The 51,283-nt window shown below is 68.9% G+C and carries 44 protein-coding genes (1 of these 44 running past the window's edge); 20 read left to right on the forward strand and 24 right to left on the reverse strand.

Going from position 1 to position 51,283, the window contains the following annotated elements:
- Positions 1 to 46, forward strand: partial view of a bifunctional 3,4-dihydroxy-2-butanone-4-phosphate synthase/GTP cyclohydrolase II gene (locus ON19_RS04160; protein ID WP_051168522.1) — the final stretch only. 1,184 nt of this gene lie to the left of the window's left edge; only the last 46 of its 1,230 coding nucleotides appear in the window; its start codon lies off the left edge, out of view; its stop codon occupies positions 44 to 46.
- Positions 47 to 119: 73 nt separating this feature from the next.
- A complete protein-coding gene (locus ON19_RS44385; protein WP_043687018.1) occupies positions 120 to 2,393 on the forward strand; it encodes an ATP-binding protein in 2,274 nt (757 codons plus the stop codon).
- 19 nt (positions 2,394 to 2,412) lie between these two features.
- Here the strand turns inward: ON19_RS44385 and ON19_RS04170 are convergent, their stop codons facing one another.
- From ON19_RS04170 to ON19_RS04180, 3 genes are all read right to left on the reverse strand, one after another.
- Positions 2,413 to 3,267, reverse strand: coding sequence for an alpha/beta fold hydrolase (locus ON19_RS04170; protein WP_043687021.1), 855 nt, complete (start codon positions 3,265 to 3,267; stop codon positions 2,413 to 2,415).
- Positions 3,267 to 4,430 carry a 3-hydroxy-9,10-secoandrosta-1,3,5(10)-triene-9,17-dione monooxygenase oxygenase subunit gene (gene hsaA, locus ON19_RS04175; RefSeq protein WP_043687024.1) on the reverse strand — a complete coding sequence of 388 codons (1,164 nt, stop codon included), beginning with the start codon at positions 4,428 to 4,430 and terminating at the stop codon, positions 3,267 to 3,269. The genes ON19_RS04170 and hsaA overlap by 1 nt, the downstream gene beginning before the upstream one ends.
- 98 nt (positions 4,431 to 4,528) lie before the next feature.
- Positions 4,529 to 6,010, reverse strand: coding sequence for an FAD-dependent oxidoreductase (locus tag ON19_RS04180; protein ID WP_051168510.1), 1,482 nt, complete (start codon positions 6,008 to 6,010; stop codon positions 4,529 to 4,531).
- 109 nt (positions 6,011 to 6,119) lie between these two features.
- On the opposite strand from ON19_RS04180, the gene ON19_RS04185 reads away from it, so the two are divergent.
- Together ON19_RS04185 and ON19_RS04190 are read left to right on the forward strand one after the other, a co-directional pair.
- Positions 6,120 to 8,576 (forward strand): PEP-utilizing enzyme, encoded by a 2,457-nt coding sequence (locus tag ON19_RS04185; RefSeq protein ID WP_255218365.1) that lies wholly within the window; start codon positions 6,120 to 6,122, stop codon positions 8,574 to 8,576.
- A gap of 79 nt (positions 8,577 to 8,655) precedes the next feature.
- Positions 8,656 to 9,561, forward strand: a complete 906-nt coding sequence (locus tag ON19_RS04190; protein WP_043687032.1) for a tyrosine-protein phosphatase — start codon at positions 8,656 to 8,658, stop codon at positions 9,559 to 9,561.
- A 110-nt stretch (positions 9,562 to 9,671) separates the two neighbouring features.
- Here the strand turns inward: ON19_RS04190 and ON19_RS04195 are convergent, their stop codons facing one another.
- On the reverse strand, positions 9,672 to 10,460 hold the full coding sequence (locus ON19_RS04195) for a tyrosine-protein phosphatase (RefSeq protein WP_083899128.1): 789 nt from the start codon (positions 10,458 to 10,460) through the stop codon (positions 9,672 to 9,674).
- A complete protein-coding gene (locus ON19_RS43100; RefSeq protein ID WP_051168512.1) occupies positions 10,450 to 12,609 on the reverse strand; it encodes a pyruvate, phosphate dikinase in 2,160 nt (719 codons plus the stop codon). Before ON19_RS43100 ends, ON19_RS04195 begins: the two co-directional genes overlap by 11 nt.
- A gap of 332 nt (positions 12,610 to 12,941) precedes the next feature.
- Between ON19_RS43100 and ON19_RS04205 the strand changes: the two genes are divergently transcribed.
- A complete protein-coding gene (locus ON19_RS04205; RefSeq protein WP_043687038.1) occupies positions 12,942 to 14,546 on the forward strand; it encodes a FadD3 family acyl-CoA ligase in 1,605 nt (534 codons plus the stop codon).
- A 223-nt stretch (positions 14,547 to 14,769) separates the two neighbouring features.
- Here the strand turns inward: ON19_RS04205 and ON19_RS04210 are convergent, their stop codons facing one another.
- From ON19_RS04210 to ON19_RS04225, 4 genes are read right to left on the reverse strand one after another with little or no spacing between them, the layout of a single operon-like run.
- The gene (locus ON19_RS04210; protein ID WP_043687041.1) at positions 14,770 to 15,588 is read right to left on the reverse strand and encodes an SDR family NAD(P)-dependent oxidoreductase; all 819 of its coding nucleotides are present in this window, start codon (positions 15,586 to 15,588) and stop codon (positions 14,770 to 14,772) included.
- A gap of 58 nt (positions 15,589 to 15,646) precedes the next feature.
- The gene (locus ON19_RS04215) at positions 15,647 to 16,378 is read right to left on the reverse strand and encodes a glucose 1-dehydrogenase (protein ID WP_043687046.1); all 732 of its coding nucleotides are present in this window, start codon (positions 16,376 to 16,378) and stop codon (positions 15,647 to 15,649) included.
- Positions 16,378 to 18,102, reverse strand: coding sequence for a 3-oxosteroid 1-dehydrogenase (gene kstD, locus ON19_RS04220; protein WP_051168513.1), 1,725 nt, complete (start codon positions 18,100 to 18,102; stop codon positions 16,378 to 16,380). The genes ON19_RS04215 and kstD overlap by 1 nt, the downstream gene beginning before the upstream one ends.
- A 13-nt stretch (positions 18,103 to 18,115) precedes the next feature.
- Entirely contained in the window at positions 18,116 to 18,871 is a 756-nt protein-coding gene (locus ON19_RS04225; RefSeq protein WP_043687049.1) for a glucose 1-dehydrogenase, read from the reverse strand.
- A 221-nt stretch (positions 18,872 to 19,092) separates the two neighbouring features.
- On the opposite strand from ON19_RS04225, the gene ON19_RS04230 reads away from it, so the two are divergent.
- Genes ON19_RS04230 through ON19_RS04245 form a run of 4 tightly spaced genes read left to right on the forward strand, consistent with a single transcriptional unit; the run spans position 19,093 to position 22,376 of the window.
- The gene (locus ON19_RS04230) at positions 19,093 to 20,220 is read left to right on the forward strand and encodes an LLM class flavin-dependent oxidoreductase (protein WP_043687053.1); all 1,128 of its coding nucleotides are present in this window, start codon (positions 19,093 to 19,095) and stop codon (positions 20,218 to 20,220) included.
- A 33-nt stretch (positions 20,221 to 20,253) separates the two neighbouring features.
- Positions 20,254 to 21,024 carry an SDR family NAD(P)-dependent oxidoreductase gene (locus ON19_RS04235; protein ID WP_043687057.1) on the forward strand — a complete coding sequence of 257 codons (771 nt, stop codon included), beginning with the start codon at positions 20,254 to 20,256 and terminating at the stop codon, positions 21,022 to 21,024.
- Positions 21,025 to 21,030: 6 nt separating this feature from the next.
- The gene (gene lipP1 / locus ON19_RS04240) at positions 21,031 to 22,005 is read left to right on the forward strand and encodes a LipP1 family hormone-sensitive lipase (RefSeq protein WP_051168514.1); all 975 of its coding nucleotides are present in this window, start codon (positions 21,031 to 21,033) and stop codon (positions 22,003 to 22,005) included.
- Positions 22,002 to 22,376: a VOC family protein gene (locus ON19_RS04245; RefSeq protein WP_063709391.1), complete on the forward strand. Its 375-nt coding sequence runs from the start codon at positions 22,002 to 22,004 to the stop codon at positions 22,374 to 22,376. The genes lipP1 and ON19_RS04245 overlap by 4 nt, the downstream gene beginning before the upstream one ends.
- 11 nt (positions 22,377 to 22,387) lie before the next feature.
- On the opposite strand, the gene ON19_RS04250 is transcribed toward ON19_RS04245, so the two are convergent.
- The 6 genes from ON19_RS04250 to ON19_RS04275 all read right to left on the reverse strand — a co-directional run bounded on the left by ON19_RS04250 (position 22,388) and on the right by ON19_RS04275 (position 30,989).
- The gene (locus tag ON19_RS04250; RefSeq protein WP_063709392.1) at positions 22,388 to 23,956 is read right to left on the reverse strand and encodes a flavin-containing monooxygenase; all 1,569 of its coding nucleotides are present in this window, start codon (positions 23,954 to 23,956) and stop codon (positions 22,388 to 22,390) included.
- 845 nt (positions 23,957 to 24,801) lie between these two features.
- Positions 24,802 to 25,326 carry a hypothetical protein gene (locus ON19_RS04255; protein ID WP_043687061.1) on the reverse strand — a complete coding sequence of 175 codons (525 nt, stop codon included), beginning with the start codon at positions 25,324 to 25,326 and terminating at the stop codon, positions 24,802 to 24,804.
- 345 nt (positions 25,327 to 25,671) lie between these two features.
- On the reverse strand, positions 25,672 to 25,926 hold the full coding sequence (locus tag ON19_RS04260) for a hypothetical protein (protein ID WP_043687065.1): 255 nt from the start codon (positions 25,924 to 25,926) through the stop codon (positions 25,672 to 25,674).
- Positions 25,927 to 26,115: 189 nt separating this feature from the next.
- Entirely contained in the window at positions 26,116 to 27,576 is a 1,461-nt protein-coding gene (locus tag ON19_RS04265; RefSeq protein ID WP_051168515.1) for a phytoene desaturase family protein, read from the reverse strand.
- 26 nt (positions 27,577 to 27,602) lie between these two features.
- Positions 27,603 to 29,423, reverse strand: a complete 1,821-nt coding sequence (locus tag ON19_RS04270; RefSeq protein WP_043687068.1) for a DUF3556 domain-containing protein — start codon at positions 29,421 to 29,423, stop codon at positions 27,603 to 27,605.
- A 99-nt stretch (positions 29,424 to 29,522) separates the two neighbouring features.
- Positions 29,523 to 30,989 carry a class I adenylate-forming enzyme family protein gene (locus ON19_RS04275; protein WP_043687069.1) on the reverse strand — a complete coding sequence of 489 codons (1,467 nt, stop codon included), beginning with the start codon at positions 30,987 to 30,989 and terminating at the stop codon, positions 29,523 to 29,525.
- A gap of 168 nt (positions 30,990 to 31,157) precedes the next feature.
- Here ON19_RS04275 and ON19_RS04280 point away from each other — a divergent pair, with 168 nt between their 5' ends.
- The 5 genes from ON19_RS04280 to ON19_RS04300 all read left to right on the forward strand — a co-directional run bounded on the left by ON19_RS04280 (position 31,158) and on the right by ON19_RS04300 (position 35,510).
- On the forward strand, positions 31,158 to 32,381 hold the full coding sequence (locus ON19_RS04280; RefSeq protein WP_043687070.1) for a PucR family transcriptional regulator: 1,224 nt from the start codon (positions 31,158 to 31,160) through the stop codon (positions 32,379 to 32,381).
- A gap of 109 nt (positions 32,382 to 32,490) precedes the next feature.
- Positions 32,491 to 33,399, forward strand: coding sequence for a TIGR04222 domain-containing membrane protein (locus ON19_RS43225; RefSeq protein WP_051168516.1), 909 nt, complete (start codon positions 32,491 to 32,493; stop codon positions 33,397 to 33,399).
- A gap of 13 nt (positions 33,400 to 33,412) precedes the next feature.
- Positions 33,413 to 34,267 (forward strand): MbnB/TglH/ChrH family RiPP precursor modification enzyme, encoded by an 855-nt coding sequence (locus tag ON19_RS04290; protein ID WP_043687187.1) that lies wholly within the window; start codon positions 33,413 to 33,415, stop codon positions 34,265 to 34,267.
- On the forward strand, positions 34,264 to 34,695 hold the full coding sequence (locus ON19_RS41640; protein WP_157229583.1) for an SCO6045 C-terminal-like domain-containing protein: 432 nt from the start codon (positions 34,264 to 34,266) through the stop codon (positions 34,693 to 34,695). Before ON19_RS04290 ends, ON19_RS41640 begins: the two co-directional genes overlap by 4 nt.
- A gap of 314 nt (positions 34,696 to 35,009) precedes the next feature.
- Complete coding sequence (locus ON19_RS04300) at positions 35,010 to 35,510, forward strand: metallophosphoesterase family protein (protein ID WP_043687079.1); 501 nt, start codon at positions 35,010 to 35,012, stop codon at positions 35,508 to 35,510.
- A gap of 63 nt (positions 35,511 to 35,573) precedes the next feature.
- Here the strand turns inward: ON19_RS04300 and ON19_RS04305 are convergent, their stop codons facing one another.
- The 4 genes from ON19_RS04305 to ON19_RS04315 form a co-directional block, all read right to left on the reverse strand.
- Entirely contained in the window at positions 35,574 to 35,786 is a 213-nt protein-coding gene (locus tag ON19_RS04305) for a hypothetical protein (protein WP_043687081.1), read from the reverse strand.
- A gap of 131 nt (positions 35,787 to 35,917) precedes the next feature.
- Entirely contained in the window at positions 35,918 to 37,048 is a 1,131-nt protein-coding gene (locus ON19_RS04310; protein WP_227954735.1) for a mechanosensitive ion channel family protein, read from the reverse strand.
- 65 nt (positions 37,049 to 37,113) lie between these two features.
- Positions 37,114 to 37,260 (reverse strand): hypothetical protein, encoded by a 147-nt coding sequence (locus ON19_RS41645; RefSeq protein WP_157229584.1) that lies wholly within the window; start codon positions 37,258 to 37,260, stop codon positions 37,114 to 37,116.
- Positions 37,261 to 37,405: 145 nt separating this feature from the next.
- Positions 37,406 to 38,860 carry a lipase maturation factor family protein gene (locus ON19_RS04315; RefSeq protein ID WP_043687084.1) on the reverse strand — a complete coding sequence of 485 codons (1,455 nt, stop codon included), beginning with the start codon at positions 38,858 to 38,860 and terminating at the stop codon, positions 37,406 to 37,408.
- Positions 38,861 to 39,021: 161 nt separating this feature from the next.
- Here ON19_RS04315 and ON19_RS04320 point away from each other — a divergent pair, with 161 nt between their 5' ends.
- Positions 39,022 to 39,360 carry an MmcQ/YjbR family DNA-binding protein gene (locus ON19_RS04320; protein ID WP_043687088.1) on the forward strand — a complete coding sequence of 113 codons (339 nt, stop codon included), beginning with the start codon at positions 39,022 to 39,024 and terminating at the stop codon, positions 39,358 to 39,360.
- A 41-nt stretch (positions 39,361 to 39,401) separates the two neighbouring features.
- On the opposite strand, the gene ON19_RS04325 is transcribed toward ON19_RS04320, so the two are convergent.
- Both ON19_RS04325 and ON19_RS04330 read right to left on the reverse strand, forming a co-directional pair.
- The gene (locus ON19_RS04325; protein ID WP_157229585.1) at positions 39,402 to 40,685 is read right to left on the reverse strand and encodes a hypothetical protein; all 1,284 of its coding nucleotides are present in this window, start codon (positions 40,683 to 40,685) and stop codon (positions 39,402 to 39,404) included.
- A gap of 244 nt (positions 40,686 to 40,929) precedes the next feature.
- Positions 40,930 to 41,841, reverse strand: a complete 912-nt coding sequence (locus ON19_RS04330) for an EamA family transporter (protein WP_083899134.1) — start codon at positions 41,839 to 41,841, stop codon at positions 40,930 to 40,932.
- A 675-nt stretch (positions 41,842 to 42,516) separates the two neighbouring features.
- On the opposite strand from ON19_RS04330, the gene ON19_RS04335 reads away from it, so the two are divergent.
- Both ON19_RS04335 and ON19_RS04340 read left to right on the forward strand, forming a co-directional pair.
- On the forward strand, positions 42,517 to 43,275 hold the full coding sequence (locus ON19_RS04335) for a PP2C family protein-serine/threonine phosphatase (protein ID WP_051168517.1): 759 nt from the start codon (positions 42,517 to 42,519) through the stop codon (positions 43,273 to 43,275).
- Between the two features lie 105 nt (positions 43,276 to 43,380).
- On the forward strand, positions 43,381 to 43,863 hold the full coding sequence (locus tag ON19_RS04340; protein ID WP_043687092.1) for an adenosine-specific kinase: 483 nt from the start codon (positions 43,381 to 43,383) through the stop codon (positions 43,861 to 43,863).
- Between the two features lie 54 nt (positions 43,864 to 43,917).
- Here the strand turns inward: ON19_RS04340 and ON19_RS04345 are convergent, their stop codons facing one another.
- On the reverse strand, positions 43,918 to 44,793 hold the full coding sequence (locus ON19_RS04345) for an LLM class F420-dependent oxidoreductase (RefSeq protein ID WP_043687094.1): 876 nt from the start codon (positions 44,791 to 44,793) through the stop codon (positions 43,918 to 43,920).
- 145 nt (positions 44,794 to 44,938) lie between these two features.
- Positions 44,939 to 45,301, reverse strand: a complete 363-nt coding sequence (locus tag ON19_RS04350; RefSeq protein WP_043687098.1) for an ArsR/SmtB family transcription factor — start codon at positions 45,299 to 45,301, stop codon at positions 44,939 to 44,941.
- 93 nt (positions 45,302 to 45,394) lie between these two features.
- On the opposite strand from ON19_RS04350, the gene ON19_RS04355 reads away from it, so the two are divergent.
- Entirely contained in the window at positions 45,395 to 47,356 is a 1,962-nt protein-coding gene (locus tag ON19_RS04355; RefSeq protein ID WP_043687101.1) for a heavy metal translocating P-type ATPase, read from the forward strand.
- Between the two features lie 65 nt (positions 47,357 to 47,421).
- On the opposite strand, the gene gnd is transcribed toward ON19_RS04355, so the two are convergent.
- Complete coding sequence (gene gnd / locus ON19_RS04360) at positions 47,422 to 48,867, reverse strand: NADP-dependent phosphogluconate dehydrogenase (protein ID WP_043687104.1); 1,446 nt, start codon at positions 48,865 to 48,867, stop codon at positions 47,422 to 47,424.
- 410 nt (positions 48,868 to 49,277) lie between these two features.
- On the opposite strand from gnd, the gene ON19_RS04365 reads away from it, so the two are divergent.
- Together ON19_RS04365 and ON19_RS04370 are read left to right on the forward strand one after the other, a co-directional pair.
- Entirely contained in the window at positions 49,278 to 50,507 is a 1,230-nt protein-coding gene (locus ON19_RS04365; protein ID WP_083899130.1) for a TetR/AcrR family transcriptional regulator, read from the forward strand.
- A gap of 217 nt (positions 50,508 to 50,724) precedes the next feature.
- Positions 50,725 to 51,283, forward strand: a 559-nt coding sequence (locus ON19_RS04370) for an acyl-CoA dehydrogenase family protein (protein ID WP_043687110.1), incomplete at its 3' end; no start/stop codon positions are given.

Here is a 51,283-nt window from a genome sequence, read left to right on the forward strand (position 1 = left end):
GCGCCACCAGCTGACCGAGGTCGACGCCGCGGTCGCGGTCCGATGAGAGCCGGCGGTCCGGAGCCGAATTTGCCCAGAACGCCCTTGCGCGCCACGCGCGGTACCTAGGGTTGACACCCATGGCGCGGCGTCCAATCGGCAATCTACCTGCCGAGGTCACCAGCTTCGTCGGGCGCCGGGAGGAACTCGCCGCCGCGAAGCGGCTGCTGCCGACGACCCGGGTGCTGACCCTGCTCGGGCCGGGCGGCGTCGGCAAGACACGGCTGTCCCGCCAGGTCGGCGTCGCGGTCGCGCGCGCGTTCCCGGACGGTGTGTGGCTGGTCGAGCTGGCCGACGTGCACGATCCCGATCTGGTGACGGTGACCGTCGCGGAGGTGCTGGCGCTGCGCGACGACACGGCGGCGCCACTGCCGCGACTGACCGAGTACCTCGCGGACAAACGGTTGCTGTTGATCCTGGACAACTGCGAGCACCTGATCGACGCCTGCGCGCGGCTGGTCGGCAGGATCGTGGCCGCCACCCCCGATGTGCGGGTGCTGGCGACCAGCCGGGAGGTGCTGGGGGTGCAGGGCGAACAGGTCATGCCCGTCGCGCCCCTGCCGCTACCGGACGACGCGTCTACGGACAGCGATGCGATGCGACTGCTGGCCGAACGGGCCGGGGCCGCCAACCCCAGCTTCGCGGCCACGGACGCCAACCGTGGTGCGCTGGCGGCGATCTGCCGTCGGCTCGACGGCATTCCGCTGGCCTTGGAACTGGCCGCGTTGCGGTTTCGCCTGTTCACCCCCGAACAGATCCTGTCGCGGCTCGACGACACCATGGGCCTGCTCAGTGCCGGACCGCGCCTCGCGCCGCAGCGACAGCAGACCATCGAAGGCGCGATCCGCTGGAGCTACGACCTGTGCACCCCGGCCGAACAGCGGCTATGGGAGCAGCTGTCGGTGTTCGCCGGTGGTTTCGACATCGAAGCGGCCGAGGCGGTATGCGTGGTCGAGGCCGGTCAGCGGACGCTTTTCGACGCGCTAACCGGCTTGGTCGACAAATCGGTACTGAGTCTGCGCTACGACGGCGACGTCGGCCGGTACGCGATGCTGGAGCCGATCCGGCAGTTCGCCCACGACCGGCTGGCCGAACGAGGCGGCGAACCCGCGGCGCGAGCGCGCCACCTCGAGCACTACCGGAGGCTGGCGCTGCGCGGCCGCACCGCGTACTGGAATTCCGACGACGTCGCCTGGTTCCGCGAACTGAACCGCGAACACGCGAATCTGCGCGCGGCGCTGCAGTGCGGCCTCGCGGGCGCGCCGGAGACGGCGCTGGAGATGGCCGCGGTGCTGCGACCGTTCTGGGAGCACAACCGCTTCCTCACCGAGGGCTACCGCTGGCTGACCGACGCGCTGGCGAAGTCCGGCGAACCGTCACAGCCGCGCGCCCGCGCGCTGTCGGCGGCCGCCTCGCTGGCCGCACTGCTGTCCGATCGCGGGTCCGCTCGCCGGCTGGTGGACGAATGCGTCACGCTGGCCAGGAAACTCAACGCTCCGGACATCCTCGCCGAGGCGATGCTCGACTCGGCGCTGCTGGCCTTCAACGACGACGACACCGCTCGGGCGCTCGAACTGGCCGAGACCGCGACCCATCTGGCCGCGGAGTGCGGCCACCACGCGATGGAGATGGACAGCCTCGCCTTCGCGTTCGTGTGTGCGCTGGTGCTGGACGAGGCGCGCTCGACCGTTCTCGCCGAACGGCTCCTGACGGTGGCCGCCGCGCGGGGACCGCACCTGCTCGGCGGGCTGGCGCAGTGGTCGATGGGCCTGGACCGCTGGCGGCACGGCGACCAGGATGCCGCCACCGAATACCTCGCCAGGTCCGTCGAGATGTTCAGCCTGTTCGACCGATGCGTCTGGCTGGCCTCGGCCTTCGAAGGGCTGGCCTGGACGGCGGTCGCGCGCCGTGATTTCGAGCGGGCCGCTCGCCTGCTCGGCGCCGCGGAGATCCTCGCGCGCAGCACCGTACGTCTCGCCCACGCCATTACCGGCGTCTTGGGCGACAAGATGCGCGACGAGGTGCGGGAAGCGCTGGGCGCAAAGGTGTTCCAAGAGATCTTCGACAGCGGCGCGGCGCTGTCGCTGGACGAGGCGATCGACTACGCGCTGGGCCGCGTCTCCGCCCCGGCGCGCCCCGCTCCGGTCGTGTCCGAGGCGGCGGCCGATGTCCTCACTCGCCGGGAGAAGGACGTCGCCCGGCTGGTGGCGGCCGGCCACAGCAACAAACGCATCGCCGCAGACCTGGTGATCTCGGTGCGCACGGCGGAGACCCACGTCGAGCACATCCTCACCAAACTGGGCTTCACCTCCCGGACCCAGATCGCGGGCTGGGTTCGGGATCACGACGTGTGACCGGCGTCGGTCGGAGCGATCAGAGTCCGTGGGTGAGGAAATCGACGACCGCCCGTTCGAATGCCGACTTGCGCTCGATCTGCACCCAGTGGCCGCAGCGGGCGAAAACGCGCAGATCGGCGGTCGGGATCTGCCGTGCGGGTAACAGTGCCGCCTCGACCGGTGTCACCCGATCGTCGCGGCCCCACAGGATCTGGGTCTGCGCGCGCAGGCCGCGCAACCGCGCCCACAGCGGAATCGGTTCGGCGAGAGCCGGGTCGGCGAAGGTCGCGTAGGCATCGCGCAGCGCGGTGACGGCGGCCGGGTCCGAGGCGGCTTTCAGCCGGGTGTCGATCAGTTCGTCGGTCAGGGTCGCCGGATCCGAGACCATGGTGCGCAGCCACGGCAGCAGGCGCTCCCGGGTGGGCTCGGCGTTGAACTCCAGCAACCGCGTGATGCCTTCGGACGGTTCCGGCCCGAGCACGTTCAGCCCGACGCCACCGGGCGCCATCAGCACCAGCCGATCGACCCGCTCGGGATGTTCCAGCGCCAGCAACGTCGCGACCGCGCCACCCATCGAATTCCCCAGCAGGTGCGCGCGTTCCAGACCGAGATCATCGAGCAACCGCAGCACCGCTTCGGCGGAGACGCGCAGATAGTTGCGTTCGTAGACCTCCGGACGGCCGCTGGCGCCGAAGCCCGGCTGATCGACGATCAGGCAGCGGAAACGCTCGGCCAGTACCGGCAGGTTCGCGCCGAAGTTGGCCCAGCCGGAGACACCGGGTCCAGAGCCGTGCAGCAGCACCAGCGGGGCGCCCGACCCCGCTTCGTGGTAGCGCAGTGTCAGCCCACCGGTCGTGCTCCGGCGCGTGGTGCTCTCGGCGGTGAGCGTCATCAGATCATCCGATCCGTGACCGGCAGGCCGAACGCGTTCCGGCCGTAGAGTACGAGCGCGCGCTCGACGTCGTTGATGACGTGCACGCTCCCGGCATGCGCGTCGCGCCAGTGCCGTTCGATCGGGTTGGGTTTGCGGATCGAATGGCCGCCGGAGTTGTCGAACAGCAGGTCGATGGCCTCGATGGCGCGTTCGGTGCCGCGCACCTGGTCGCGGCGGCTGCGTACCCGCAGCTCGAACGGGATCTCCTCGCCTGCTTCGGCATAACGCAGCTGTTCGCCGATGTTGCGCTCCATCTGCAGGACGGCGGCGTCGATCTCGGAGGCGGCGCGGGCCACCCGGACGTGCGCGAACGGGTCCTCGGCAGCCTTCTGCCCGCCGTAGGAGATCCGCACCCGCTCGCGCATACGCTCGATGTGCGCTTCGTAGGCGCCTTGCGCGGCGCCGATGATGGGTGCGGTGATCGTGTTGGAGAACACCGCGCCGAACGAGATGCGATACAGCGGAGCGGTGTTGATTTCCTGGCCCGGCCCGCGCAAGGCGGCCTGGTCACTGGCGCGGTAGGTCCGGTGGACGGGTACGAACGCGTTCTCGATGACGATGTCGTTGCTGCCGGTCCCGGACAGTCCCGACACGTGCCAGACGTCCTCGATGCGGTAGTCGGTGCGCGGCACCAGAACGGTCAGGTACTCCGCTCCCCCGTCGTCGTCCGGCACGACCGCCCCGAGGAAGGCCCACCGGGCATGATCGCATCCGGAGGAGAAGCTCCAGCGACCGCTGATCTCGAAGCCGCCCTCGACCGGCGTCAGCTTGCCGGTCGGCGCGTACGACGACGAGACCAGGGTGTCCGGATCTGGACTCCACACGTCCTCCTGCGCCCGCAGCGGGAAAAGCGCCAGCTGCCACGGGTGCGCACCCAGCACCGACGCCACCCACGCCGTAGACGGGCATGCGGTGGCGACGGCGCGGATCACCTCGTAGAACGCGACCGGTGAGGATTCGTCGCCGCCGAAGCGGGACGGCTGCAGCATGCGGAACACCCCCGCCTCGGTCAGCTCCCGGACGCTCTGCTCGGGCACTCTGCGCTGCAGGTCGGCGTCGGCGGCTCGCTCTCCGATCGCGGGCAGCAGATCCCGTACCCGATCGAGCACCTTGTTGGTCATATCCGGTAGTCCTCCTCGTAGTGCCTTCGTTTCGACGCTAAGCCGGTCCGGTGCCCGGGGAACCGATCCATCCCGATGATCGGAACCCACCGCCGCGATCAGCTGTCGCGGGCGGCGGCGACACCCGCGCGGCGGCCGAAGAACGTGCCGTCGCCCAGCGATGTGCCGCTGATGTAGCCCTCGCCGTGCAGGTTGCTCGCGGCCCGCCCGGCGGCGAACAGCCCGGGGATCGCGGTGCCGTCGATGTCGAGCACGGCGCCGTCGAGCGAGGTGTGCAGGCCGCCGAGGGTGAAGACGGAGGCGCCGGTACCGCGGCGCTCACCCGCCTGCGCCGGTGGCCGGACTCCCGCCCGCACATCTATCGCGGCGAACGGAGGTTCCAGGGGGCGCACCCAGCGCGCCGCCTTCCCGAACTCCGGATCCGCGCCGTGCGAAGCGAACGCGTTGTACCTGCGGACGGTGTCGCGCAGAGCGGCACCCGGCACGCCCATGAGGTCGGCGAGTTCCTCGACCGTTTCGGCCACGTGCGTGGGCCGCACGCCCCACCGCTGCGGTTCCGGCACCTCGTCGTAGGCCCGTTCGTCCAGCACGACCCAGGTGTCCATGCCCTGCCCGAACAGCGCCGCCTGACCGATGCGACCGGGATAGGTGTCCTCGTTGACGAACCGCTGCCCACGCCCGTTCACCACCATGCCGCGCGCGGCGAGGCCGGGGATGAGCGAGATGCCGACCTGACCGGTACCCATGTGCCGCACGCCCGCGCCGATCGCCTGCGCCATCCGGATGCCGCTGCCGTCGTCGGTGCCCGCGCTCACCTTGGTGTGCCCCAGCAGTTTCGGGGCGTGGGCGGCGAGCATGGCGTCGTTGTCGACGAATCCGCCGGTGGTCAGCACGACGCCGCGGCGGGCGCGGACGGCCAGCTCCGCGCCGTACCGCCGGGCCACGACACCGGCGACCGTGCCGTCGCCCGCGACGATCAGGCACGTCGCGCGAGTATCGAAAAGTGTTGTCACACCGGCGGATCGGGCGGCCTCGGCAAGGCGGTCCATCAGCAGCTTGCCGCCGAAGTCGCCGGCGGTGGGGCGATGGCCGCGCGGCGCGGGCGTGGCGAGTTCGGCGAACGGCCTGCTGTTCTCCCCCAGCCACATGAGCCCGTCGTCCGTGGGCGGCACCCACGTGGGCGCGTCCCACAGGGTGGGTTTGAACGGCACGCCGCGATCGGCCAGCCAGTGGAAATGCGCGACGCTGTCCTCGCTGTAACGAGCGAGCTTGTCCGGGTCGGCGCCGGGACCGAGTGCGGCGCCGAGGAAGGCGGCCATGGCCGCGGAGTCGTCGTCGAATCCGCACGCCTGCTGGATCGGCGTGCCGCCGCCGAGGTAGATCTCGCCGCCGGACAGGGCCGACGCGCCACCCGGGCCACCCATCCGGTCGAGTACCAGCACCCGCGCGCCCGCCGTCGCCGCTTCGAATGCCGCCGCTGCCCCGGCGCATCCGTAGCCGACCACCAGCACGTCGGTCTCGATGTCGTAGGCGCGTATTTCGGCGACCTCGCGGGGCGCGACCGAATTCCGACCACTCATGGCAACGACCTTCCCCTTCCACAGGTGGTGGCCGCCGGTCCGTCTTGGTGAGCGACCCACCGGTCCCGTTCATCGGGACTGCGAGCCGTCGCTCGCTCACCCGGTGGCGATGGTGTGTGAACGGCGTCACGTCTGCGTGGACGCCAGCGAGGAGGAATTGTTCATGCGGGTCCTGGTCACCGGAATTTCCGATCCGACCGGTCGCGCGGTGGCGCGCATGCTGCTGGCCGCCGGTTACCAAGTCGTCGGGCTCGACCGTGAGCGGCACCGGTACGTCGACCCACGGGTCCAGGTGATCACCGGCGATCCGGCCGGTCCATCGAACTGCGCACAGGCCGTCGCCGGCTGCGCGACGGTGGTACACCTCGGCGGTTCGCACGCCGCGATCGCCGAGGCGGCCCGAGCCGCCGGAGCCCGGATCGTGGTCCCCGTGGTCGCGGGTTCGGATTCGATCGCCGCCGACGTCGTCCGATCCAGCGAAGTGCAGGCTCTGATCGTGCGCACCGCGCCGGTGGCGGGCAGGCGTATCGAGCGCGAGAATTGGCGCATCCTGGCGCCGTTGCTGGGTTCTCGCCGGACGAGCGGGCCGCAGGTGCTGCACACCGACGACTTCGAACGTTTCCTGGTGCTGGCCGCGGGGTCGCCGCGCACCGGCGTTGTCGAACTGGCCGCCTCCGGCGTGATTTCGCACGAGGAGGCGCGCCGCATCGTCCGGGCGGCAGGCACGCGGACGTCCCGATGGGTGTCCCGCACCCGGGATGTACCGCTGCTGGACGCGACGGCGGCGCGCGAGGAGTGGGGCTTCCGCTGTGGCTGGAACGCTTCGGACGTCGCTGCCGACATCGTCCGCGGTCTCGTCGGCCGCAGGTTCGATGGGGACGACTTCGTCACCGAGGCCGGCGCGATCCCCTTGCCCAGCTACGTGATACCCACTCGGGCGAGCACGTCCGACGGGCATGCCCTGGTGTCGGTCGCACCGGACGGACTCGAGGGCGAGTTCGACGATCGCGTCGACCCGGCCTATCCGGTGCACACCGCGACGAATACCTCCGAGGCGCTGCCCGGGCCGTTGACACCGCTGACCGTCGACCTGCAAGCGGGCGCGATCCGGCTGGCCAACGCGGCGATGGGCCGGATGATCGCGCTGGAGGGAATAGCGCTGGAGCACTGGACCAGTCGCGTGACGACCGTGCTCGGCCACCACATCTACATCAACGCCTCCATCGGCGTGCTGGCCGCGGAGAATATGCCGGGCTGGGACGAGCAGAGCATCCGTCGCGACGTCTACGGCAACATCCCGGCGGAGATCTCCCTGACCCCGCACGGCAAACCACCCACGCCGACCGGCTTCGCCAGTACCCGCGCCACGTGGCGCGCGGCGGGCCGGGTGCTGCGCACCGCGCTGCGGTATCGCGAGACCACCGAGGGGATCAACGCCGCGGCGCATCAGGAATGCATGGGCGCCGAGGCGATTCGCGAACTCACCGACGAGCAACTCCATGCCAGAGCACTGCTGTGGCGGGACCGGCTGAATCAGTCCTGGGCGGCGGCATCCATCGGCGTGATGATGACCGGCGCGGCGACGGCCATCCATTCCCGCGGTAAGGAATCCGCGGCCGTGCCGATCGATCTGGAGCGGCTGGAGTCGGCCCGCACCATGCTCGCCGTCGAACGGCTCGCCGGATTGTGCCGCACCGACACCGCGTTGCACAAAGCGGCACACGCGGGGGACGTCACCACGGCTCGGGCGATCTCCCCGGCTTTCTCCGCCGCCCTGGACGAGGAGCTCCGGAAGGTCGGGCACCGTGGACCGGGTGAGTGCGAACTGCTCAACCCGACTTTCGGTGATCGACCCGAACTGCTGGTGATCGCCGCCGCCCGAGCCGCCGAGATGCCCGCACCCGAGCGGGAGCCGGTCGACCCGTCGCCGGTGCGCACCGCGCGGATGGCGGCCGGTGCGACGATGGCGCGCGAACGCGTCCGCGATGCCGTCGTCCGGTACACCCACTGCCTGCGCCTCGCCGTGCGCGAGCGAGCGGAACGGCTGATCCGGGCCGGGCGGCTCCAGCAAGCCGAGGACGCCTGCTTCCTCACGCTCGATGAGATCCTTTGGGCGCCCACCGACATGGCCGAGCGCGTAGCACGTCGGCGGGCGGAGCTGACCCGGTTGCAGGGCGTGCGGATGCCGGATGTGATCGCGGGCGATTGGGCGCCGCTACCGGACGTGGACGCTCTGGCGCCCGGGGAGAGCCTGACCGGTATCGGGGTGTGCCCAGGGGTCGTGGAGGGCACGGTGAAACGGGTGCTGTCCCTCGACGACGACATCGATCCGGGCGACATCCTGGTGGCCTCGGTCACCGACACCGGGCACACCGCGATGTTCGCCTACGCGGCCGCGGTGGTCACCGACATCGGCGGCTCGGCTTCACACGCCGCCATCGTGGCCCGGGAATTCGGCATCCCTTGCGTCGTCGACACCAAGACCGCGAGCACCGGCCTGGCCGATGGGCAGCGGGTGCGCGTCGACGGATCGGCCGGCACGGTCACCCTGCTCGCCGACGCCTGAACTGTGGCCGGGGTCGCGCACTCCGGCCATCTGCCGGCTCGGCGTCGCCGGGCCGCGACCCTATGGAAGGAATGATCCAGTGACGATTTCGCGTGCCATTCGCGGTGCGATGACCGGTGTCGCCGCCGCATTGATCGCCGTGTTCCCGTCCACCACGACCGCGCTGGCGGGCCCTGGGCTCGTGCACACCGTGCACGACCGTTCCATGCACCTATCGGCAGCCCCGAATGCCCGGGATATCGGTGACTATCCCACCCAGGGCGATGGCAAACTGCGTACGGGCGTCGTTTTCCGCACCGACGCCCTGGACAAGCTCACCGCCGCCGACCAGCAGAAGCTGGTGACCTCCGGCATCACCAAGGTGATCGATTTCCGCAGCCCGGCGGAGTCCGGGGCCAACCCCGACAAGCTGCCCGCGTCGATTCCTTCGCTCGCCCGTCCGGTGTACGACCCGGGCAACGATTTCTACGTGATGGTGGGCAAGGCAGTGCAGGGCGGTCCTGCGGTGCAGCAGCAGATGTTCGGTGACGGCAAGGCCGCCGGAATCATGCGCGACTACTACCGCTGGATGGTCACCGACGCGACGGCCCGCACGCAGTTCGGGGCCACCATCCGCGATATCGCGACCGCGAACGGGCCGGTGCTGTTCCACTGCACCGCGGGCAAAGACCGCACCGGCTGGATGACCGCGATCCTGATGACGGCGCTCGGTGTCCCGAAGGGCCAGGTGTACAAGGACTATCTGGAATCGAACGACAATCTGGCCGCGGGAAACAAGGCGCTGATGGACGGCCTGGTGGCCAAAGGGCTGGTCACCGATCCCGCGCTGTTCGATCCGATCCTCGGCGTGAGCGGTGACTACCTCGACGCCGCCTTCGACCAGGCCGGTGCGTCGTTCGGGTCGTTCGACCGGTTCGTCTCCGACGGGCTCGGCATCGACGGCGCGACGCTGGAAGCGCTGAAAGGCAAGCTGCTGCCTCAGTAGTCGTAGACGAGAGAGCGGGCCGGTGGATGGTATCCACCGGCCCGCTCTCTCGTCTGTCCGTGCTGTCGATCGTCACGGCTCCTGGTGTCCAGAAGTAGCGCGAGCGCGGATCACAGTTCTGGCACGGTGAGCACTTCGCGCAGACGGGTCAGCTCCGCCCGGCTCAGACCGCTGGTCAGCAACCATTCGCCCGCGCCGCCGTGTTCGGCGGACAGATCGGCGAGGAAACGCCGCATCACGTCGGCTTCGACACCCAGGATGCCGGTGCTGACCGGGGGCAGGCCCGCGTAGGACGGGAGCGCGTCGAGCCGGTCGCGGACCCGCTGCATGCGTTCACCGGTGAGCGCGTAGTCCACCGCGATCGCCTCCGGCGGCACGCCGACCGCGTCGAGCAGCACCGCGGCGAGCACACCGGTGCGGTCCTTGCCCGCGGCACAGTGGAACAGCACCGAATGGCCGCCGGCGTCGACGACGAGCCGCACGGCCGCCAGGATGGAGTCGGCGCTGCCGGCCAGCAGCTTGCCGTAGAGGTCCACCAAGTCGACCCGGCCGGCGTCGGGGACCAGATCCCTTGCCGCCAGCGAGGATTGCGGCGACTTCCGCACCGGAAGGCATACCCGCCGCACATCCGTGCCTGCCAGCAGTCCGTAGCCCTCGCGCTCCACTTCGTCGGGCAGCCGCAGATCGATCAGCGTGCGCAGGCCGAGCGGTCCGAGCAGTTTCGCCAGATCGGCTTCGGTGAGATGCTGCGGAGTGCTGGAGCGGTAGACCACCCCGAGGCGGGTGGTCCCGCCGCCCCGCACGGGCAGCCCGCCCAGATCGCGCACGTTGTCGATCTGGGCGAACTCGACCCACCGGTCCTCCGGCACAGTGGCTTCTCCCGCGGTCTCAGTGGGCACGGCCGGCCGCCGCCTCGTCGGCGCGGCTCAGGCCGCACAGTCCGATCAGGTCCTCGTGCAGTTCGAACCACACGGTGTGGTAGCTGTCCAGCACGGGCCGCGCGACCCAGGCGTGATCACCGGCCGCGATCCGCTCGATCGCCTGCGCGAACCGGGCGGAGTAACGGGCCAGCCGCGGCGCGACGTCGCCGATCCGCCGCAGCAGCGGCTGCACCACACCGTGCAGTTCGCTCAGCCGGGCCAGTACCGCACCGTCGTAGTCGGTGTCGGCGTGATCGTTGACAGTGGCCGGATCCTTCATCTGCCACGCGGTCACGATCTGCTTGAGATCGCCGTTGAACGCACAGAATTCGGCATAGACGGAGGCGATCTGGGCCCGGTCGACCGCCCGTCGCTCCGTCGCCAGCAGGCCGTCCAAGTACTGTCTGCCTTCCGGTGTGAGGCGCACCCCGATCGGCGTGGCGGCGCAGAGGCCTTGGGCCACCAGCTCCTCGCATCGGACGGCGACGGACTCGGCCGCCGCACCGACGCCCGCGGCGAGCGCGTCGTGCGCGGCACGGCCTTTGATCCCGATCAGCCGCAGCAGATCGAGGTCGGGAATGTCGGTCACCGTCGCCGAGGGCTCCGCCTCGTTTCGGGTGGGGCCCGCGGCCGCCCGCGCGTCCAGCCACGCCGCCAATCCGTCGACGTCGGTGCCCGCCCAGCCGGCCAGCCTGCCCGCATCCGCGAGGGTGCTCGCGTCGACGGCTCTGCCTTCGACCCGGCCCGGCCACACCGTGCCCGCGCCCCCGTCCACGGTGACGAGCCTGCCGACGAGCGCCGCGACGACGCCCGGACCGCAGCCGACCACGCACGGCCTGCCGATTTCACGGCTGACCAGCGCGGCATGCGACGTGACGCCGCCCAGTCCGGTGACGATCCCGCGAGCGGCGATCATGCCGTGCAGATCGTCGGGGCTGGTGGTCGGGCGCACCAGGATCACGTCCTCGCCGGCCTCGGCGCGGCGCTCCGCCTCGTGCGGATCGCTCACGGCGACGCCCGCCGCCAGTCCTGGACAAGCGGATTCACCGCGGGCCAGCGGTGCCCCGGTGGTCTCACCGGTCGCCGGACGCAGCACGGCCCGCACCTGCTCGGCGGTGACCCGGCTCAGCGCCTCGTCGGTCCCGATGAGTCCCTCCTCGGCCATCGCCACCGCGGCCCGCACCGCCGCCCGCGCCGAGCGCTTGGCGGGGCGGGACTGCAACAGCCACAGTGCGCCGGATTCGACGGTGAATTCGATGTCCTGGATATCGCGGCCATCGCGTTCCAGCAGGTCGGCCGCCGCGACGAGTTGGCGGTGGACCTGCGGCTGCGCGGCGGCCAGCTCCGCCAGCGGTCGCGGGGTCGTCCGGCCCGACACCACGTCCTCGCCCTGTCCCCCGACCAGCCATTCGCCGAACATCGCGCGCTCCCCGGTGTTCGGGTTGCGGCTGAACAGCACACCGGTGCCGGATTTCTCGTCGAGATTGCCGAAGACCATGGCCTGCACCGTCACCGCGGTGCCCAGGGTTCCGGACACGCCGCGATTGCGCCGGTAGGTCTGCGCCCGGGGCGAATCCCAGGACCGGAACACGGCGCTGATGGCCGCGCGCAACTGCTCCCACGGGTCCTCGGGCACCGCACCGGCCGGATCACCCAACACGGTCTCGCGATATTGGGTGCGAAAGCGTTCCCGGGTATCGCCCGCGTAGTCCGAGTTACCGGTCTCCGCCGCCAGCGCTCGTGCGACAACCTCGTTCATGCCGAGGTTCAGCACCGTGTCCATCATCCCCGGCATGCTCACCGCCGCACCCGAGCGCACCGACACCAGCAGCGGGCGGGCGCCGGATCCGAAGCTCCGTCCGGTACCTCGTTCCAGCGCGGCGATGCCCGCGCGGACCGCACACCAGATGTCCTTGCTGATCACTCCACGCGCCGCGAAGTCGGCCCAGCCGTCGATGGTGATGACGAACGCGGGCGGCACGGCGAGACCGAGTGCGCGCATGCGGTTGACGCTCCATGCTTTCCCGCCGATTCGGTCCCGCGACAGCGAACAGGCACCGTCGAGTTCGACGACCGCCGCGCCCGCTGCCTCGTCGTTTCGCTCCGCTAGCTCTGCTCCGGCGGTCATGTCACTCCTTAGCACTCACTGAACACCGCGCGCCCCAGCGCGCTTCGGATCTGGTATAGCGGACTGTGCCGTGCCGGGTGCGAACCGCGGCGCGCACACCTGTCGCCCGATTCGAGCGTGCCGTGCCTGCGGTCACATGCCGTAGCCGTGGTCCCGCTGAGCAGGATCGACGACCGCGCCCGTTCGAGCAGGTCCCACGGCCGCCGGTACGGCGACAGCGCGCGAGTATCCGCTCGGCACGATGCGTGTCTCGGGAAGGAATGGTTCCCGGTCAGCGGGACATGTGGCGGTGATCGGACCGCATCGAGCGGTTGGTCCGGCACGATCGCCCCATGGATCGACGGCGTGCGACCGGTGAGCTCGCGACGATTCCCGCGGTGCTGGCCGACCGGGCTCGGCGCGACGGCGCACGCGTCGCGGTGGTGACCCCGCAGCGGCGGCAGCTCACCTACGCCGAACTCGCCGCCGCGGCACAGCGCGTCACGCGGGCGATGATGGCGCGATCGGTGGTGCGCCCCGGCGACCGGGTAGCGATCTGGGCGCCCAACGGTGCGCGCTGGGTGATCGCCGCGCTCGGCGCGCTCGGCGCGGGGGCGACGCTCGTCCCGATCAGCACTCGGCTACGCGGTTGCGAGGCAGCCGATGTGCTCGCTCGTAGCCGGTGCCGCATGCTGTTGACCTCCGGCGACTTCCTTGGCAACGACTACGTGGGAATGCTGCGGGAATCAGGCCGCGCGCTGCAGGATCTGCGGACGACGATACTCCTCGACGACACCCGGGACGAAGGGCTCGATGTGCTGTCGTGGCATCGGTTTCTCGCGCTCGGCACCGGCGTACCTGTGCGGGAGGCCGAGGCGCGGAGTTCGTCCGTGGATCCCGAGGCGGTCTCCGACATCCTGTTCACCTCCGGCACCACGGGCGTGTCGAAGGGGGTGCCCGCCACCCATCGGCAGACGATCGAGGCGTTCACCCGTTGGGCCGAGGCGGTGTCGCTCTCCGGCGACGACAGATACCTGCTGGTCAACCCGTTCGCCCACACCTTCGGGTACAAGGCGGGGATCATCGCGTGTCTGCTGCGCGGCGCCACCATGGTGCCGGTGCACCGATTCGATCCCGAGCAGGTGCTCGGCGTCGTCGAACGCGAGCGGATCACCGTGCTGACGGGTCCCCCGACGCTCTTCTACGACCTGCTCGCCTGCGACCGGCGCAAGGACCGGGATCTGAGTTCACTGCGGCTGGCGGGCACAGGTGGAGCGAGCGTGCCGAGCGGGTTGGTAGAACGGATCCGCCGTGATCTGGGTGTGGAAAAGGTGTTCACCGGATACGGGCTGACCGAATCGACCGGCGTCGCCACGGTTTGCTCGCCCGATGCCCCCGCGAATCTCGTCGCGGGCACCGTGGGAAAAGCGCTGCCCGGCGTGCGGCTTCGGATCGTGGACAGGTCCGGGCGGCCTTTACCGGCCGGTGAGCCCGGCGAGATCGTGGTTCGTGGTCCCAACGTGATGCACGGCTACCTCGATGATCCCGACGCCTCCGCGACCGCCGTGGATTCCGAGGGTTGGTTGCACACCGGTGACATCGGCACCCTGGACGCCGATGGCTACCTGCGCGTCACCGACCGCCTCGCGGACATGTTCGTCGTCGGCGGTTTCAACGCCTATCCCGCCGAGATCGAGCGAATCCTGCTCACCCATCCGGGTATTCGCGAAGCGGCAGTGGTCGGCATCCCCGACCGCCGACTGGGCGAGGTGGGGTGCGCCTTCGTGGTCCGCGAGGCACCGGTGCCCATCGACGCGGCGGAGATCACCGCGTGGGCGCGAACCCGAATGGCCGGGTACAAGATCCCGCGCCGCATCGAGTTCGTGGCGTCCCTACCCCGCAACGCGGGCGGGAAGGTTCTCAAACGCGTCCTGCGTTCGTATGCGGCTCGATACTGAGCGCCCGGTGGCATTCCACCGTCCGCACCGCGATCAGCGTGCGACGCGATGGTCGTGCTCGGCGACGAGCCCGACCAGCGGAACACCGTCGACGTACACCGCTGCCGCGGCTGCCACGTCGACGGTGTCCGGTAACGCCAGCGCGTCGGCCACCGCCCGCAATCGCTCACGAAACCCTGTCCGCCACGAGAGCCCGGGCGATCTCGCATTCGACCGAAAACTGCTAAGCGACTTCGTTCTTCATCTGAGCGGTAAGGATCTTCTGGTATCCGGCGCCGAAGATTCGTGGCAGCCAGTCGATCACACGCGCGTCCGTACCGATCAAAATCTTCGCCTTGTTCTTGCGTATACCGTTCACGATGACCCGCGCGGCCTGCTCGGGGGTGGTCTTGGCCAGCCGGTCGAAGTTGGCGGCCAGCGCGTCGCGATCGCGATCGCCGCCCGCGCGCGCCTTCCAGGCGATCTCGGTCTTGATCATGCCGGGGTGGACGCTGCTGACGCCCACCGCGTGCCCGGCGATGTTCATCTCCTGCCGCAGCGCGTCGGTGAAGGCCCGGATCGCGAATTTCGTCGCGCTGTAGGCGCCCTGGCTGGGGCACGCGGCCAGGCCGAACATGCTCGACACGTTGGCGATGTGCCCGTCACCGGAGGCGATCACATGGGGCAGGAACGCCTTGGTGCCATACGCGACGCCCCAGAAGTTGATGCCGACGATCCATTCGAAGTCCGCCCAGCTGAGTTCTTCCACGTTGGCGGTCAGCGAGACTCCGGCATTGTTGACGACCAGGTTGATACCGCCGAAGTCACCGGCCACCTCGTCGGCGTGGCGGTAGACGGCGTCCCGGTCGGTCACGTCCAGCTGGTAGGCGCGGGCTCGGGCGCCTTCCTTGCCGCACAGCGCCGCGGTCTCGGCGACGTTCTCCACGTTGCGGCCCGACAGCGCCAGCCTGGCGCCGCGCCGGGCGAGTTCGACCGCCACTGCCCGGCCGATGCCGGCGCCCGCGCCGGTGATCACCGCGGTCCTGCCCTCGAAGTTCTTCACGGTTGATTTCCTTGTCTCGCTCGGCGGTCGGCCCGCCGGGTTGTCCTGCTGGGCGTTGTCACAGGCACGTGTAGCCCCCGTCGGCCACGAATTCCGAACCGGTGCTGAAGCTCGACTCGTCGCTGATCAGGAACAGCACCAGGTTGGCAAGCTCCTCCGGACGGCCCGGCCTGCGGATCGGCTGGTTGCCCGACATGCCCTGTGAGCGCGCCGAATCGGCGGTCATCTCGGTGACCACGACACCGGGGTGCACCGAGTTGACGCGAATGTCGTCGGCGGCGAATTCCTGCGCCGCGGTCTTGGTCATGCCGCGCACGGCCCACTTGGACGCGGTGTAGCCGAGGATGTTGGAAAAGGCGATGATGCCGCCGATCGAGGAGATGTTGACGATGGAGCCGCCGCCGGCCCGGCGCATCGACCCGAGCACCGCCTTCATACCGAGGAACACCCCGACCTGGTTGACGTCGATCACCTTGCGGAAGTCGGCTTCGGCCAGCTGCTCGATCGGATCGACGTGCACGATGCCCGCGTTGTTGACCAGGCCGGAGACCGGCCCGTAAACCTTCTCGGTGTAGGCGACCACGTCGTTCCACTCGGACTCGTCGGTGACGTCGAGCGGCAGGAAGGTCGCGGCGTCGCCCAGTTCGGCGGCCAGCGCGGCGCCTTCATCCACCAGGACGTCGGTGATCATCACGGTGGCGCGCTCGGCGACCAGTCGTCGCGCGAAGGCGGCGCCCATGCCCCGGGCGCCGCCGGTCACGATGACGTTCTTGCCGTCCACCCGTCCCATCAACGATCTCCTTCGGTCTGGGTCGCCGCAGCCTGTGCAGACGAGTTCGCGGTTCCGCGCGGGTCACCGCCCGCGAGGTGATCGGCGGCGATGTAGCCGAACACCATGGCCGGACCGATGGTCGCGCCCGCTCCGGCGTAGTCGTTGCCCATCACCGAGGCCGAGTTGTTGCCCGCCGCGTACAGGCCCGCGATCGGCCGGTCGTCGGCGCCGAGGACGCGAGCGTGCTCGTCGGTGACCAAGCCGCCCTTGGTGCCCAGATCGCCGGGCACCATCTCGACCGCGTAGAACGGGCCCTGCTCGATCGGGGCCAGACAGGGGTTCGGCCGCACGGTCGGGTCGCCGTAGTAGCGGTCGTAGGCGGAGTCGCCGCGGCGGAAGTCCTCGTCGCGACCGGCCCGGGCGAAATGGTTGAACCGCTGCACCGTGGCGGTCAGGTTCTCCGGTGGCACACCGATTTTCGCCGCGAGTTCGGTGAGGGTATCGGCCTGCTCGACGATCCCGGCGTCCAGGTACTTCTGTGGCAGGGGGCGTTTGGGGAAGTTCCCCAGGAACAGGTACCGGTCCCGGAAGCGCTGATCCATGACGAAGTACGCCGGAATGTGGCCGACGCCGGTCGCTTCCTGCTCGTACATCGTGTGCACGACGTTCACGTACGGAGCCGATTCGTTGACGAAGCGCCGACCGGCGTGGTTGACCATGATGCCGCCGGGCTGGGCACGCTCGGCCAGACAGAAGAACGGCGGCCCGTCGGGGTTGCGCACGGACGGGCCCCACCAAGCATCGTCCATCAGATCGACCGCGCCACCCGCCTTCTGTCCTGCGACGATGCCCTCACCGACGTTCTCGGTGGCGCCCACGGTCCAGTCGGTGGACTGTGGACCGCTGAGGTACTGCTTGCGCATCTCCAGGTTGTGTTCGAAGCCGCCTGCGGCCAGCACCACGCCGCGGCGCGCCTTGATCACCACCGGCGTCCCGTCGTGCTCGGCGCGCACGCCGACCACCGCGTCGCCCTCGGTGATCAGATCGGTCAGCGGCGTGTTCAGCCACACCGGCACACCCGCGTCACGCAGCGACAACCACAGCCGGGCCGCGAGCGCCTTGCCCAGGCTCAGCGGCAACCGCCCGCGCAGCTTGTTGCGCACCGCCTGCACACCCACCTTGATCGCGGTGCGCTTGCCCGCCCAGGTGCGGGCGATCATGTTCAGGTCGTGGAAATCGCTGACCGTGAAGGCGATCCCCTTGGGACCGGACATGGTCGGTTGGTTGATCTTGTGCAGGTCACCGCCGAGCAGCCTGCCGTCGAGGGGCGCGGGCTCGATACTGCGTCCCTGGGCCAGGCCGCCGGGGAACTCCGGGTGGTAGTCGGAGTAGCCGCGGTCGTAGACGAATTCCCAGTATTTGCTGCGGGCGCCGAGGTAGCGCATCATCTCGGGGCCGCGGTCGAGGAACGCCAGCTGTTTGGCTTCGGGAACCCGCTCGCCGACAACTGCTTTGAGGTAGGTGCGGGCCAGCTCCGGGCTGTCGGGCACCCCCTCGCGCTGCAATACCGGGTTGTTGGGGATCCAGATACCGCCGCCCGACCGTGCGGTGGAACCGCCGAAGAATCGGCTCTTCTCGATCAGCGTCACCGACAGCCCGCGGTAGGCGGCCGTCAGGGCGGCCGTCATGCCCGCCGCGCCGGAACCGACGACCACCACGTCGAATTCGAATTCCTGAGTCATCGCATCGCTTCCGTCAGTAGCCGCAACCGGTGAGCATGCCGCCGTCGACGACGAATTCGCCTCCGGTGCAGTAACTTGCGGCGTCCGAGGCCAGGAACACCGCCACATGGGAGACCTCGACGGGCTGCCCCCAGCGCGGAATCGGCAGGCTCGCGAAGAAATCGTCGCCGTCGACGCCGGAGGCTCCGGCCACTCCCGCGGTCATGGGGGTGGCGATGCCGCCCGGATGCAGCGAGTTGACCCGGATGCCCAAGTGGCCCAATTCCCGGGCGGCCGACTTGGTGATGCCGCGAATGGCGAACTTGCTCGCACTGTAGGCGGACAGACCGGCAGCGCCGACGAAACCTTCCACCGAGGAGACGTTGACGACCGATCCGCCTCCGGTCTCGGCGAGCACCGGCGCCGCGGTCTTGATGCCGAGCCAGGTGCCGGTCACGTTGACCGTCATGATCGTGGTGAAGTCCGCCAGGCCCATCTCGATGATCGGGACGAACCGCAGGATGCCCGCGTTGTTCACCACCGCGTCGAGCCGCCCGTAGTGGCCGACCGCCTCGGACACCGCGGCGGACCAATCGGCTTCACTGGTCACGTCGTGGTGCACGTATCGCGCGGCGGCACCCAGCTCGGCGGCCAGCGCCGTTCCTTCGTGATCGAGTACGTCACCGAACACCACCCGCGCGCCCTGGGCGACGAACTGCCGCACGTGCTCGGCGCCCATACCGCGCGCCCCGCCGGTGACCAGCGCCACCTTGCCGTCGAGTTGTCCCACCGATTCCCGTCCTCTCTGACCATCGCTTGCTCACCGACGCTAGGACGCCCACCGACCCCCGGCACCGGACGGTCCCGGCCAGCGGGACTAGCTCCTGACCTGAGATGTTCCGGCGGTCATATTTCGATTAGGCATACCGCTTTCGGTGGTCCCGCCCCGGGACGAGCCCCTCGACGAAACCGCAGACAGCGCCCCGACCGGGCGAGCGAAAAGGAGACCGGATGAAGTTCTCGATGATCTTCGAAGCGCAGATGGCCGACCCGTCGCGCGAGCACGAGCATCAGGTGCTGCGTGACTGCGTAGAGCAGGCGGTGCTCGCCGACCGGATGGGGTTCGACACCGTCTGGGCCGTCGAACACCACGGCCTGAAGTGGTACGCGCACATGAGCGCCCCGGAAGTCTTCTTGACCTGGGTGGCCGCCAAGACCGAGCGGATCAGGATCGGACACGGCGTGGTGTGCATGCCGTTCAACTTCAACCACCCGGTGCGGGCCGCCGAACGCGCCGCGATGCTCGACGTGCTGTCCGGTGGCCGGCTGAACCTCGGCGCGGGCCGCGGCGCGACGCCGGTCGAGACCTCCATGTGCGGTGTCGACCCCGAGCGCACCTATCAGGAGGTCGAGGAATCGCTGCGGATGATCGGTAAGGCGTGGCAGGACCCGGAAGCCGAATTCGAGTACCACGGTGAGCTTTTGCAGGTCTCGCCGCATTCACTGCTGCCGCGGCCGCAGCAGCTGCCGCATCCGCCGCTGTTCATGGCCTGCACCAAGAAGGACACGCTGAAGATGGCCGCCGACTACGGAATCGGTGCGCTGGTCCTCGGTTTCGCCGGTGTGGAGGAGATCGCGGAGCTGCGGCGCACCTACGACGAGGCGATCGCCGCCCGCACCGGGGAGCGGTTCGTGTCCACCGTCGTGAACGACCACTTCGCGGCGCTGTGCCCGACCATCGTCCTGGACGACCGGGAGAAGGCACAGCAGATCGGCGCCCGCGGGCAGCGCTTCTTCGCCCAGTCCATCAAGCACTACTACGGTGCGGGCCCGGCGCCCGACGAGGCCGTCGATCCGAACGCCGACGAGGTCGCCGCCATCAAGCAGGCCGCCGACGACCACGTGGCCTACCTGCACGAGGCCAAGATCCCCGTGCAGACCGGCGCCACCTCGGTCTTCAATGTCGAGCACGCCTACGGCAGCCCCGAGGACGCCATCGCCTACGTCGAGCGGCTGCAGGCGGCGGGCGCCGACGAGATCCTCTGCCTCATCCAGATGGGCACCGTGCCGCAAGAGGCGTGCCTGGAGACCATCCGGCACTGGGGCGAGAAAGTCATCCCCCACTTCCGCAACAGCTGACCGGCGTTTCGCCGACATATCGAGGAGTTGAACATGGTTGACCTCAATGGGAAGGTCGCCCTGATCACCGGCGGCGCCCGGGGACAGGGCGCGGCCGAAGCACGGTTGTTCGTGCGGCGCGGCGCCCGCGTGGTGATCACCGACGTGCTGGAAGCCGAAGGCGCCGAGCTGGCCGAATCCCTCGGCGGCGCGGCGCGTTTCGTCCGGCACGACGTGAGCGTCGGCGCCGACTGGGATGCCGCCGCGGCCCTGGCGGTCTCGGCGTTCGGCAGCTTGGACGTCCTGGTGAACAACGCCGCCATCTACACCGCCCGGCCGCTGACCGAGACCTCACCCGAGGAGCTCGAGCGGATTCTTCGCGTGAATCTGGTCGGCCCGTTCCGCGGTATCCAGGCGGTGGTCGGTCCGATGACGCGGGCAGGCGGCGGCTCGATCGTCAACATCTCCTCGCAGGCGGGCCTGGAAGGGCTGATGGGACACGCCGCTTATGGCTCGTCGAAGTGGGGATTGCGCGGCCTGACCAAAACCGCCGCACTGGAGCTTGGCCCGGCCGGGATTCGCGTCAACTCGGTGCATCCCGGCCCGATCGCGACGCCCATGGTCCCGTATCTCACCACCGGCCCGGGGAGCTTCCCGTCCCTGCCGTTGCAGCGCACCGGCGTGCCGGAGGAGGTCGCCGAACTGGTCGCGTTCCTGGCCTCCGATGCCGCGGCCTACATCACCGGCGCCGAGGTGACGGTCGATGGCGGCCTGGCGGCGGGCAAGTTCCTGCCGCCCGGCGCCGAGCACCAGCCGAAGGAGTGAGCCGCGATGCCGCTGACGCCCGAGGCGCAGGTGATCGTCGATGCCGCCGCCGCCGCGTTCCCCGCATTGGGCACCGAAGTGCTCGACGCCGCCGAGGCGCGGCGGCTGCTCGACGCTCGCCCCGCACCCGCCGCCGAGCCGATTCCCGTCGCGCAGGTGCGGGAGCGGCGGATTCCCGGTCCACCGGGCGAATCCGAGATCCGGGTCCGGATCTACCGGCCCGAAGGCGCGCCGCGGCCCGCACCGGTCGTGATGTTCTGCCACGGCGGCGGATTCGTCATCTGCAGCCTCGACAGCCATGACCAGTTCTGCCGGGCCACGGCCGTCGGAGCGGACGCGATCGTGGTGTCGGTGGACTACCGCCAGGCGCCCGAACACCGATTTCCGGCGGCGGCCGAGGACGCGTACGCGGCGCTGTGCTGGGTGGCCGACCACGCCGAGTCGTTGGGTGGCGATCCCGCCCGCCTCGTCGTGGCCGGGGACAGCGCGGGCGGCAATCTCGCCGCCGTCACGGCGCTGATGGCACGGGATCGCGGCGGCCCGAGGATCGCCCGGCAACTGCTGCTGTATCCCATGCTCGACCCGGCCTGCGCCACCGAGTCCTACCGCGCGAACGCCGAGGGCTACTTCACCACCGCCGCGCACCTGCGCTGGTATTGGAGTCAGTACCTCGGCTCGCACGACGGCGCCGACCCGTACGCGAACCCGCTGACCGCCGACCTGTCCGGACTGCCGCCCGCGAACATCGTCACCGCCGAGTTCGATCCGTTGCGCGACGAGGGCGAGAACTACGGGCAGCGGCTGAGGAACGCCGGTGTGGAAGCCGAGATCCACCGATACGACGGGATGTTCCACGGCTTCATGAGCATGGCAGGCCACCTGCCCGAGTCGGTGCGGGCGAACACCACCATCTACTCGGCGATTCGTGCCGCGCACGCCAGGAACGAACCCGCCCCACGACCTGCCAGGGAGCACCCATGACGATCCAGCGGATCGGCCCCGCCTTCCCCACCGACGACCTGCCCGCCGCCGTGGCCCTGATGACCGCCGTCTTCGGCGCCGGACCCACCGTCCTCGACGGCGACCGCTGGGCTCAGTTCGACAGCGGCGGCGTCCGCGTCATGCTCGCGGGCACCGACCGCGACGACGACACTCCGTTCCTCGCGATCAAGGTCGACGACCTCGATATCGTGTTGAACCGGCTGCGGGCCAACGGTTTCGAGGCACTACCGCCGGTCACCGGCCCGCACGAACGACGTGCGGTCCTGCGCCCGGCGCCCGGCTGCGCCTGGCACGTCTCGCTCTACGAATCCCGCACACCGGGGCGGGCACCGACCGAGCCGGCGCGGTAGTGGTTCGCGCCTCAGTCGGCGCGAATCACCTCGGTCGTTTCCGGTCCGGGCGCTACCGGCCCGGCCGAGGCGTTCCTCCGCTTCGCTCGGTCCGGTGACTTCCGATCGGATGTCGCCGGATCGAGCGGAACAGCGCAGAACGACGCGGAGGGCGGTCGCCGCAATGCGCGCTCGAAGGTGCGGGCCGAGGCGGGCCAGGGATTGGTGACGCGCCCGCTGTCGTGCTTGTACCAGCTCCGCCCCGTAACGGGCCACACCGTCTTCGCGACAGCCCGCTCGATCCACTGCTGGTGTGCCCGCATCGCGGCTGCACGGACCTCGATGGCGGCCGCGCCGATCCGGTCACGCCAGCGCAGGCACCGGATGATGTAGTCGATCTGGTGTTCCTTCATCCCCGGGTTGCTGCCCGCCGGGTTGAAGCTGTTCGGTCCGGCGATCAGGAAGGCATTCGGGTAGCCGGGGACCGCCACACCCAGTAGCGCTTCCGCGCCGGTGCGCCATTGGTCGTGCAGGAGCGCTCCCCCACGTCCGCGCACGGTGACCGGGACCAGGAATTCCGGGGCGCGGAAGCCCGTGGCATAGATGATCACATCGGCCTGATGGTGCGCGCCGTCTTCGGTGCGGAGGCCGTCGCACACGATCCGGGTGATGGGTGCGGTGATCAGTTCGACGTTATCGTTGCTCAATGCCGAGTAGTAGTGGCTGTCGAAGATGATGCGCTTGCCACCGATCGGATAGTCGGGAGTGAGCTTCGCACGCAGCCGCGGGTCCGGGACCCGGCTGCGCAGGTAGCGGCGCGCGGCCCATTCCGCGGGCCGCGCCGACCAGCCCCGGTGCATGATCGGCGCGAGCACGACGTCGGCGCCGTAGTAGAGGGCGCGGCGGTAGAGACCGTGCGCGCCGGGCAGCCGCAACGCCGCTCGGGCCAGCGGTCCGAAATCCTGCGGCGGTTTGGGCAGTACCCAGTGCGGTGTGCGCTGGAAGACACGGACGCGGCGGGCGGTCGCGGCCAAGGTGGGCAGCATCTGCGCCGCGCTCGAGCCGGTACCGATCACGGCCACGTCCATTCCATTTAGGTCCTGGTCGTGATCCCATCGCGCGGAATGGAAAGACGCTCCGGCGAAGTCGGCCCGGCCCGCGATATCGGGGATGTTCGGCCGGTGCAGCTGTCCGACGGCGAAGATCACGACGTCGGCGAGCACGCGCTGTCCGCAGGAAGTGATCAGTTCCCAGCACCCCCGGCTTTCCAGATAGGTGGCCGCCATGATCGCGGTGTTCAACCTCAGGTGCGGCGCCAAACCATGGTCGGCGGCGACCTGGCGCAGGTAGTCCAGGATCTCCCCCTGGCGCGGATACCGGATGCGACCACTGCGGTAGGGCGCGAAGGAGAACGAGTACAGGTGGGAAGGCACATCACAGGAGCAACCCGGATAGGTGTTGTCCCGCCAGACACCACCGACGTCGCAGCCCCCCTCGAAGATCACGAAGTCGGTGATCCCGGCACGTCGTAACCCGACTCCCATCCCGATGCCACCGAAGCCCGCTCCGACGACGGCCACTGTGCAGGTCATCGCGTTCATCACCCTCCTCCTTCACGATCAGTCCATGGTCAACATTCAGCTACCCCAATCTCTTCGTTGGCTGGAGCGGTCTGGATGGCAAGATCACGAAGGCACTCCCGGCGGCGACCTCGACAGGCCAAAAGTACGGAGCCGCACCGTAGGAACACATATGACAGGCGCCAACGGCACATAGTTCGGCGAGCCGGTTGCCGAACGGTGGCCCACGCTCGCATCCGGCGCCGCCCCACCTGCCATTCCTCAACTAGCACACTTTTAGCTACCCGATGGCCTTCGACTGCTCACCGGAACGGCCGAAGAAGACGCCTACTTCCGGTAGACCTCGACCGGAGCTCAGGGTCGCGCATCCCTCCGGTTCGCACCTGGACCTGCGATGACCGAGCAGGCAGGGCGGCCGGACAGATCCTGTACATGCCCGAAGACTGTGGAGGCAAATGGATCCCGGCGATCGAGCGGGCAGAATCGTCATACAGATACGCCCTTGACCGCCCCGCAATCCAGCAATCGGAACCCGCCGAGACTGCGCCGCGCACCCCGAATATGAAAGATGTTGCGGCCGAGGCGATGCGGCGGCCCGATCGGTCGACCGTGTGGCCACATCGCCCACTGCCGCACCCGAGCGCGCCGACGACAGCTCGGCCGCACAGTTTGTGCGCACCTGTTCGTCGGCGCACTGATCAGTGCGCACCCGGGCCGCCGTCCGGACGACTTCGGGCAGCCGATCCTGAAACACGCTCAAGCACTGGACGTTTACCGGACCGCCCGGGGAGCCTTCGCCCCATGGGCTACAGCTGGTGGTCGGTCCGGGGGGCCATCGTCAAGGGCCTACGATGCCCCTCCAATGCCTAAGTCGTGGTGCGGACGGTCAAGTCGTCGAGCAGAATCATGACTTCCCCTTCCCGCTTCACCACTTGGGTGAGCCGGATCGTCAACGCGACCAGGTCGCTGTCGTCGCAGGTTTCGGCCAGTTCGTGTTCGAGCCGCTGCCATTCTCCGGTCGCGGAGATGTCCCCCAGAACCAACTCTCGCTCGCCCTGTCCGGCGCTGTGCAACCGTGCCGACACCTGGATCGACGCGTGCGGTGAGCGCACCCACAGGTTCAGCGCGGCCAATCGTCCGGCGATCGAGAACGACTGTCCAGGCTTCGCCACGAGGTCGACCGCGAGATCATCGGCGGCCGAGCGGATCAGCAGCACGAGTGCCCGGTGATCGGCCCCCGCGACGCCGTCGGCGTACACGCCGGGCCGCTTGCTGGGCGCGCCCTCGGCGAACGTCGTGAGATGCGTCCGGTCCGCCCCGCCGCCGGCGACCTCCCAGTTGTCCTTGTCCTCGAAGTCGTCCAGGAGCACCTCGACCGAAGCGTCCGACATCCCCGCTATCCCTTCCTCCGCGCCTGCGCCGGATAAGCTTCCGGCTCTTCGTGAACCCTACAAGTCACCGGATGCGGTTGCCGCGCCGGAACTGAGCGGGCGGCCCGGAAGACTTCGGATGCCGCTGCTGAGTGACCCGCTCCGGAGAACTCAACGGATCGCGAGAAGTACGCCACCGATCGCCGAACGCTACGATCCCGACCTCGGCCCGGCGGTCCACGAACCCCGGTCTGCCTCTGCGGATTCAGCGGTCACAACCGGCTGGGGGCCTCGTCCCGTCGCAGTCGAGGGGCGGGAGTGGCCCGGTGTGGCGACGTCCGCGACCTCCAGGACGGCAGTCTCGGTTCAGGCGCCCCGGAGGCGGACTTCACTGTCCAGCTCGGCGGCTGCTTCGGCCAGCGCGGCGGGGGTCGGATCGGCACCGAGCCGGTCGGCCAGATCGGTCCGCGACACGATCAGCATCCCGCGCGGTTCGAGCCCGGAACTGTGTTCGATGCGCACTTGCCCCTCTTCGAGGACCAAGCGTGCGTCCGGTTCGGTGGTCTCCAGCAGTCGGCGCAGGACATCTTCCGTGACCCGGCTCTTGTCATCGGCTCCCATGTCGTCCCGGTTTCCCTCGCAGATCCAAAGGAAACCGGCTGGTCGCAAACACCGGTCGGTTTCCTGGGGAGGACACGAGCCCACCGCACTCAGGCGAGGCGCGGCGGGGGTCGGCCCGAGGACGTAACCGAGCCACAGGTACGGCCGAGGCCGGATTGCACGGACGAACCGGATTCCTCCATGCCGACGCTACTGCGGCCCGGACGGGTTACTGCGCACGAACGGCGATGACTGTCGGAAACCCGCTCGGCGCAGGGCCCGCTGCGCGGCGTTCGCACCGCACATCCCGTGCGCTCCCGGACCCGGTGGTGTAGCGGCAGAGCATATGTAGTGACCGGGAACACCGACATCATAGGGCTGCAGGGTCTTTCGTGGACCGAACACCAGCTGCGGTATGTCTTTCGCGCCCGTCATGATGTTGCCGCCGACATAGTTGGGGTTGTAGTCGGCGAATTCGGTCGCGCTGCGCACGCTGGTCCCGACGACGCGGTCGCGGAACCCCGGTGCGAAGCGTTCGATCTGAGCCGTGATCGCCGCCGTCGCGTCGCCGCGGTAGCCGTGCGGGACGTGGGCATAGGCCCAGATCGGATGGATGTCACCGGCCGAACGATGTGGATCGGCGAGATACTGCTGCCCAACCAGCACGAAGGGACGCTCGGGCATCCGGCCGCGGTGGATATCGCGTTCGGTGGCGGCGATCTCCGCGAACGTGCCGCCGAGGTGCACCGTCCCCGCTCGTCGCGCGGCCTCCGCGGTCCACGGCACGCCGCCGTGGACCGCGAAGTCGACTTTGAAGGCGCCCGGTCCATATCGAAAACTTCGGTACGCCTTCGCGATTCGCGGCGGTAGCCGGTCGCCGAGGATCTCCGCGAGCGCGGTGGGCGCCAGGTCCCACATCGTCAGGTCGGCCGGGGGCAGATCGGACCCCGACCGCACGCGGACACCGGTTTCGATCTTTCCGCCGAGGTCGCCGAGGTACGCCGCCATGGCCTCGGTGATCCGCTGGGATCCGCCGGCGGCGACCGCCCAGCCGTAGGTGTGACCCGCGGTGATGATGCCCAGTCCGATACTCGCGCTGAGCGGCCGGTGCAGCGGATGGAAGGTGTGGGCGGCGACGCCGCCGAACAGCCCTCGGGCCTGCTCGGTGCGCAACAGTCCCGCCAGCAGCGTGGCCGGGGTCAGGGCGGGAATCCCGAAGCGGGCCAGCTGGAAGGGATGGCGGGGCAGGCGCAGCAACGGCCGCATGATGTCGGCGCTCATCCGGTCGTAGCCTGCCGTCGTGCGTTCGAACAGCAGCCGCCACGCGCGGCCGTCGCCGCCGAGACCGGCCGCGGTCTCGGCGACCGAGCGGAGCAGCACACCGGCGGTGCCGTCGTCGAGCGGATGAACGCAGTCGACCTCCGGCCACGCCCAGGACAATCCGTAGCGCTCCAGGTCGAGGCCACGCAGGAAGGGAGAGCCCACGGCCATCGGGTGAACGGCCGAGCAGTGGTCGTGCAGCAGGCCCGGCACGATCGCCTCGCTGGTGCGGGTGCCGCCGCCGATCTCGTCGGCGCCCTCCAGCACGGTGACCTCCAGCCCGGCGCGCGCCAAGGTGATGGCCGCGGCCAAACCGTTGGGGCCGCTACCGACCACGACCGCGGTGCTCATGTCGCTCTCCCGTCCTGGTGGTGGTCTCAACCGACAGTCTGCGGCGCGAGTTCCCGAGCCGATTCGTCGGGCGGCGTCGGCACGGTGTATCCCGCCAGCCGCCACGTCACCTCGTGCGGGATCGGGCCGTCGGGCAGCCAAGGCTGCGCCTCGACCGCGTCACGCACCTGCCAGGTGCCGCGTTCGACTACACCGATCGCCGCGTCGATGACCTGATACCGCTGGATACCCCGGTGGATCGGCTGCGACTCCACCCACACCACGATCCACTCGCCCGGCGCGAACCCGACTCGGGATTGCACCGCGTTGATCAGATCGAGGTTGTGCAGGTGACCATCGCCGAAATTGAAGCCGATCAGCGAGTTGCAGCCGAACTCCGCTTCCCGGACGGTCCAGCGGTCGATCTCGGGAATGTGCTTGTACAGCAGGGAGAACAGGCCGCGGCCTTGGCTGTGCATCGAGCGCCACGCGATCGTCTGCTGCATGGTGATCTCCGCGACCTCGGGCGGATAGCCCATGGCCTTCAGCTGGTCGACTTGATTCACGGTGGGACGGCGCCGGATCGTGTTCAGCTTCTCCTCCGCGCCGGGCGCGAAGGCCCAGAGAGCCGACGCCCAGTTGCCCGCGTACTGCCGCATCGACGGCAGGAACGACACCAGGTCCGGGCGCAGGTTGCCGAGCACGGGGAAGAACACCAGAGCCGCGACGATCAGCGCGGCGAGCCATGGCGAGGAGATGTCACCGAGGCCGTAGCCGCCGTCGTTGGGGTAGCCCAGGAAGAGGAAGACGGTCAGGTAGCCGAACAGGACGTTCCACTCCAACGGCACCGCCAGCGGGAAGGTGGAGGTGATGAATGCGTGGAACACCACCATCAGCACCACACCGGCCACGGTCAGCCAATGGTTGGTGGAGAACAGCAGCACCAGCGGTGTGACGATCTCGACGGCGGTGCCGCCGACATGGGCCAGGAACGAAGCGACCTTCGACGGGCGCAGGTCCCGGGGGAAGTCACGGTAGTGCGAGCGCTTGATCCACTTGGCCGGCACACCCGGACTGTTGGAGACCATCGGCGGGACGACGTTGCTGAAGTGCCGCCCGAACTTCGACACTCCGGCGCCGATCCACACCGCGCAGATCAGGAGCTTGGCCGCGATGATCATGTCGACGAACGGCAGCACCGCGAAGAACACGAGTGCGGGCAGGTACTGCTCGCCGCGGGCGCTGAGGAAGATCGTCTTGTCCCGCAAGCCGCACAGGACGTACAGCACGATCGCAGCGACGAGCAGAGCCGGATTCACCAAGCCGGATGTGTTGTCCGGCAGCGCCGCGCTCAGCGAGGCGCTCGGCACGCCGGGCAGCACGATCGCCGCCGACAGCGTCGCCAGGAACGCCAGGTACAGCAGCACATCGACGGCAGTGCGCTCGTCTCCTCCGGTGAACGGTACCCGCCGCCAGGGCCGCAGGCGGATCGTGCCGGGCCGGGCGTAGAACAGGATGCCGCCGGTCATCGGCTTGAACTTGCCCGCGAGCGGTCCCCACGATCCGGCGATGCCGAGCGCTTCGAGCAGGACGGTCCACAGCACCAGCTTCTGGTAGACCACCGGCTGGTTCCACCACGCCGAGACCTCCCAGAACGGGCCGACGCCCGAACTCCAGGTCGCCAGGGCGACGCCGGCCAGCACCGAGACCAACGCGACCTTGAGCAGATAAATCGTGTGGATCATCTTCGGTGTTCCGAAACCGTATTCCACCCAGTGCAGGGCCAGCGTTCTCATCCGCTCCCGCAGCGGCTGGTCGAGAAATGTCTCCACATTCACGGGCGGGAAATCCGCCGTTTTGAAACCCATTGTCCGGACCTTTCCTATCCAGTACGTCGAGCGCAGGCGAAACCCGTACGGAGACGAGTTCGGAGCGCGGTATTTCGCTCGCGATCGAACGGATGTTTTCTATGCGGTGGTGACCGGCTCGGCCACGAGTGCGCGAAGTTTTCGTTTGTCGATCTTCCCGACCGGATTCCGCGGTAGTGCCTCGACGATTTCGATCGACACCGGCACCTTCGTACGCGCCAACGACTTCCGGCAGTGCTGCGCGAGTTCATCGGCGCCGACCCGGGCGCCGGGCATCGTCACCACATGGGCGACCGGGACCTCGCCGAGGACCGGATCAGGAGCCCCGACCACCGCGGCCTCGAGTACCGCGGGGTGGGTGTGCAGGACGTTCTCGATCTCCTTGGGGTAGATGTTCTCGCCGCCCCGGATGATCATGTCCTTGATCCGGTCGACCAGGACGAGGTATCCGTCCGGGTCGAAGTAGCCGACGTCGCCGGTGTGCAGCCAGCCGTCGACCACCGTCTGCGCGGTCGCCTCGGGCCTGCCGAGGTAGCCGCGCATCACGTTGGCGCCCCGGATCACCACTTCGCCGCTCACGCCGTCGGCCACGAGCCTGCCCTCGGCGTCCATGATCGCCACCGTCTGCCCGGGCAGTGGCAGTCCGACCGTCCCCGGCTTGCGCGGGCCGCCCGGAGGGTTCAGCGTCGAGGCACAGGTACCTTCGGACAGTCCGTAGCCTTCGACGATCGGCACGCCGAAACGGGTTTCGAACCGCGCGATCAATTCCGCGGGCATGGGCGCGGCCCCGCAGATCACCCGGCGCAGCGACGAGGTGTCCGGCCTCCGGTTCGCCGGCTGTGCGACCAGCATGGCGTACACGGCCGGAACCGCCGAAAAGTACGTCGGGCGTACCCGTTCGACCACGTCGAAGAACGCCGAGGCCGAGAAGCGGCCCGCGATCGTCGCCCGGCCACCGGCGAGCAGCGGCGACAGAACGCTCACCACGATTCCGTTGACGTGGAACAGTGGCAGGATCAGCAGACTGTGGTCGGTGTCGTTCAACGCCAGGACCTCGACGAGCATCTCGCACATCGCGGCCACATTGGCGTGGTCGAGAACAACCCCCTTCGGCTGCCCCGTGGTGCCGCTGGTGTAGATGATCAGCGCCGGCGCGGCCGGATCGAGCGCCACCGCTTCCGGGGCGGTGTACTCGCCCTCGGGCCCGGCCACCTCGGCCGAATCGAGCGTCCCCGCTCCGCGCCCGCCCTCGGTCACCACCACCTTCGCCGCGCAGTCTTCGACCTGGTAGCGGATCTCGTCGAAGGTGGCGTCCGGCTTCACCGGGGTCACGGCAGCGCCCAGCCGCCACGCCGCGAACAGAATAACGACGAATTCGATCCGGTTCGGAAGAACGAGAGCGACGACGTCGCCTTCGCGAATCCCGTGCGCGTACAGGACAGCCGCTGCCCGGCGAACGCGTTTCGCGAATGTCGCATTGTCGAGCTGCGCACGGTCGTCCGCAATACATGGGCCCGACGGATTCCAGGTGGCGCGGAAATCCGGTAAATCAACAACCTGCTGCACGATAGCCTCACCCGATATGGTGTGATGTGAATTACATTGCAAAGGTAAGTCCGATATCGGGGCAGGGCTACGGGCCCGCATCCCAGAGTTTTCGCCCGGCTTTGTACCGGTGGCACAAACGGAAGGAATGCGTCCGAGCCGCCGTGCCGATTCCGGTACGGTCCGGGCATGAGCGCTGACGTGGACACGACCATCCGCGATGTCGCCGCACGCGTCAAAGCCGACCTCGACCGGCTGACCGCGGAGATGACCTCGATGTTCGCCGAGGTGATCCCGGAGTTCCGCCACGACGACGAAGTGCGCCGCCTGATGATCGCCAGCACCGCGTCCAACCTCACCGCGATCCTCGACATGCTCGCCCTGAGCATCTCCCGCGACAACATCACCGTGCCACCGGCCGCCGCCGAGTACGCCCGGCGGTTCGCCCAGCACGGAATGTCCCTGGAGGCCCTTCTGCGCGCGTATCGCCTCGGCGAGCACATGTTCACGCAGCAGACCATCGCCCTACTCCGGCACTCCGCGACCCCCGCCGACCTGGCACTGGATACCACCAGTCGCATCGCGCTGCTGGTCAACAGCTACATCGATCAGGTCATCGAAGGCGTCATCGACATCTACGAAAGCGAACGCCGCCGCTGGGACGCGCGGTCGGACAACACCCGCGCGGCGCAGATCCGGGCGGTGCTCGACACCGACAACCTCGATCTGGCCGCCGCGGAGCAAATGCTCGCCGCATCCCTGCGGGGGTGGCACATGGCCGCGATCATCTGGGTGGGCAAACCCGGATCGGCGACGACCGACCTGCTGCACGCCGGTGCCGCGATGCTCACCGCCGCGACCGGGAAGAACCCGCTGATGGTATTGGTCGACGAACAGAATTGCTGGGCCTGGATCTCCTCGGTCGGCAAACCGTCGCTGGATGCCGACCGGCTCGAGCGAGACATGCGCCGCAGGCCCGGAATTCGCGTCGCGGTCGGCGATCCCGGAGCGGGACTCGCCGGCTTCCGGCAGACCTTCCGCGACGCCCAGCGCGCCCGCAACCTGGCCTTGGTCGCGGATCCCACCCGCGCGCTGACGCTGCACTCCCGAGTCGCACTTGCGAGCTTGCTGGTCGACCATCTGCCCGACGCGAGGGCATGGGTGCACCGGGTACTCGGCGACCTCATGCGTGACGACGAGACGACCGCGCGTCTGCGCGAGACGGTGCAGACCTACCTGGACGCCCGCGGCAGTCTCACCGATGCCGCGGCCCGCATGCACGTCCACAAGAACACCGTCCACTACCGGATACGCCGAGCCGAAGAAGTGCTCGGCCACCCGCTGACGGTCAACCGGCTGGAGACCGAGGTCGCCCTGATGATTTCCGAGCAACTCGGCCTCGGTCGTGGGTGAGCGTCGGCGTAACTTTCGGCGACATGTGCGCGCGGCGCCGATTCGCCATGGCGCGCGGACCGATAGGGCCTGATACTGAGGGCAGGTTGGACCGATTCCGAGGTGGACGATGAGCGTGATCAACGGGGTGGGCTCGGAAGGGCTTGTCGCGGCAGGCAATACCTGGGGGATTTCCGGGACGGAATTCCTGTCCGTCTACCTGCCGCTGGTGCTGGTAGCGGTGGTCGCCGGGTTCTGGCTTCGGTCGAGGGTCACGCGTGCGGACCCGGAATCCGAGGCGGTCACCGCGCCGGGAGCGGAGCTGACGTTGCCCGAGGTGGGCATGCTGTTCGGCGACCAGAACGCCGCGCTGGCCGCGATGGCACGGCTGCGCGGTATCGAGGCGATCGATTCGGCGGCCGCGCCGGTTCACGCGCTCACCGCGCAGGAGCGGGCGCGGCTGGATCCGTTCACCGTGTCGGTGTACGACCGGCTCGCGGCGGGTCAGCGCAAGACGGCCCGCGCGATCATCGACGGATCGCCCGGCGCCGTCGACGCCCTGCGCACCCGAATGGTCGGCCTGGGGTACCTCCCGGGACCCGCGATGCGCCACGGGCTGCGCGATGCGGGAATGCCGATCCTGGTCACGGGCGCGCTCGGCATTGTCCGCGTCATCGCGGGCGCCTCGCACGGCAACCCGGTGGGTCTGTTGGTCGTGCTGGTGATCGCACAGGTGATCTGCTACGGGCTGGTGGTGCGCAAGCCCCGGCTCACCCCGCTCGGCGTCCGTGCCCGCGACGCCGCGACGGCGCGCAACGGGCATCTGCGGCCGGGCAATTCACCGTCCTATGCGACCTACGGCGCCGAGAGCGCGGCGCTCGCGGCGGCCGTCTTCGGCATCGGCGCGCTCATCGCGCTGGATCCCGGACTCGCCCAGGCGGTCGTGCCGCCGAGCTCCTCGGGCGGCGGTGGTGACAGCGGTGGCGACGGCGGCGGAGGTGGCGGGGGCTGCGGCGGTTGCGGCGGTTGTGGTGGCTGAGCGGTCCGGGCCGCTGCCGCCGAATGCGCTCGGCATCGGGTGGCGGGCCGAAATCTGCGGAGTGATCGCGGAATTGGACGGGCTCGGATTCTGCGAGGTCATCGCCGAGTCGTTGCCCAGCGATACCCGCCGCGCCGGGCGGGTCACCGTCCCCGAGGAACTGGCGGCGTTGCGTGCGCGGGGCGTCGCCGTGGTTCCGCACGGCGTATCACTGTCCCTCGGCGGCGCGGAGCCGGTCGCGGCTCATCGCGTCGAGCACTTGGCGGCCTGCGCCTCGGCCGTCGCCGCGCCACTGGTGAGTGAACATGTCGCTTTCGTCCGAGCGGGTGGTCTGGAAGCCGGCCACCTGCTGCCGGTACCGCGCACCAGGGAAGCGCTGGACGTACTCACCGCCAATATCGCCCGGACCCGGATGGCCCTGGACGTCCCGCTGGCGGTGGAGAACATCGCCACGCTGTTCGACTGGCCCGACGACGAGTACACCGAAGCGGAATTCTTGTCCGAACTCGTCGAGCGGACCGGTGTTCTGCTCCTGCTCGACCTCGCCAACGTCTACGCGAACGCTCGCAACCGAGGGCGCGACCCACATGCCGAACTCATGCGCCTGCCCGCCGAACACGTGGCGTACTGCCACGTGGCGGGCGGTCACGAATCCGGCGGCCGCTACCACGACACCCACACCGACCCCCTCCCCGCCGAAGTTCTCGCGCTGGTCGCGGAATTCGCCGCGTCGCACCCGGCGCCGTTGATGCTGGAGCGCGACGGCAACTACCCGCCCGCCTCCGAGCTGCTCGACGAACTGGACGCCATCGCCGCGGCCGCCGGGCGGCCGCGGATCACCACCCGCGCCAGGGCGGTACCTGCGTGAGCGCGTTGTCGGGACCGGGCGCGGCGCCGCTGGCCGAGCGGCAAGCGGCGCTGGTGCGGGCGCTGGTCGCGGGGGCCCCGGTACCCGCGGGTTTCGACGCCGAGGCTGTCGGCGCGGCGGCGAACGCGCTGTTGTCCAAGCGGGCCGGCGAGATCGCGCGTCGGTTCCCCCTGCTGGTGCACGCCTGCGACGGCGACTTCACCACGGCCTTCACCACTTGGGCGCGGCAGAACCCGAAGACGACGACCTCCGCCGACGCGGCCGCCTTCGCCGCGGCCACGGGTATCGACTGGAGCGCCGCACCTCGCCGAGGCAGGTGGCGACAGCGCCTCGCGAAAGCGTTGAGCTCGGCTTTTCCTACGAGCGGCGGGCTTCGACACGCACTGCGGAGTCGCCGGCCTCACGACGCTCCTCGAGCCACACGCTGACCGCCACCGTCGCGTACGCCGCGACGGTCGCCATCCCCGGCAGCATGAGCATCAGCATGAGAAACGAAATCATCGAAGACACAAGCCCTCCCGGACTACGCGATGGAATCTGTCGTACCGGAGCGCCGCGTCGCGCCACCGTCACGCCGGGGCATACCCACGATCGGGCGTCCAATCTCGACCGAGCCGCACAGTAGATGTGATTGATCTCACTCCTGGAATGCGCCGCGGCGCCTGCTGGGCAGCCGGGATAATCCCCGCCTGCCCGACCTACCGCTGCGGTGTGGGCCGAGGCGCGTGGTAGACCGGTCACCATGCGGTTGCTGATCATCGCTGATACGCATGTGCCCAAGCGGGCGCGGGATCTGCCGGAGCCCCTCTGGCGCGAGGTCGACGCGGCCGACGTGGTGGTGCACGCGGGCGACTGGGTGGAGCTCGCCCTGCTGGACCGATTGGAAGCACGCAGCGAACGCCTCATCGGCGTCTACGGCAACAACGACGGTCCCGCACTCCGCGCGCGGCTACCCGAGATCGCCCACGCCGACCTCGACGGGCTGAGGCTGGCGGTCGTGCACGAGACCGGGCCTGCGAAGGGCCGGGAGGAACGCTGCGCCCGGAAGTTCCCGGACACCGACGTGCTCGTCTTCGGGCACAGTCACATCCCCTGGGACAGTGTCACCGACACCGGATTGCGCCTGCTCAATCCCGGCTCTCCGACGGATCGGCGCAGGCAACCGGAGCACACGTATCTGACCGCGCAGGTACGGGCGGGTCAGCTGAGCCGGGTGAATTTGCATACGCTCCCGAGGCCCTGACCCATCGATGCGCCGTACCCTGTCCGGCTCAGCCGGGACCGGTGCAGACTCGCTGAACGAGGCCTAGCTCTTGGTAGCGGTCAGCACTTCCAACGCGACCGGTTCGAGGAAGCATTCGGTGGGGTCGATCGCGAGCATGGCATCGGTGACCGCTTGTTCGAAGGCGCTGCGCCGGTCGCCGAGCAACCGATGCAGTGGCAGCGAGGTGGAGTAGAGATAACCGATCGCCTGCTCGATCGTCCAGGAACGGGTGAATTCATGGACGGTCCGCCGCACCCGGCGGAACGGCGAGCGGCCAAGATCTCCTCGTGCGACTCCCTGCCCTCGGCCGCGGTCGCCCTTCTTGCGGCCAGCGCCCGCTGCCGGTCACGCCGAGAGCAGGGCGGGGCTATCGACCGGTGCCGGGGTCAGTCGCGGTAACCGTCGCCATCGTCGCCGGAAGGGCCGCCCGCCAGCGCCAAGTGGCGGTCGCCGGTGGCGGGCTCGGTGATCGCGGTGGCGATCTTCGGCAGGGCGTACGGATGGTTGCGGCCGAGCCAGTCGAGCAGTTCTTCCCGGACCGCGCAGCGCAAGTTCCAGACGTCGTCGGCATTGGCCGCCGACATCGTCGCGCGCACTACGATATTCGTGGGCGTGCTGTCGGTGACCACCAGACCCCAGTCGCGGCCGTCCCAGTCCGCACGCTCGCGCAGGTACTCCCCCAGGTGTTCGCGCAGCAGCGGCACCGGAGTGCTGTGATCGAGGTACAAGAAGACCGTGCCGGTGATCTCCGGGCCACCACGCGACCAGTTCTCGTACGGCTTGTTGTTGAAGTAGGAGACCGGCATGGTCAGCCTCCGGTCGTCCCAGATCCGCACTGTCAGGAACGCGAGGGTGATCTCCTCGACGATGCCCCACTCCCCCTCCACGACGACGGTGTCCCCGATCTTGACCGAGTCACCGAAGGCGATCTGCAAACCGGCGATCAGATTGCTCAGCGTCGACTGCGCGGCGACGCCCGCGATGATTCCGATCACCCCGGCCGAGGCCAGCAACGAGGTGCCCAGGGTCCGCAGACTGGGAAACAGCAGCAGGATCGCCACGGCGGCGGTCGTGACCACCAGGACCGATGTGACGATGCGGCGCACCAGACCGAGCTGGGTGCGCAACTGCCGCACCCGGGTGATCTCCTGCGTACGCCGGGCATAGGAGCGCAGCATGTTCTCCGCGAAGGCGTCGGCGGCGCGGATGACCAGCCACGCCGCCGCCATGATCGCGGCGGTGGCCAGGACCGTTCGGATCATCGCGTCCTGGCGTAGATCGAGTTGTGCCAGTGGGTAAGTGGCGTGCAATGCCAGTGAGCCGAGCAATGCCTGCACGGGCAATTGCACCCGGCGCAACAGCATGGGGAGTTGGGTACCAGGACGTCTGCGCGCGCTGTACCGCAAGAGTCGATCGATCAGCAGACCGGCGAGAACGGTGATCGCGACCGTACCGAACACGACGATGAGCGGCCGTAGTACTTCCTCCAAGAGATCGAACTCCTTCTCTTCGTCCACCCGGACCAGCTGCGCTGCCGCACGTTTCGCCGTTACGGCAGCGCAACACGCTGCGGGGCGGTGCCTTACAGCAGTACCAGTGCAACGCTCAGCACGATCAGCATCAAGATCCATGCCGCGACAGTCGTTTCGACGGGACCCTCGGTGCCGGGATCTCCGCTGTCACCGCGTCGGTCGGCGCGAAACTGCGAGCGCGAGGCCGAAATGGACATACATCCTCCTTCGGTCGGTTGCGTCACTCGATCGCATACCCGCTTTCGCCGCCGATCGTCGCCACGCCACTGTGGCGAATGCCACCGCCCCTGACCGCGCGGCTCGCCACCCGGGCGGCCTTCGCTCATAGGCGCCCAGCGCGCGTCATTGCGGTCGGGCATGGCTGCGATATCGCAGTTCATCGAGGGAAACGGGCGGGAAATAGGGACTCACCAGCGTGCGGTGCCACCACGCCCCGGTACGGGCCAACTCGCGGGGGGTGGTGAAGCGGTACAGGTACAGTTGCGCGCGGACGAAGCGCGGTGCGGCTTCGTCGAAGGGGTTGTGCCGCAGCAGGCGCAGTGTGGCTGGATCGTTCTCCAGCAGTCGGGCGAGGAACGGACCGAGCCACGGCTGTGCGTACCGCGGCGAGGCAGCGGCGAACCACATCAGCCAGTCCAGCCGCAGATGGTATGGCGCCCACTGCCGTGGGAGGCGGTGTGGGTCGCCGGGTTTGCCTTTGAAGTCGTATTCCCGCCACTGCGTCCGGTCGGTGACGGTGGCCTCGTCGGTGCCTTCGACGACCACCTCGAAGCGGGTACGGCCGATGCTGCCGAACGCTCCATAGGTGTTGACCAAGTGGTAGGGATCGAACGACCGGTTCATGGCCTGGTCGCGGGAGATCAGGTTGCGCGCGGGCCGGTAGCTGCGGACCACCACCAGCACGGTGAAGGCGATGACCAGGCCGACGAACCACGGCGGCGGTCCCGGCAGAGGCGGCGCGGCGGGCACCGGTAGCCCCGCTCCCGCGGGCGGGCTGATCGCGCCGCAGGCGAGCACGATCGTCAGCCAGTTCAGCCAGGCGAAATTGCCCGACAGCACCAGCCACAGCTGCGTGATGATGACCAGGGCCGCCGCGATGCTCGCCACCGGCTGCGGTGCGAACAACCCGAAGGGCACGACGAGCTGGGCGAAGTGGTTGCCCGCCACCTCGGCCCGGTGCAGCGGCTTGGGCAGGTGGTGGAAGAACCAGCTCAGCGGCCCGGGCATCGGCTGTGTCTCGTGGTGGTAGTAGAGGCAGGTCAGGTCGCGCCAGCACGGGTCACCACGCATTTTGATCAGTCCGGCGCCGAACTCCACGCGGAACAGCAGCCAGCGCGCGAGCCACAGCACCAGAACCGGTGGTGCCGTCCGGTCGTTGCCGAGGAAGATCACGAGGAACCCGCATTCCAGCAGCAGCGACTCCCAGCCGAACGCGTACCATTCCTGGCCCACGTTGACGATCGACAGGTAGAGCACCCACAACGCCGCCCACATCAGCATCGCCGCCCACAGCGGCACCAGGTCGGCCGCGCCGGCCAGCATCGCCGCGGACAGCGCCGCGCCGATCCAGCACACAGCGGCGAAGAAACGGTCGGAGTAGTGGAAATGGAAAATACTCGGCGTCTGCCGGAAGGGCCGCTGGGCCAGCCATCGCGGCACTGGCAACATGCCGTGCTCACCGAGCAGCGCCCGGAATTGCCGAGCGGCCACGAGGAAGGCGATCAGGTAGACGGCCGCGACGCCGCGGGTCAGCAGCTGCCTGCTCAACCAGTATTCGGACGCCGTGAACCACTCCATGCCCGCAACTCCTCCGACCGCGGACGTTCCTACCCTCCTGGCCGCATACCCAGCCCAGCAGTAGGAAAACCACGGTCGCAGTGCCCGGCGGCGCCCGGGCGACCTCGCTGCGCCCTCGACCGCGTACAGAAGTTCCGTTGCGGCCTGGAAAGATTCGGTCCATGAGTTTCACCGGGGACGATGTCCGAACGTTCGCGCTGTCGCTGCCGGAGACGTCCGAACAGTTCACCTGGGGCATGCCGACCTTCCGGGTCGGCGGCAAACTGTTCCTCACCCTCCCCGAGGCGGAGACCTCGATGGCGGTCCGGTGCCCCATCGCCGAGCGCGACGAACTCGTGGCCGCCGAACCGGACAAGTTCTGGATCGCGGCTCACGAAGCCAACAACGCCTGGGTCCGCGCGCGTCTCACCGCCCTGGACGACCGAGACGAGCTGGAAGCCATCGTGCTCGACTCCTGGCGCCAGGCCGCACCCCGGCATCTCCTCGACGACGTCGGCTGACCTCGCGCTGCGCACCGAGGCTGCTCGGGTGGGCTTCTCGCTCAGCGTGCTCGGCGGCGGCGGGGCCGGGGTGCGAGTTTCAATCCGAACAGCAGATCGGTATTCCGGGCCGGGGTCGGTTGCTCGGACGTCCGGAGCAGTCCCGCATGGCGGATCCAGCTGTGGTGCCAGTGGTACAGATCCGGGAGAACCACCTCGCACGCCGCCGCGAGCCTGCGGAGGCGGAAACCGGCTCCGCCGATGGCGCCGGCGAACAGTTTGTCGTTGGGTGTGTCACGCGATTCCTGGTAGGCGCGGGCTTCGTAGAGCAGCGGGCGCGCCACCGGCGGTACCACCCACACGTACAGGTCGGACGCACGGGTGTAGCCGATCGGGCCGTTGAAGATCAGTGCGTCCGCGGTGAGCGCGACACAGGGAATCGCGTTGAGTTCCATCGCGGTGGCGCCGGTGAAGAGCGCGGTGGTGATCGCCGCCGCGTCGACCGGATCGGTGGTCCTGGCACGGACACGGGCGATGACGTCGTGGTCGATCGGGACCGTCGTCAGCCCCGGCCCGACCGAGTACGGCAGATCTGTCGGCAGGTCGAGTCGCAGACCATGCAGCAGGAACGCCGCTTGAGCGCCCCGCAGGCGGGTGATCGTGTGTCCACGGCTGGGGCTGTCGGCAACCAGCCCGCCGAGGAACCTGTACAGGCTCAGAATGTCGCTCCACTCGTCCACCACACCGGCGCCACGGCCGTGATGGAAGCGATCCGGTGCGGTGAGACGTGGTTGCAGCACCGCGAGCATGTATTCGGCGAGACCGGCCCCTCGGGGGCCCAGCCAGCTTCCACCGCCGTTCTGGTTCAGGTTGTGCCTGCACGGCTGCCCGGTGTGTTCGGCAAGCCACCGGCATGCCGTCTGGATTCCGTCGGAATAGACGGCGTCGATGCGCTCGAACTCCGCCGACGGCAGACTTCGGTAGGCATCCGCCCGGAAGGTGGTGACGTCGCCATCGGGGATCTGCGGCAGCAACTCGCCCCCGATCGCTTCGGAGAGCGTGATGATGCGGGATGGCCGGTTACTGCCCTGCCCGTAGCCGACGTGCCTGGTGGGGGGCTCCGGGACATCGATCCGCGTGGTCGCAGGCTCGGGGACATCGATCCGCGTGGTGGGCGCGGAGGCGCCGCGACGGTCCGTCAGCCATCGCCACAGGTTTTCCTCCGGCACGCCGAGCCGCTGCGAGGTCGCTCGCACATGTTCGGCCGAAAGTTCGTTGTGTTCGTCCAGCTGAGCCAACCTTTCCAGCTCGGACGGACGCAGCGTGGGCACGCTTGCGTCGACCACAGTCACAACCTCCTGAATTCTTGGGACCCGCGCGCGGCACCGCGGTTCGAGACGACAGTTGTTCAGCATTTGATCACGTACCCGCCGGTAAGGCGGTGAATTCCACCGAGTTTCGAATGTTGTCTGTGTCACCGACAACTCGGGGATCTACCGGAAATCCGGTTCGCCGAATGCGTTGTGCCTAGTCATCATGCTGTCGGTAGTGGCGACGGAATCATGGCAGCGATATGGACACCCGGAAAACTCATATCGCTCTGTCCACGGTGCTGGACACCGCCATTTCAGCGCACCTGACCTCGGTGCCGTTCGAGCCGCCGCCGCGGGGGCCGCGCGCCGATCCGGCGCACGCCATGACCACCAGGCCGATGCCCAGCCACTGCGCCGCGCGCATGTCCTCGCCGAGCAGGAGCAATCCGACCCCCGCGGCCACTGCGGGCTCCAAGCTCATCATGACGCCGAACGCCGCGGGAGTGATCCGGCGCAGGGCCGCCATCTCGATGGCGTGCGGCACCAGCGACGAGAGCACGGCCAACGCCGCGGCACCCAGCAAGAAGGTCGGATCCGCCAGCACCACAGCATTGTCCGCGATCACCACCGGTAAGGCGAGCAGCCCGCCGAGACCCATCGCCAACGCCAATCCGTCGTGTCCGGCGGTATGCCTGCCGACCACAGCGCTGCAGGCGATGTAGGCGCCCCATCCCGCGCCGGCTGCCACCGCGAACAGCACCCCGCTCCATGACACCGGCCCTTCGCTGTCGACCAGCAGCAACACACCTGCTCCGGCGAGAGCCACCCACAGCGCGTCGCGTAGGCGCCGCGACCCGATCAGGGCGATGGCGAGTGGACCGATGAAGTCGATCGTCACCGCCATACCCAGCGGAATGCGATCCAGTGCCGCATAGAAACACAGGTTCATGCCTGCGATGGACACCCCGAGTCCGGCGATGGGAAGCAGCGCTGTGCGCTCGATCCGCAGCGCGGGCCGCCACAACAGCATGGCGAACGCCCCCGCCAGCACGATCCGGGCACACGCGACCGTCACGGGCGAGGCAAGGGAGAACAAGTGCTTGGCGATGACCGCGCCGAGTTGAATGCTGATCATCGCGCCGACCACCAGGAGCCAGGTGGGCCCGCCCGCGCGTGGCGGGCTCGGCATCGGCGCCGAGCGTAGGGAAGCGTCCTGGGCGGGACCGATGACCACGTAGTGCTCCATTCCTGAACACGCCCGCGACCCACCCGGGAGCGGCGTGCGAAGTTGTGCGCAGGCAGAATCGTTCGCACGAGTTCGAGCCGACGCTTCGATTCATGTGTGCGAGAAGGTTTTTCGGTTGCAACAGCACGGTGTACGGGTGAGCGCGCACGCGTACGGCAACCGTGCTGGGACATAGCGAGCCGACGGCTCCGGGTTTGCGGCCGTCACGGCATCCGGCACAATTTTCGGCTCGGACCAGCCGACCCGGTCGAAGGTGGACGGCATCGATGAGTCGTTCGCTGCGTGCGCCCATGCTTCACAGCCGGAGAACGTAAATGGGCCGGGCAACGTGCAGTGAGCCGATTGATTGCCAGAACCCGGAAACAATGTTGCGAAACGCATTTCGACGTGTGGAGTGCGGCACAAGGTACAGCGGTGATCGATTAATGCGCCGCGATATCAGCCTGTGCGGTGAATTGCCGGTCCGCGGCGGCGGACCGGGATGACGGCCGTGACCTGATCGAGAGCGAATTCTCAGCGTTCACACGGCTGACTCTGGCGAAGCCCAAATACTGACGCGGTCTCCTTGAAGGGTGCTGGTCGGCAGCACTCAGACCCCAGCCCCGAGGAGACCAGCCCATGCACACCGGCACCACCGCGAGCATGCCGCGGATCGAGACATCGTGGCTGGGCGCGGCCATGGGAGCGTCGGCCACTCGGCGTTCGGCACGGTCCATCAACGCCGACGCGGTCGCGATCGAGACGAACGCGACGACCGGAGTCACCGCCTACGTCGTCGCCGACGGCATCGGCGATCATCTGCTCGGCGCCCGGGCGGCCCGCACGGTGGCCGCCGCGGCGGCACGCGCCGGAGCTCGCGACGGAGCGCGAGCGGGAATTCTCGCGGCGCAAGAGGAACTGCTGCGGGAGGTGCCGGAACCCTCGGCCGACAGTGTGCTCGTGGTGGCGGTGGCGCCTGCCGCCGGTCGACCCGACGGCCCCTGTGAAGTTGCCTGGGTCGGCGACTGTCGCGCGTATCGCTGGAACGGGCGGACGCTGCACCAGATCACTACCGACCACACCGTCGCCGAGTTGTACCGAGCGCGCGGGCTCGTTCCCACGCCGCGAATGGGGCATCTGGTCACCACCTCGGCGCGCACGGTCCGCCCGGACGACATCGGGTACGCCGCCACCGGATCGAGCACGGGCAGGCTGCTGCTGAGCACCGACGGCGTACACAAGCCGCTGGGCATCGCCACCGTCAAAGCGATCCTCGCGCAGGGCCATACAGCCCACGCGATCGCGAACAACCTGGTGGACGACGCCCTCCTGGCCGGAGGAAGAGACAACGCCACCGCGCTGGTCGTGGACCTGCCTTTCCGCACTGCCGACGGTTGAGCCCGGATGTCCCCGCGTCGGGTGGACCCCGAGGCCACCCACGACGCGAGCGAAATAAATGTCGAAATGCTATGAATCGAGTTCGCCGGGGCGCAGTATGTCGCTGTGGAGCTGACAGCCGTGCGCATCGACAAACCGGACGAACTCAACGTCGTCATCGGACAGTCCCACTTCATCAAAACCGTGGAGGACCTGCACGAGGCGCTGGTGGGGGTGAGCCCCCACCTGCGCTTCGGGCTGGCGTTCTGCGAGGCCTCCGGACCGCGCCTAATCCGCCACTCCGGCAACGACGACTCCCTCGTCGAGCTCGCCACCAAGAACGCCCTCGACATCGGCGCGGGACACTCGTTCGTCGTCTTCCTCCGCGAGGGCTACCCGGTCAACGTGCTCAACGCCGTGCGGCAGGTCCCGGAGGTCTGCGGAATCTTCTGCGCCACAGCCAATCCGGTAGACGTCCTGATCGCCGAAACGGAACTCGGCAGAGGCATCGTCGGAGTGGTCGACGGATTCGTACCGCTCGGTGTCGAGAATGCCGACGACCAGGCGGCCCGCAGGCAGCTGTTGCGCCAGATCGGCTACAAACTGTAGGGCCGCGGTCAACGAACCTGCGAGCCGACCTGGGTGAGCTGGTCGCCCGCGGCCTCAGCCGAGTTCCGCCAGTTGCGGGACGGCAGGCGCCATGCCATCTATCCACGCGGCCGGCGAACCGGTGGTGGGAATGACCATGACGGCATCGATGCCGAGTTCGGCGTAGGGGGCCATCTGCCGGACGAAATCGTCGCGGTTGTCCGGGCTCGGCCGCGGGTTGTTGGCGATGATCGTCTTGCGGATCTCGTCGTAGTCACGGCCGACGTCGTCGCAATGCCGTCGCAGCACGTCGAGCTTGTGCTCGACATCCGCGGGCGCGGAGCCGAACAGGTTGCAGGCGTCGCCGTACTGCGCGACCAACCGCAGCGTCTTGCGCTCTCCGCCACCGCCGATGAGTACCTTCGGTCGGTTGATGGGCTGTGGCGAGCACAGTGTCTCGGCCAACTGGTAGTACTTTCCGTCGAAGGATCCGTTGTCCTGCGGATCCCACATCTGGCGGCAGATGCGCAGCGTCTCCTCCAGCCGCTCGAACCGTTCGGCCGTCGAGGGAAACGCCACGCCGAGCCCGCGGTGTTCGCGCTCGAACCAGGCGGCGCCGATTCCGAGAACCGCCCGGCCGCCGGAAAGGACGTCGAGTGTGGTGACGATCTTCGCGAGCAGGCCGGGGTGGCGATAGGTCACGCCGGTGACGAGCAGGCCGAGGTCGATGCGCGAAGTGTGCGCGGCCAGGTAGCCGAGGGTGGTGTAACCCTCCAACATGTTCGCCTCCGCGGGCAGGCCGGTCGGCTCGATCTGGAAGTAGTGGTCCATGAACGACAACCAGGTCGCTCCGGACTCCTCCGCCGCCGCTCCCACCCGCGCCAGCTCACCGGCGATGGCGGTCGTACCACCGTCGATATCGAAGATGGGGATGTGGAAACCGAGCTCCATGACGTGGTCCCTTCTGCTGGTAAACCCTGTACGACCGCACACTAAGTGCTGGAGCGCACTCCAGGTCAAGCAGCGGAGTCGAGCCCTCCTCGGACCCCGCGCTGACCCACCTCGAAGGGGCGCACCGGCCTCGCCGCGCGGGCGGTCAGCCGACGGTCTCGGGGCGGTCGGACAGTCCGAGCCGGAGATGTTCGCTGTGGTAGATCGCCTCGTCGAGCAATTGAGCGACGTGATTGTCGTAGAGGGTGTAGACGATGCTGCGGCCGGTCCGCGTTCCGGTGACCAGGCCCAGGTTGCGCAGCAGCCGGAGCTGGTGGGAGACGGCGGACTGTTCCATGCCGATGGCGTCGGCCAGCGCACTCACCGACAGCGGCCCCTGGCGCAGTTCGGTGAGGATCATCAACCGGCTCGGGGTGGCCAGCGCCTGCAAGGTGGTCGCCACGTGGGCGGCCGATTCCGGATCCAGGCGTGCGACAGGGCGGTCTCTGCCTTCGACGCCGTGTCCCATAAGGGAAAAGCATACTCTAGGAACAAATGAAGACATGTTCATGTTTTCTGATATGGTCGGACCGTCCGTTCGCTGCTGTCTTGGAGGTGACCCGTGGCCGCGCCGACTCTCGCGCCGACCCGTCCGACTCCGTCATCCGGTCTCGTGCCCACGCGCCGGACCCGGCTGTTCGCCCTGCCGGAAGTGCGGTGGGCCGCCGCGGCTGTGCTGTTGTTCCTGACCGGTCTGGCGGCGCAACTGGCCGATGGCCCGCAGTGGGTCTGGTGGGGCCTGTACCTGGCCTGCTATGCCGCAGGCGGGTGGGAGCCGGGCTGGTCGGGATTGCGCGCACTGCGGGACAGGACACTCGATGTCGACCTGCTCATGGTCGTCGCCGCGATCGGCGCCGCGTCGATCGGCCAGATCACCGACGGCGCGTTGCTGATCGTCATCTTCGCCACCTCCGGCGCCCTGGAAGCGCTGGCCACCGCCCGGACCGAGGACTCGGTGCGCGGACTGCTCGACCTCACGCCGGACACCGCGACCCGGATCGCCCGCGACGGCGACGAGGAGACGGTGCACGCCACCGAATTACGTGTCGGGGATGTCGCGGTGGTGCGGCCCGGTGAGCGGATTCCCGCGGACGCGACGGTGCTCTCCGGCGGCAGCGAGGTCGATCAGGCCACGATCACCGGCGAACCGCTGCCCCTGGACAAGACCGCGGGTGACGAGGTGTTCGCAGGCACCCTGAACGGCACCGGCGCGCTACGCATCCGGGTCGATCGCCGCGCCGAGGACTCCGTGGTCGCGCGGATCGCCGCCCTTGTCGAGCAGGCGGCCCGAACCAAGGCGCGCACACAGCTTTTCATCGAGAAGGTGGAGCAGCGCTACTCGATCGGCATGGTCGTGGTCACCCTCGCGGTGTTCGCCATCCCCCTGCTGCTCGGCGACACGCTGCAGCGGGCGCTGTTGCGAGCGATGACGTTCATGATCGTCGCCTCCCCCTGCGCGGTAGTACTGGCCACCATGCCACCGTTACTAGCGGCCATCGCCAACGCGGGCCGCCACGGCGTACTGGTCAAGTCCGCCGTTGTCATGGAAAAGCTCGGCGCCACCACGCACGTCGCCTTCGACAAGACCGGCACCTTGACCCGCGGCATCCCCGAAATCGCCGAAATCCATTGCCTGGACGAACGGTTCACCGACGACGAGGTGCTTCGGCTCGCTGCGGCGGCCGAACTCCCGAGCGAGCATCCGCTGGCCGCGGCGATCGTGCGCGCGGCCCGCGGCCGAGATCTGCGCCTGCCCGAGGTCACCGAGTTCACCGCGCATCCCGGCCGCGGTGTGACCGCCCTCGTCGGTGACCGCCTCATCGGGGTCGGCTCCCCCGCCACGGCGGGACCCGGCCTCGCCTCCGGGCAAGCCACCGTCGACGCCGTACAGGCCCACGGCTACACCGCCGTGATCGTGACCTGCGAGCACCAGCCGATCGGGGTGCTCGCCCTCACCGACCAGCTCCGTCCGGAAGCGGCCGCGGCCGTGCGCGCCGCGACCGAGCTGACCGGCGTCGAGCCGGCGCTGCTGACCGGGGACAACCGCGCCACCGCCGACCGGCTCGCCGCTCGGGTCGGCATCACCGACGTGCGCGCCGACCTCCTGCCCGATGACAAGGTGGCGGCGGTGCGGCAGTGGCAAGCCGACGGGCGGGCAGTGACCGTGGTCGGTGACGGCATCAACGACGCCCCGGCCCTCGCCGCGGCCGAGGTCGGCATCGCGATGGGCGGAGCCGGATCGGACCTGACCCTGCAGACCGCGGACGCCGTCGTCGTGCGCGACGATCTGACCACGATCCCGGCGGTGATCGCGTTGTCCCGGCAGGCGCGCCGGGTGGTGACCGCCAACCTGGCCATCGCCGCCACTTTCATCGGCGTGCTGGTCGTCTGGGACCTCGCCGGAAACCTGCCGCTGCCGCTGGGCGTCGCCGGACACGAGGGATCCACCGTCATCGTCGGACTCAACGGGTTACGCCTACTCCGCCGCGCCGCATGGGAGCGGGCCGCCGGGATCCGGGGCTGACGCAGGCGGAAACGATCAATACCGCAAGTGCGGGAGCGATTCCCGCACTGCGGCACCGCGACGGACTAGTCGGCGCGAACCTCGCTGCGGTCGCCGCTCCAGAGCGTGTGGAACTTGCCTTCGGCGTCGACGCGTTCGTAGGTGTGGGCGCCGAAGAAGTCACGTTGCGCCTGGGTGAGCGCGGCGGGAAGGCGGTCGGCGCGCAGGGCGTCGTAGTACGACAGGGAGGACGCGAACGCAGGCACCGGGATTCCGAGCAGGGTGGCGGTGGACACGACGCGGCGCCAGCTGTCGATGGCGGTCTCGATCGCCTCGCGGAAGTAGGGCGCGAGGATCAAGCTCGGCAGCGCCGGGTTCTCGTCGTAGGCTTCCTTGATCCGGTTGAGGAACCGGGCCCGGATGATGCAGCCGCCGCGCCAGATCGTCGCGAGGTCGCCGGGGCGCAGCCCCCAGTCGTATTCGGCGCTGCCCGCGGCGATCTGGTCGAAGCCTTGCGCGTAGGCGACCACCTTCGAGGCGTACAGGGCCTGACGGATGTCTTCGGTGAACTGCTCGACATCGGTGGGCTTCTCGGCCAACCGGCCCGACGCGAGTCCCTCCGCGGCCCTGCGCTGATCGCGGGAACCCGACAGCGCCCGCGCGAACACCGCTTCGGCGATGCCGGTCACCGGCACGCCGAGGTCGAGCGCGGACTTCACCGTCCAGCGTCCGGTGCCCTTCTGTTCGGCCGCGTCGACGATGACGTCCACCAGCGGCTTGCCGGTCTTCGCGTCGACCTGGCTGAGCACCTCGGCGGTGATCTCGACGAGGTAGCTCTCCAGGTCGCCGGAGTTCCATTGGGTGAACACGTCGGCGATCTGCTTGGCGTCGAAACCGAGGGCGTCGCGGAACAGGTGGTAGGCCTCGCCGATCAGCTGCATGTCGGCGTACTCGATGCCGTTGTGCACCATCTTGACGAAATGTCCTGAGCCGTCCGGGCCGATGTGGGTGCAGCAGGGCGTGCCGTCCACCTTCGCCGCGATGGACTCCAGCAACGGACCGAGCGAGGCGTAGGACTCCTCGGGTCCGCCCGGCATGATCGCGGGGCCGTTGAGCGCACCCTCCTCGCCACCGGAGATGCCCGCTCCGACGAAGTTCAGGCCACGCTCGCGCATGGCGGCTTCCCGCCGAATGGTGTCGGTGTAGAGGGCGTTTCCACCGTCGATGATGATGTCGCCCGGCTCCATCGCGGCCGCCAGTTCCTCGATGACCGCGTCGGTCGCGGCGCCGGCCTTGACCATGATCAGCACCCGGCGCGGCTTCTCCAGCGCGCCGACGAACTCCTCGATCGTCTCGGTTCGCACGAAGTCGCCGTCGTCGCCGTGTGCCTCGAGCAGTGCGTCGGTCTTGGCGACGGAGCGGTTGTGCAGCGCGACGGTATAGCCGTTCCTGGCGAAGTTCCGTGCGATGTTGCTACCCATGACCGCCAGACCGGTGACACCGATCTGTGCACGCGCTGTAGAGGTCGACATCAATCAGCTCTCTTCGTTCGACAGGGCGGCGCGTCCGCGCGAAGCTGTTCGGCGGCTGCATCGTGGAGTCCGTTCCACGACGCTTCAGACCTTACCTACCTCGCCGGGGCGCACACGGACGGCATCACGAGCCGCTCGACATGTTCAGGTGCGCGCCCACAGCGGCGGATTTCACCGGCCGGGCGATCCGGAACGGGCGACCAACTCGCCGCGCGTCTCCACGGGTAATGCCACGCGCTCCGGGTGGTGATAGCTGCGGGAAGCCTACTCGACAGTAGGACCCGCGCGTCGTTTATGACGGAATCGTCATACCGGTCCGAGCGCCACTACGGAAGCGCCCCGGGGCGTGCCGGGGAATCGGACGCGGCCCGACCTCGCCGTGGACGTTCCGATGCGCGACACTGACCGCGATGGGCACACAGGCGAACGGCGGCCGGCCACGGCGAAGACCACCTCATCGGCGCGAGATGATCCTGCACGCCGCGGTCGACGCCTTCGCGCACGGCGGCTACTACGGCACGACGATGGCCGATATCGCGGCGGCGGTCGGCATCTCGGCGACGGCGCTGTACCGGCACTTCCGCAACAAGCAGCAACTCTTGGGGCAGTGCCTGCTGGTGGGGCTCGACGACACCTCGAGCCGGCTCGACGCCGCGTTTCGCTCCGACGATTCCGGCGGCGCGGTACTGACCGAACTGGTCCGGGTCGCACTCGAACTGCGCGGCCTGCCGCGACTGTGGCAACTCGAGTTCCGCAACCTGACCGCCGCGGACAAGACCGCGGTACTGGTGCGCGCCGCGCGGATCACCCGGTACCTGCGCCACACCATCCACCTGCGCCGACCGGAGCTGAGCGCCGCGGATGTCGAGCTGCTGAGCTGGTGCGTGCTGTCGATCGCCGTCAGCCCCTCCTATCACCGCGCGGAGTTGCCCGCGCCCGCGGCCGCGCAGGTGCTCGACGCCGCCGTCGCGGCGGTGATCGCCACCGAGATGCCCGAGCACTCGGCGGGCCATCCGCCGAATCGGCCACCGCGCACGGAGACCGGCAACACCGCGCTGGACCGAGCACTGCGGTCGGAGCGGATGCTCGCCGAAGCGGCGCGATTGTTCAGCACCCGCGGCTACGCGGCCGTGGGCATCGAAGACATCGGTGCGGCCGTCGGCGTCACCGGGCCCGCCTTGTACCACCACTTTTCGAGCAAAGCCGAGCTGCTGGACCAGATCGTCCGGCGCCAGGACGAGTGGCTTCGGCTACTGCTCGCCCGGGCGATCGCCGAGGGCCGCAGCGCCGAGGAATCCATGCGCTCACTCATGCGCAGCTTCGCCCAGCTGGGCGTGGACGAGCCCGACCTGCTCGCCATCACCGTCAGCGAGACCCGGCACCTGCCGGGTGAGGCGGTACAGCGCTACCGCAGGGTGCGCCTGGACGGCATCGCCCAGTGGGCCCGCATGTTGCAGGCCGTACGACCGGACTTGTCCGCTCCGGCCGCCCGGGTGCTCAGCCGCGCCGTCACCACCGTGGTCATCGATGCCGTCCGTAATCCGCGCTTCCGGCGTCGCGCCGACCTCGTCGACGTACTCGTGGCGATCGGAGAGCGGATCGAAACGGCCCGGGGCCATGGCCGAGTTACCGCCCAGTGATTTATGCCACTTAGTCGCAATTAACTTAGACCGGCCAATTTCCCGCTATCAGGGGAGAGAACGCAATCGGACATCCGACCATTTACTTAATGGTCATTAACATCGGATTGATTTCGCGTTCCCGGTGCCGCACAGTGTGCCGTGGGCGATCACCTGTGGGTGCGCCCGCCGAATCCCATGCCGGTACACCGGCCGTTTCCCCGAAAGGCCCTGGCTCGTGAGCCATTACAAGAGCAACGTGCGTGACCTCGAGTTCAACCTGTTCGAGGTGTACGGACTCGACGACATACTCCGCACCGGAGCATTCGGTGACCTGGACGGCGACACCGTGCGGTCGATGCTGGCGGAGGCTGCGCGCTTGGCCGAAGGGCCGGTCGCCGAGCCGTTCGCCGAAACCGACCGCAATCCCCCGGTTTTCGATGCGGCCACCCACTCGGTCAGCCTGCCGGACTCGTTCAAGAAGGCCGTGCGCGCCTGGTACGACGCCGATTGGTGGCGGGTCGGCAAGGCCGAGGCGATCGGCGGTGTGCCCGCCCCCTTGATGGTCGGCTGGGCGATCAGCGAATTCGTCCTCGGTGCGCAGCCCGCGGCCTACATGTACCTGACCGGCCCCATCATGGCCGACATCATGCACGGCATCGGCACCGAGCAACAGCAGCGCTGGGCCAGGTTCATGGCCGAACACGGCTGGGGCGCCACCATGGTGCTCACCGAGCCCGACGCCGGTTCCGACGTCGGCGCGGGCCGCACCAAAGCGGTCGAGCAGGAAGACGGCT

The organism is Nocardia abscessus NBRC 100374 (assembly GCF_000308455.1).
GTDB lineage: Bacteria > Actinomycetota > Actinomycetes > Mycobacteriales > Mycobacteriaceae > Nocardia > Nocardia abscessus.

Coding starts and splice junctions, on each gene's coding strand:
- ON19_RS43225 (WP_051168516.1), top strand. CDS start 32,491: ATGAGCGTGATCAACGGGGTGGGCTCGGAAGGGCTTGTCGCGGCAGGC.
- ON19_RS44385 (WP_043687018.1), top strand. CDS start 120: ATGGCGCGGCGTCCAATCGGCAATCTACCTGCCGAGGTCACCAGCTTC.
- ON19_RS04185 (WP_255218365.1), top strand. CDS start 6,120: ATGGTGTGTGAACGGCGTCACGTCTGCGTGGACGCCAGCGAGGAGGAA.
- ON19_RS04260 (WP_043687065.1), bottom strand. CDS start 25,926: ATGGGAGCCGATGACAAGAGCCGGGTCACGGAAGATGTCCTGCGCCGA.
- ON19_RS04365 (WP_083899130.1), top strand. CDS start 49,278: ATGGGCACACAGGCGAACGGCGGCCGGCCACGGCGAAGACCACCTCAT.
- ON19_RS04320 (WP_043687088.1), top strand. CDS start 39,022: ATGAGTTTCACCGGGGACGATGTCCGAACGTTCGCGCTGTCGCTGCCG.
- ON19_RS04270 (WP_043687068.1), bottom strand. CDS start 29,423: ATGGGTTTCAAAACGGCGGATTTCCCGCCCGTGAATGTGGAGACATTT.
- ON19_RS04330 (WP_083899134.1), bottom strand. CDS start 41,841: ATGCCGAGCCCGCCACGCGCGGGCGGGCCCACCTGGCTCCTGGTGGTC.
- ON19_RS04170 (WP_043687021.1), bottom strand. CDS start 3,267: ATGACGCTCACCGCCGAGAGCACCACGCGCCGGAGCACGACCGGTGGG.
- ON19_RS04180 (WP_051168510.1), bottom strand. CDS start 6,010: ATGAGTGGTCGGAATTCGGTCGCGCCCCGCGAGGTCGCCGAAATACGC.
- ON19_RS04280 (WP_043687070.1), top strand. CDS start 31,158: ATGAGCGCTGACGTGGACACGACCATCCGCGATGTCGCCGCACGCGTC.
- ON19_RS04250 (WP_063709392.1), bottom strand. CDS start 23,956: ATGAACGCGATGACCTGCACAGTGGCCGTCGTCGGAGCGGGCTTCGGT.
- ON19_RS04215 (WP_043687046.1), bottom strand. CDS start 16,378: ATGGGACGGGTGGACGGCAAGAACGTCATCGTGACCGGCGGCGCCCGG.
- ON19_RS04350 (WP_043687098.1), bottom strand. CDS start 45,301: ATGGGACACGGCGTCGAAGGCAGAGACCGCCCTGTCGCACGCCTGGAT.
- lipP1 (WP_051168514.1), top strand. CDS start 21,031: ATGCCGCTGACGCCCGAGGCGCAGGTGATCGTCGATGCCGCCGCCGCC.
- ON19_RS04245 (WP_063709391.1), top strand. CDS start 22,002: ATGACGATCCAGCGGATCGGCCCCGCCTTCCCCACCGACGACCTGCCC.
- ON19_RS04255 (WP_043687061.1), bottom strand. CDS start 25,326: ATGTCGGACGCTTCGGTCGAGGTGCTCCTGGACGACTTCGAGGACAAG.
- ON19_RS43100 (WP_051168512.1), bottom strand. CDS start 12,609: ATGACCGCCGGAGCAGAGCTAGCGGAGCGAAACGACGAGGCAGCGGGC.
- gnd (WP_043687104.1), bottom strand. CDS start 48,867: ATGTCGACCTCTACAGCGCGTGCACAGATCGGTGTCACCGGTCTGGCG.
- hsaA (WP_043687024.1), bottom strand. CDS start 4,430: ATGACCAACAAGGTGCTCGATCGGGTACGGGATCTGCTGCCCGCGATC.
- kstD (WP_051168513.1), bottom strand. CDS start 18,102: ATGACTCAGGAATTCGAATTCGACGTGGTGGTCGTCGGTTCCGGCGCG.
- ON19_RS41645 (WP_157229584.1), bottom strand. CDS start 37,260: ATGTCCATTTCGGCCTCGCGCTCGCAGTTTCGCGCCGACCGACGCGGT.
- ON19_RS04300 (WP_043687079.1), top strand. CDS start 35,010: ATGCGGTTGCTGATCATCGCTGATACGCATGTGCCCAAGCGGGCGCGG.
- ON19_RS04235 (WP_043687057.1), top strand. CDS start 20,254: ATGGTTGACCTCAATGGGAAGGTCGCCCTGATCACCGGCGGCGCCCGG.
- ON19_RS04335 (WP_051168517.1), top strand. CDS start 42,517: ATGCACACCGGCACCACCGCGAGCATGCCGCGGATCGAGACATCGTGG.
- ON19_RS04315 (WP_043687084.1), bottom strand. CDS start 38,860: ATGGAGTGGTTCACGGCGTCCGAATACTGGTTGAGCAGGCAGCTGCTG.
- ON19_RS04205 (WP_043687038.1), top strand. CDS start 12,942: ATGGATCGACGGCGTGCGACCGGTGAGCTCGCGACGATTCCCGCGGTG.
- ON19_RS04345 (WP_043687094.1), bottom strand. CDS start 44,793: ATGGAGCTCGGTTTCCACATCCCCATCTTCGATATCGACGGTGGTACG.
- ON19_RS04265 (WP_051168515.1), bottom strand. CDS start 27,576: ATGAGCACCGCGGTCGTGGTCGGTAGCGGCCCCAACGGTTTGGCCGCG.
- ON19_RS04230 (WP_043687053.1), top strand. CDS start 19,093: ATGAAGTTCTCGATGATCTTCGAAGCGCAGATGGCCGACCCGTCGCGC.